The organism is Aquimarina besae, from assembly GCF_042434905.1.
Lineage (GTDB): Bacteria > Bacteroidota > Bacteroidia > Flavobacteriales > Flavobacteriaceae > Aquimarina.
The window spans coordinates 3,920,414-3,978,084 of sequence record NZ_CP170199.1 but is presented as its reverse complement, the minus strand read 5'-3'; the positions used below and the strand labels follow the sequence as shown (position 1 = coordinate 3,978,084).

The following is a 57,671-nucleotide window of genomic DNA, read 5'->3' as shown; positions in this document are numbered from 1 at the left end:
TTACATAAGTTGTAAATACATCAACACCCTGTCTCATATATTCTACAAAATCAGTTTGCCAATCTACTTGCTCACCATTAAGCTGTTTAATAGCTAATTTTGCAGATAACAAACCAGTTTCTGTTGCAAAAGAAACTCCTGAAGAAAATACCGGATCTAAGAATTCTGCACTGTTACCCGTAAGAACGAATCCGTCTCCATACAATTTGGTAACATTTTTAGCTATGTTTTCAACCTTGTATGGTTCGAATAAATAGGGTACATCCTTAAATTGGTCGTAATAATATTCGGAAGTTTCCATCATTTGCTGCAGCACTTCGCTATTACTTCCCTCAAATTTATTGATCCAATCCATGGGGCCAACAAACCCTATACTTGTGTTTCCATTAGAAAAAGGAATATACCAAAACCATACCTCGGTTTCTATTATTTCGAAAGTAATGGATGTGCCTTCGATACCCTCAGGACGATTAACATCTTTAACTTGTGTAAAAATAGAACCATGTTCTGCGAGTTTTGATGGTGCTTCTAGTCCAAGCTGTCTTGCGATTACACGTCCAAAACCACTGGAGTCTATAATGAATTTAGCCTCAATCTGACTTTCTGTTCCATCCTTATGCTTAACAGTAGTTAAAGAATCTGTGCCGTCAAATTCAACACCAGTTACTTCAGTTTCAAAATCTACATCTACTCCTTGTTTAATAGCTTCATCAATAAGGGTCTTATCAAAATGATCTCTAGGCACTTGCCAGGTCCAGTCCCAACCTTCTCCATATTTCTTACTAAAATCAAAACATCCTTTCACACCATCTTTGATAAAGCGGGCACCGTATTTTTTTTCGTATCCTTGTTTCATTAGACAATCAAGGAGACCTGCCTCCTCAAAATTATCCATACATCGAGGAATCAAACTTTCTCCGACCTGGAACCGAGGAAATTTTGTTTTTTCGACAACCTTAACATTTATTCCTTGCTTGTTGAGATAAGCAGCACTAACACTGCCTGACGGACCAGCACCAATAACCAGTACATCTACATTTTCTTTTTTCATAATTTTCAAAGGTACATTAAATACATTACATTTGCCCTCGGTAAAAATAAAGAGTAAACTTGAATTTTTTTACAAATATTGGAAAAAACTTACTAATTCGCGAATGCTAATACTAAAAGAAAGGTTAGAAATAAAAGATTTTCTAAGCGTTATTTTTAACAAAAAGAAAATTTCTATAGACGAATCTATAGAAAAAAGAGTGAATGACAGCTTTAAATTTTTAGAGGATTTTTCTGAAAATAAAGTGATCTATGGAGTGAATACTGGATTTGGTCCCATGGCCCAGTATAAAATTGATGATAAGGATAGGATCGAATTACAGTACAATTTGATTAGGAGCCACTCATCAGGTACCGGAAAGCCTATGGAACCTGATTACGTAAAGGCATTAATGTTGGCTAGGCTAAATACTTTGTCTCTTGGGAAATCAGGTGTAAACGTCTCTGTAATTAAAGGTTTAAAAGAATTAATAAATCACGATGTTACTCCTTTGATTTTTGAACACGGTGGAGTAGGTGCAAGTGGTGATTTGGTGCAATTGGCACATTTGGCCCTTGTTTTAATAGGAGAAGGTGAAGTCTTTTATAAAGGGGAAAGAAAAAATACATCTGAAGTTTTTAAAGAATTAAATTTAAAACCAATAGACGTTAAAATAAGAGAAGGATTAGCACTGATGAATGGGACTTCTGCCATGACTGGTATCGGTATCGTCAATGTTATCAATGCCCAGAAATTGCTGGATTGGTCTATTTGTTGTTCTTCAGCTATAAACGAAATTGTCGAAGCATATGATGATCATTTATCAGAAGAACTAAATCATAGCAAATTGCATTTAGGACAACAAGAGGTTGCCCGTAGGATGAGAGAGCACTTGTCAGATAGTAAGTTAACCAGAGATCGAACCGAGCATCTTTATTCTGGACAAAATGGAGATACTTATTTTAAAGAAAAAGTGCAGGAATATTATTCATTACGATGTGTTCCTCAGATTTTAGGCCCAGTATGTGATACGATCAAACACGTAGGCAGAATATTAATTGAAGAATTGAATTCTGCTAACGATAACCCAATAATAGACGTAGAAACTGAACATGTATATCACGGCGGTAATTTTCACGGAGACTATGTTTCACTGGAAATGGATAAGCTAAAATTGGTAACAACGAAGTTGTCTATGCTTGCAGAAAGACAATTGAACTATCTTCTTAATTCTAAATTGAATGATATATTACCACCATTTGCCAATTTAGGAAAGTTAGGTTTTAATTTCGGAATGCAAGGTATTCAATTTACAGCTGTATCAACAACGGCAGAAAATCAAACGCTTTCTAATCCAATGTATGTGCATAGTATACCAAATAATAATGATAATCAGGATATTGTTAGTATGGGGACGAATGCAGCTAACATGACAAAAACGGTAATAGAAAACACATTCGAAGTGCTGGCTGTAGAATTAATGACCATAGTACAGGCGTTAGAATATTTAGATTTTGGAGACAAGCTATCCAGCAAAACTCAGAAGATAGTCAAAGATATCAAACAGATAGTTCCTCCTTTTACCAAAGATTATATTACTTATCCTTTTGTCCAGCAAGTCAAGGACTATTTAAAAGAAAATGATGCATATTAATTAAATATTTTTGATTAAGTTTTTATTTAATGACAAACGAGCAGAACATGTTTACTTCGCTGCTATTATGATCACTAAGAAATAAACCTTAAAAATAAATATGATGAAAAAAGCACTTTTAATTACACTTACAATAGTTGTTGGTTTACAAACTTTATTTTCTCAAGAATTGTCTAAAGTAAGAGAAGACGGAAAATTTGGTTACATCAATAAAAAAGCAGAGTATGTCATTGCACCAAAGTATAAGAAAGCAAATAGTTTTGCTGATGGCGTGGCCCTAGTTTTAGATGGGAAAAAATGGGGGTATATTAAACCGGATGGTGACTGGCTTCTAGAACCTCAATTTGCAAAGGCTAAAGATTTTGATAGTGGTGTTGCAATGGTGTTGAAAGACAAGAAGTGGATGTATATCGATAAAAAAGGTGAAGAATTGAAGTACTCTGATGCAGAGAAACTTTATCCTTTTAATGATGGTGTAGCTTTTATTAAATCTGGCAAGACAGTTGGTTTGATAAACTCTAAAGGGGAAGTGATTGTAAAACCTAACTACAAAATTATCAAAGGTTTTCAAAACGGATATGCCAGATTTGCCAATCAATCGGATCAATGGGGGATTATAGATACTAAAGGAAACATTGTTATAAAACCAGAGTATACATCAATAGGTAATTATGTAAATGGTGTTGCACGTGCAGAAAAAGGAGAAAAAGTTTTTGGTATTGCTTCTCCAAATGCATTCAATAAAGTTGAAGGAGCTACGAAAATTTGGGATTTTAGAGCTGGTGGGAAGTACACTATTGCTCAAAAAGATGAAAAAATAGGCTTTATAGATGCAAATGGCACTTGGGTTATTGAACCTCAATTTGTAAAGGCAAAAGCTTTCCAAAATGGATATGCAGGTGTTTTTGATGGTAACAAATGGGGCTTTATTGATACTAATGGTAAAGTAGTTGTAGATTATCAGTATAATGATGTTGATTACTTTGACGCAAACGGACTTGCTCCGGTTAAAATTGAAGATTGGGGATTCATTAATACTAGTGGAGAATTGGTGATAGAAACCAAATATGGGATTACAGCAGGGAGCTTTGGGTTTTTATCTGGCAGAGTGGCAGAAAAAGGATTTGTTGATGGATTAGCCAGAGTAAAATTTAACAAAAGTTGGGGCTTTTTGATGCCTGATGGAAAGCCGCTAGGTGGCAAATGGTTTGAGAATGCAGAGCCTTTCGTTAAAATTAAATAGATATTTATTCAGTAACAACCTTAGACGATTGTTAAAGTTGTTTGGAATTTTTTAATATTGTTAAATAAATCATAATTTGTAGTAATGATTATGCTTTCTAGTGTAATCATTATCTGATCTTAAAACCAATGTTGTAGATGAAATACGCCCTTGTTACCGGTGGATCTAGAGGAATAGGAAGAGCAATTGCCTTAAAGTTAGCGAAGGATTTAGAATATCCTGTGTTAATAAATTATCAGTCTAATGATAATGCTGCTAATGAAACAAAAAAACTAATAGAGGATGAAGGAGGGCAGTGTGATTTGCTGAAATTTAATGTGGCTGATTTAAAAGAAACACATCAGGTTTTGAATGATTGGATCGAAGCTAATCCTGATGCAACTATAGAGGTAATAGTGAACAATGCAGGTATTACAAGAGATGGATTATTTATGTGGATGAAACCAGATGATTGGCATGACGTTTTGAATATTAGTTTAAATGGATTCTATAATGTAACAAATCATTTGATACAAAAGATGCTAACTAATCGTTATGGACGTATTATAAATGTGGTGTCGGTTTCGGGTGTTAAAGGAACCGCCGGACAGGTTAATTATTCGGCTACAAAAGGTGCTTTGGTCGCTGCTACTAAAGCATTAGCTCAGGAAGTTGCTAAGCGAAAAATAACAGTAAATGCTGTAGCACCAGGTTTTATAAAAACTGATATGACAGCAGAGATGGATGAAAAAGAGCTAAAGCGAATGATACCGGTTAATCGTTTTGGAGAAGCAGAAGAAGTAGCTGATTTAGTGGCTTTTTTAGCTTCAAAGAAAGCATCATACATCACAGGAGAAATTGTAAATATAAATGGAGGAATTTATTCATAATTAGGTATGCGAAGAGTAGTTATCACTGGAATGGGAATTTATTCTTGTATTGGTACTAATGTGGATGAAGTGAAAGAATCATTGTATCAAGGTAAATCTGGTATTGTTTTTGAACCTTCTCGTAAAGAGTTTGGATATAGGTCAGCTTTAACAGGGATAGTGCCTACACCTAATTTAAAGAAAGAATTAAGCAGAAGGCAACGTGTTAGCTTCGGTTCTGAGTCTGAGTATGCATACATAGCTACAAAACAAGCATTTGATCAGGCAGGTGTAGATCAGGAGTTTTTAGATAATGAAGAAATAGGCATCCTGTTTGGTAATGATAGTACTGCAGAATCTGTAATGGAAGCTATTGATAAAATTAGAATAAAGAAAGACACTACTTTAGTAGGATCAGGAGGGGTTTTTAAATCCATGAACTCTACTGTGACAATGAATCTTTCTACGGTTTTTAAATTAAAAGGCGTTAATTTTACTATCAGTGCTGCCTGCGCGAGTGGATCTCATTCTGTTGGAATGGGGTATCTTTTGATTAAGCAAGGATTGCAGGATTACGTATTGTGTGGAGGAGCTCAAGAAATAAATGATTATGCATTTGGTAGTTTTGATGGATTAGGTGTTTTTTCTATTAATGAAGCGGATCCAACCAAAGCATCCAGACCTTTTGATAGTAAAAGAGATGGTTTAGTACCAAGTGGTGGTGGAGCTGCTTTGTTTATGGAGTCTTATGATAGCGCTGTAAAAAGAGGAGCTACCATTTTAGGAGAGGTAGTTGGGTATGGTTTTTCATCTAATGGGGATCATATTTCGACACCTAACCAAGAAGGACCTGCCAGAGCAATGAAACGCGCTGTAGAGCAGGCTGGCATTCAACCAGAAAGTATTGACTATGTGAATGCGCACGCAACGTCAACACCGATAGGTGATGCAAATGAAGCGAAGGCTATTAATGAGGTTTTTGGGGGATCAAAACCTTATGTTAGTTCAACTAAATCCATGACCGGACACGAATGCTGGATGGCTGGAGCTAGTGAAATTGTATATTCATTAATAATGATGAATAACTCATTTATTGCACCAAATATTAATTTGGAAACTCCGGATGAGGATTCAGCAAAGTTAAATTTGGCAAAAGAAACAATAGATAAAAAAATTGATGTATTTTTGTCAAATTCATTTGGGTTTGGGGGCACAAATTCTGCAATCGTCATTAAAAAGATTTAGAATAGAAAAAAAATTACTAGAAAATGATGGAAACAAGTGTAATTGTCGAAAAAGTTGATGAGTTCTTAATCGAAGAATTCGAGGTTGAAGCTGATGAAATTGCTCCTGAAGCCAACCTCAAAGAAACATTAGATCTGGATAGTTTGGATTATGTAGATTTGGTAGTAGCTATTGAAGCTACTTTTGGAGTAAAGCTAGTAGGAGATGATTTTGTGGGTGTTGAAAGCTTTAAGGATTTTTATGATTTAATAGAACGTAAAGTCAATATTTAAAAGACATAATGGCCCATTGGGAAGGTAAGGCTAAAGGAACACCTTTAGGATATAAAATATTCATATTTTTTATAAAGAATTTAGGTCTTAATGCTGCATATTCTATTTTGATATTTGTAGCGGCCTATTATGTTGTGTTTTCTTATTCAACAACCAAGGCGAGTTATTATTTCTATAGAAAAAGATTGAAATTATCCTCATTGAAGTCGTTGATGAGTGTTTATAAAAACTATTTTGTTTTTGGGCAAACTCTCATTGATAGAACTGCTATTTCTTTTGGTTTAAAAGATAAATTTAGTTTTACCTATGATGGTAGGGAAAAGATTCAGGATCTTTTGGATAAAAAAGAAGGAGGAGTTGTTTTTAGCGGTCACATAGGTAGCTTCAACATTGCACGCTATTTTTTTGACGAGTTTGATATGACCGATACAGGTGTTAATCTCATGGTAACCGATCAAGAAAACGAGCAAATTAAACAATACGTTGGGGCAGTATCTACCGATACTACAATGAAATTTATTGTGATTAAAGAGGATATGTCACATATATTTGAGATGAATGATGTTTTGGCTAATGGAGAAGTGATTGTTTTTGCTGCTGATAGATATGTAGAAGGTATCCAATTTTTAGAACAAGATTTCTTAGGTAAATCGGTTAAGTTTCCTTCTGGTCCCTATAAATTGGCAGCCAGGAAGAAAAAGCCAATTCTTTTTATGTATATCATGAAAGGTTCTGGTAAGCAATATAATTTATATGCACGGGAACCCGAATTTGCGGAAACCTCTGTAAAACCTAGTCACGTGTTAAAAGAATATATTAGAAATACTGAAATTATGGTTAAAAAGTATCCTTTGCAGTGGTTCAATTATTATGACTACTGGGATGATCTTAATACCTAATGTATGAAAAATATACTCGTTTTGTATTATAGCCAAAGTGGTCAGCTGGGCGAAATATTGGCTAACTTGATTAGACCATTAGAGAGAGATGAAAACTGTTCGTTGACCGTACAGCAGATTTGTCCAGAAAACCCTTATCCGTTTCCTTGGAACAAGAAAGACTTTTTACAGGTTTTTCCAGAATCATACCTACAAGTTGCAAAACCAAATATCCCAATTTCGGAAGAGGTAAAAGCTAAAAAGTATGATTTAGTGATACTTGGGTATACAGTTTGGTACCTTTCACCATCAATTCCCATAAATTCTTTTCTCAAAAGTGACGATGCCAAGGCATTGATCGCCAATACTCCTGTCATTACCGTGAATGCATCAAGGAATATGTGGATTTTAACACAAGAGAAAGTTAAAAGATTATTAGTGGATTGTAAAGCCGAATTAGTTGGGAACATTGCTTTTGTTGATAGACATTGGAATCATATCAGCGTGATTACCATCGTGCATTGGATGATGGGAGGAAAGAAAACAAAATATTTAGGTGTTTTTCCAAAACCTGGTGTTTCTGATAAAGATATAAATGAAGCAGATAAGTATGGAGTTATCATTAAAAAACATCTTTTTCAGAAAAATTTCGGATCACTACAGGAGGAGTTAGTTGAGCACGGTGCAGTTAGAATAAAACCTTTTTTAATCCGGTCAGATAAATCTGGAAATCATATCTTTAGTAAATGGTCAGCGCATATATATAAAGTAGGGCTAAAATCACCAAAAGCAAGAGCAAAATGGTTAAACTTTTTTCAGTATTACCTACAATTTGCTATTTGGGTTTTTGTACCTATAGTTTTTATTATATTTTTGTTCACTTATTTACCTTTTTATGCACGCATAAAAAAAGACATTAAATATTATCAATCAACAAGATTACGTTAGGTAATCCTTATTTATGAAGAACGTTTACATAACAAAAACAGGGCACTTCTTGCCAAATGAGCCCGTCTCTAATGATGAAATGGAGAAGAGATTAGGTATGATTGATGATCAGCCATCAAGAGCAAGAAGGATTGTTTTGAGAAATAATGGCATTAAAGAACGTTACTATGCAATAGATGCTAAAGGTAAAGTGACTCACAATAATGCTGAGCTTACTAAAGAAGCAATTAAAAATTTATGTAAAGATGGTTTTTCTGAAAAGGATATAGAGTTGCTTTCTTGTGGAACAACCGGACCAGATAATTTACTGCCTTCTCACGCTTCGATGGTTCACGGATTATTGGATACAGAAAGTATTGAGCTCAATTCAGCATCTGGAGTTTGTTGTTCTGGTATGAGTGCTCTAAAATATGGTTTTCTTTCTGTGAAATCCGGTAATACTAATAACGCAATTTGTACAGGTTCTGAAAGATCTTCCAGCTGGATGCAATCACAAAAATATAATGAAGAGATTGATAATCTTAAAAATTTGGAAGAAACTCCGGTAATTGGTTTTAAAAAAGATTTTTTACGTTGGATGCTGTCTGATGGTGCTGGAGCGTTTTTATTAGAGTCTGAACCAAATGGAGAAACCCCATTAAGAATCGACTGGATGCAAGCTTATTCTTACGCCTATGAACTGGAAGCTTGTATGTATGCCGGTGGTGAAAAACAAGAAGATGGTTCTTTGAAGCCCTGGACTGACTATACTCCAAAAGAATGGCTTAATGATTCTATCTTTTCTCTTAAACAAGATGTAAAAGTCTTAGATGAACACGTCGTAAAAAAGGCGATTTTGAGTCTAAAGGATGCAATAACTAAAAATAATTTAGATATTGACAACGTGGATTACTTTTTACCACATATGTCTTCTTTTTATTTTGAGGGGAAATTGAATGATGAAATGGTAGCTCAAGGTATTGGAATTCCGAAAGAAAAATGGTTTACCAATCTTAAAACAGTTGGTAATGTAGGTTCAGCATCAATTTACCTAATGATCGATGAACTAAAGAATTCTGGAAAGTTAAAAAAAGGAGAAAAGATATTAGTTCTTGTTCCAGAAAGCGGTCGTTTTTCGTATTTTCACATCTTACTTACCGTGTGCTAATGGATAACCAGCTAGAAGATACCATCACAGATATTGATTTTATCAAAAAATTAATACCACAGAAAGATCCTTTTGTGATGATTGATAAATTACTGTACTTTGATTCGGAAAAAGTGATTTCTGGTTTAAAAATTACATCTGATAATATCTTATCCTCAGATCAATATTTTACAGAAGGAGGACTCATAGAAAATATGGCACAAAGTATTGCTTTGCATCGGGGTTACCGTGGTTTTATTAATCGTGGAAAAGACGAAAAACCTAAAACCGGATTTATTGGTTCAATTAAACACGCTACAATTTATACATTGCCTAAAATTGGAACAGAGCTCATTACTACCGTAGAAATAATCGCTGAGATTATGCTGGTTTCTCTGGTTAAAATTGAAGTGAAGGACCTACAAGGAAAGTTAATAGCATCCTCTGAGATGAAAACCATCATCGTGGATGCTTAAAGCAATTACCATTGCCTAAATAACTCTTAAAATTAAGCAGTATGAAAAAAGAAGATGTACCTCAAGATGAAAGTTGCTTTTCTCATACCAATATGAAGGAAGTAGTATATGCTGTGGACAATGAAGGAAAATATGGAAAAGCGCTGAGTTCTGGCTGGGATGCTAAAACTATAGCACTTAATGAATCGTTAGAATTAATACAAGAACAACTTCAAGAAACTATCCAAAAAATAAAACAAGGAGAGCTTAGTCCTATTGCATATTATATGGAACTACAGCGTATGGATGTAGTAGTTTTATCAGGATATGTTGGGTTGTGGCAGTGGAGAGTAAAACGACATTTAAAGGCTAAAAACTTTAAAAAACTAAGTCAAAAAACATTAAAGAAATATGCAGAAGCGTTCGAAATTTCTTTAGAAGAACTTAAAAATCCAAAGATTTGAAAATAAACTTTGAACACAATCAATCCGCTCATTGTGAAAATGGAGTGGTTTCTAATTTATTGAATTATAATGGTCTCAAAGTAAGTGAACCTATGGTTTTTGGTATCGCTTCAGGGGTTTTCTTTATTTATATACCTTTTATCAAAGTAAATTTTGCACCCATGTTTAGTTTTAGGCCGGTGCCTGGTTTCATATTCTCAAGAGTTAGTAAAAGACTTGGTTTTAAAATTAAACGACATAAATTTAAATCTACCGATAAGGCACAACAAACCCTAGATGCAGAATTGTCTAAAAACAATCCTGTGGGTTTACAGGTTGGTGTTTATAATTTAACCTATTTCCCTGATGAATATAGGTTTCATTTCAATGCGCATAATTTAGTGGTGTATGGAAAAGAAGGAGATAATTATTTGATTAGTGATCCGGTAATGCCTGAAGTTACCACCCTATCCTCAAAAGAATTAGAGAAAGTGCGCTTTGCCAAAGGACCTTTTGCACCTAACGGTCATATTTATTATCCAACGCAGTTACCCGATAATGTAGATCTTAAAAAAGCTATTACTAAGGGCATTAAACAAGCTTATAGACATATGTTAGCTCCGGTTCCGATTGTGGGATATAGAGGAATAAGATATGTCGCTAAAAGAATTCGAAAATGGCCAGATAAGATTGGAGTCAAAAAAACGAATCACTACTTGGGACAATTAGTGCGTATGCAAGAAGAAATAGGAACTGGTGGAGGAGGTTTTCGATTTATTTTTGCTGCGTTTTTGCAAGAGGCAGCGATAATAATGGAAAACCCAAGGTTAGCAGAGTTGTCAAAAGAAATGACAGCTATCGGAGATCAATGGAGGGATTTTGCAATTGATGCTTCTAGATTGTATAAAAATAGAAGTAGAGAAACAGACGCATATAACAAAATAGCGGATAAGTTGGATGCTATTGCATTGGCAGAGAGGGCTTTCTTTTTAGATCTTAAGAAAGCTATAAAATAATTTTTTGAATGGACACAATTCCTCTTATTCAAATAAAACAGGTTTCTAAACAATATAAGGGTGCTACCTTTTTGTCTTTAGATGGCGTGGATTTGAAAATAAATAGAGGAGAAGTGTATGGTTTACTGGGCCCCAATGGAGCAGGTAAAACTACATTAATTTCCATTCTATGCGGTTTAGTTAAACCAACTTCTGGTGAAGTGCTTATCTCTGGAAAAAGTTTTAAAACGAATACTAAAGAAATTCAAAAGATCATTGGGGTTGTGCCACAGGAATACGCTTTATATCCAAAGTTAACTGCCAAGGAAAATTTGATATACTTTGGGAGTATGTTTGGAATGAGAAAATCCGAATTAAAACCAAAAGTTTTAGAGCACCTAGATCAATTAGGATTGCTTCCTTTTGCAGATAAAAAAGTAAAAACGTTCTCTGGTGGCATGAAAAGAAGGGTAAATCTAATTGCCGGAATTCTTCATAAACCTGAGTTGTTGTTTTTGGATGAACCTACAGTCGGAGTAGATGTGCAATCAAAACAGGCAATAACTACAAAGCTTAAGGAGCTTAACAAATCGGGAACAACTATAATCTACACTTCACATCATTTACGAGAAGCTCAGGATCTGTGCTCTTTGGTAGGGATTATTGATTCTGGAAAAATAATTGCAGAAAACACACCGGAAACATTGATTTCGGAGACTGAAGGAGCGAGAAACTTAGAAGATGTATTTATTGCTCATACGGGAAGAGAATTACGTGACTATGCATAGATTTTTAGCTTCCATAAAGAAAGAGTTTCTATTGTTGTTTCGGGATCCCGGAGGCTTGGTTATTTTATTTTTAATGCCAATAATATTAGTAGTAACAATTACCCTAATACAGGATGCTACATTTAAATCTGTAACAAGCAATACTATTGAAATACTTCTTGTAGACAAGGATAAAGGTAAGTTGTCTGATGAAATTCATAAAAGTTTTGTGAATATTGAATTTCTGGAGCCGGTTTCTAAAATAGATAATATTCCTTTGACAGAAGAAAAAGCAAGTCAATTAGTGGCTTCAGGTGATTATCAGCTGGCTGTCATTATCCCAGAAGGATTAAGCAAAGAACTTCAGAGTCAAATAGACAAAAATATTAACAAAATTCTGGAAGAATTTGAGGGAGCTCAGGATTCAACAAAGCTGAGAGATGTTCAAACAGCATTATCAAGTAAAGTAGTGAAACTTTATTTTGATCCAATTACTCAGGAAACTTTTAGAAGCTCTGTTATTTTTGCTGTAGATAAATTGGTGGCCAATATTGAAACTAAATCAATTTATGAAGCTTTTGAAAGAGAATTAGGTGAGTCTGAAAGCCTTAAGTCCTTTAATAGAGATAATTTTGTGAAATACGAACAAATCAATCCCTCTTTGTCTGGAGAATCCATCATACCTAATTCTGTACAGCATAATATTCCTGCTTGGACACTATTTGCGATTTTCTTTACCATTTTGCCTTTGTCATTAAACGTGGTACATGAAAAAGGGCAAGGTACATTTGTTAGATTACAAACAACACCTGTTAGTTATTCAACCATTATCAGTGGTAAAGCATTTTTATTTTTAATGGTTAGTTTGTTACAATTTACATTAATTTTATTACTCGGTATTTTTGTATTCCCAAAACTAGGTTTGCCTGTTTTGGATTTAGGAGATCAACTATGGTTGTTGTATCTTGTAGCATTGGCTTCAGGCTTAGCTGCTACTGGATTGGGAATTTTATTAGGAACTGTTTTTAGTTCTCATGAACAGGCAGCGCCATTTGGTGCTGTTTTGGTTGTTTTGTTAGCAGCCATAGGAGGAGTGTGGGTGCCTGTTTTTGCAATGCCGGATACAATGCAAATCTTAGCTAAAATATCTCCAATGAACTGGGGATTAGAAGCTTTTTATGACTGTTTCTTGAGAAAAGGAGGATTGGTAGATATTCTTCCTGAAATTGGTTTGCTTATTGGTTTTTTTATTAGTACTATCGTAATCGCTATATTATACTATGAAAAGAAAAAAGCGGTCTAAAGAAGTTATAACAGATATCAAACACCTACACGAGGTAAGAGTCAGGTTTAATGACTGTGATCCACTAAGTATTGTTTGGCACGGAATTTACATTACCTATTTTGAAGAAGGTAGAGAAGCCTTTGGTAGAACTCACGGGTTATCGTATTTACATTTTAAGGATAATGACTTCGTGACACCAATAGTTAATTCTAATTGTAGTCATAAATTGCCGCTGAAGTACGGAGATATTGCCACTGTAGAGACTATTTACGTAGATAGCCCAGCTGCAAAAATGATTTTCAGATATAATGTATTTAACCAAAATAAAGAGCTTGTTTGCGTCGGTGAAACAACACAAGTATTCTTAGATATGGATGGAAATATGTCATTGACTACTCCTGAATTTTTTCTTGATTGGAAACGTAAAGTTGGATTAATATGAGGAAAGTCTACTTAGTTTCAGATAATATTATTTCTCCACTTGGTTTTTCTACTGAAGAAAATATCCAACAGCTACGCGCTAACCAAACCGGGATTAAAAAAGTTGACGATGACCAAATATGGTCAGAACCTTTTTTTGGTTCCGTAATTGATAACGATACACTCTCACAAGCGTGGAAAACAGTTTCAGTTGGCAAAAACTATTCAAAGTTAGAAAAGATGATGTTACTATCTGTTTCTAAATTATTGGCTAACAATCCGTCGCTGGATATTACCAAATGTGGAGTGATTATTTCCACAACCAAAGGTAATATAAATAGCCTAAGAAGTGGTTCTGAAGAGAAAGCATATCTCGGCAATATTTCCAAAACTTTACAGGATTTTTTTAAATTAAATAACACTCCCGTAGTATTATCAAATGCCTGTATTTCTGGAGGATTAGCCCTGGCAATAGGTAAGCGTATGATCCAGGCAGAACGCTTTGAAGATGTTGTGGTTATAGGTGGTGATTTATTGTCTGAATTTACGCTTTCAGGATTTTTTTCATTTCAAGCAGTTAGTGAGACAGCTTGCAAACCCTTTTGTAAACATAGAACCGGAATTAGTCTTGGAGAAGCGGCTGCTTGTGCGTGGCTTAGTGCTAACAAGAAATACGTAACAAAACAACCAATATGTATTACAGGAGATGGTTCTGCAAATGATGCAAATCACATTTCGGGTCCTTCAAGAACCGGAGAAGGACTTTATATTAGTGTAATGAAAGCATTAAACGAGGCTGGTGTGGAGAGTCATCAGATTGATTATATTACTGCCCACGGAACCGCAACTCCATTTAACGATGAGATGGAAGCCATTGCTTTTAACAGAGCACGAATGCAACAAATCCCCATCAATAGTCTTAAAGGATATTACGGACATACATTAGGAGCATCTGCTCTCATAGAAAGTATAATAGCAAGACATTGTTTATTAAATAATGAACTGTTTGCTTCTTTGGGATTTGAAGAATTAGGAGTATCAAAACCTATTAATGTAATCTCAAAGAATGACAAAAAAGAGTTGCATAGAGTCTTAAAAACAGCTTCCGGTTTTGGGGGGTGTAATGTAGCATTGATCATTGAAAAAGAAGCATAGTGAATAAAGAAAAGTATTACATATCTGATTTTTGTTTGCTTCGGGATCAAAAGGTTTATAAAAATGGAAAGCAGATCTATGAAGATTCAACATCCGAAAACCTGAAAGATTTAGCAAAAGGAATCTATAATTTTTTGGAATTAAAATATCCTAAATTTCACAAAATGGATGAGTTGTGTAAGTTAGGTTTTTTGGCTTCAGAGATTTTGCTAAAAGATATGGGTTATGTAGATCAGGAGACAGCTTTAGTGTTTTCAAACAAAGCATCCAGTCTTGATACTGATAGAAAACATCAGAAAAGTATTCAAGATCGAAGTAATTTTTATCCATCTCCTGCGGTGTTTGTCTATACGCTCCCTAATATTATTATGGGTGAGATAAGCATCAAAAATAAACTAAAAAGCGAAAACGCATTTTTTGTTACCGATACTTTTAATGCTGATTTTATGACTAGCTATTCAGAAGTTTTGATGCAAACAGGAAAAGCGAGTAATGTTATTTGTGGCTGGGTAGATTTGGATAATGATAAATATGACGTATTTTTGGCTTTTCTTTCAAAAAAAGGTAAAAAAAAGCTAACAAAAGAAGAATTAAATAATTTATATAATCAATAGTTATGGCTGAGTTAAAAGAGGAGCTAAAAGAAAAAATAATAGAACAATTAAGTCTGGAAGATGTAGAGGTTAGTGAGATAGGGGATGATGATCCGCTTTTTGGTGACGGTTTAGGATTAGATTCGATTGATGCTCTTGAACTAATCGTATTATTGGAAAAGGATTATGGGATCAAACTTAAAGACCCTAAAGAGGGTAAAGCAATATTTGAGTCTATTAGCGTAATGGCCGATTATATTTCAAAACATCGTACAAAATAATATGAATAAAGGCATTGCCATTACTGGTATGGGAATTATATCTTCTATAGGAAATACTGTAGAAGAAAATCTTAATGCTTTGAAGTCAGTATCTCCCGGAATTTCTAGAATAGAGATGTTGGAGACACGTCACCGTGACGAAATTATGGTGGGTGAGATAAAGAAATCAAACAGAGAGCTGGAAAAAGAATTAGGTCTAGACCCTTTGCATAGTTTTTCTAGAACAGCAATGATTGGAGCTATTGCGGCAAAAGAAGCAATGCAGAATGCCAATATTTCTGATGTCCATGAGTACAGAACCGGTTTGATTTCCGGAACAAGTGTAGGTGGTATGGATACAACAGAAAGATATTATTTGGAATATACCGAAATTGAGGATAATAGGAGATTTATTCAAGCACAGCACGCAGGCTTTACTACTCAATCCATATCTAATTATTTAGGAATTAATGGCTATGTTTCCACCATTAGTACTGCTTGCTCTTCTGCAGCAAATGCAATTATGCTAGGCGCCCGAATGATCCAGGCCGGAAAAATTGATAGAATGATTGTAGGAGGAACAGATGCGCTGTCTAAGTTTACTATAAATGGATTTGGCACTCTGATGATTTTATCAGATTCAGAATGCACTCCTTTTGACGAAAACAGAAAGGGGTTAAATCTTGGTGAAGCTGCAGCATTCCTAGTTTTAGAAAGCGATGCCATCGTTGAAAAAGAAAACAAGAAGGTTTTAGGCCGTGTTGCGGGATGGGCAAATGCCAATGACGCTTATCATCAAACAGCTTCATCTTCGGATGGAGAAGGAGCATATCGGGCAATGAACAAGGCATTAGAAATTGCTGATCTAAAGGCAGAAGATATTGATTATGTAAATGCTCATGGAACCGCTACGCCCAATAATGATTTATCTGAAGGAGTAGCGATGACTAGAATTTTTGGAGAAGAGAATACACCGATTTTTAGTTCTACCAAGGCGTTTACAGGACATACACTTGCCGCAGCGGGTTCTGTAGAAGCTGTATATTCACTGCTATCATTACGGGAAAATCTTATTTTTCCTAATCTAAATTTTAAAACTAAGATGAAAGAGTTTTCTTTGGTTCCACAAACTGAGCTTATTTCTAAAGAAATGAATACTATTTTATCGAATTCTTTTGGTTTTGGAGGCAACTGTTCCACTTTAATATTTACAAAATAATGAACGATTGTTTTATTAATGGTATAGCTTGTATTTCTGCGCAGCCCACAACAGATCCCGATACATTTTTAGAAGAGATTATTTCCTACAAAGAATCTATATTCAGAGCTCACGATCCTAACTACAAAGAATATATTAAACCTGCAGCCATGCGCCGTATGTCAAAATCTGTAAAGATGGGGGTTACGACAGCATCCATGGCACTGAATCAGTCTGGTGTAGAAATGCCTGATGCAATTATTACTGGTACCGGAATGGGTTGTAAACAGGATTCTGAGAAATTTTTAGAAAATGTTCTTCATAATGATGAACAGTTTTTAACACCAACCTTGTTTATTCAGTCAACGCATAATACCGTTGGTGGTCAGGTGGCTTTGGGCTTAGGATGTAAGGCATATAATGTGACATATGTTCAAGGTGCCGCTTCTTTTGAGATATCTTTGATGGATGCACAATTAATGCTGTCCGAAGAACCTGAAAAAAATATTTTGGTAGGTGGTATTGATGAAGTAGCAAAAAACTCTACGCGCTTGCACTTACTCGATGGTCAGATTAAGGAGGGTGCTGTTGATGTCCTTAATCTTTTAAAATCCACCACCACGGGAACAGTTTACAGTGAAGGATCGACATTTTTGGTAGTGGGAGGAGAAAAGACGGATAAAAGTCTTGCTAAAATTGTTGATATAGAAACCATCAGTATAGGCAGCGAAGAAGAGATTAAAGAAACCATAAATACTTTTATTACACGTCAAAAACTATCAATAGACGATATCGATGCAGTCGTTCTAGGAAATAATGGAGATATTAATTTTGACCGTTACTATAAGCATTTACAAACTACTATTTTTGAGGATACAGAGCAATTGTGCTATAAACATTTAATAGGAGATTATCCGGTAGCTTCTAGTTTTGGATTTTGGCTGGGCTGCAAAATTTTTGAAACTAATGAGGTTCCAGAGATCCTTAAAGTAAATGATGTAACTTCAAAAAAATATGAAAATATACTTTTGTATAATCAATATTTAGGAAAAAACCATAGTATAGCGTTGTTACAACGATGCTAATCAGACACATAGTTAATATTGTATCCGTAATTGCCGGTATCTTGTTGATCTGGGCAGTAAGTTTCAATAAATTCCCGTGGTGGAGTTTAATTGTTCTAGCTTTTCTTTGGTTATTTATTACTACTTATGGTGTAGCCAATATACGATCTGGCTACTTTTTAAAAAGCTTAAGTAGAAATCCTCACGTGTCAGGTAAAAGGATAGCGATTACATTTGATGATGGACCAGACCAGAACACACTAGAAATCCTTAAAGTTCTAGATAAGTATAAGGTTAAAGGTACTTTTTTTTGTATTGGTAAACAGGTAGAAAAACATCCTGAAATTCTGAAGAAAATTATAGAAGCCAAACACATAGTAGGTAATCATACTTTTTCTCACGATAAACTTATTGATCTTTATAGCACAGATAAGTTTACTCAAGAAATTACAGAAGCAGATAAAATCATCAAAAAAGTTTCTGGGCAAAAACCATTATTGTTTAGGCCTCCTTATGGTATTACGAATCCCAAAATAGCAAGAGCTGTTAAAAATACCGGACATATAGTAATCGGTTGGAACAAAAGATCATTTGATACTACCATTCCTTCTGAAAAAATGATACTAAAAAGAGTTACAAAAAACCTTAAAAATGGTGATGTTATACTTCTTCACGATACAAAAACGATTACGGTGACAGTATTGGAACAATTGTTGCTATTTTTGCAGAAGAATAATTTTACAACCGTTACCGTAGATGAACTATTTTCAATACAAGCCTATGTTTAGAAGTTTACTATATATTAGCTATTTTTTATGTTTTTCAATAATAAAAGCTCAGGAAGTAAAACTTTCAGCTTCTGAATCGAATATTTTTAAGAAAGAAGTAAGTGAAAGCGCGCAAAAGTCCAAAACCATTGTAAATACTTTTGTACAGCTAAAACATATAGATTTTCTTTCTAATGATATAGAAAGTAGCGGAGACTTATATTTTAAGGCTCCTGATATTATTAAATGGTCTTATACTAAACCGTATGAGTACAGTGTGATTTTTAAAGAAAAAAAATTATTTATCAATGATGCAGGAAAGAAAAGCGATATCAATCTGGCATCTAACAAAGTTTTTAAGAAATTGAATGATTTGATTGCAAAAAGCGTAAGTGGTGATATGCTTGATGACACTCAGTTTTCGATGAGTTTTTTTAAAGACAAAAATCAGTATATCGCAAAACTATTGCCAAAAGATCCAACATTAGAAAATATGTTTAAGGAGATTATATTAAGCTTTGATGCTAATGATTATTTAGTGTCAAGTGTTAAACTCATAGAGCCTTCTGATGATTATACGCTTATCAATTTTCAAAATACATCTGTAAATGAACCTATTCCGGATGCGGTTTTTTCTCATTAGTATCTTTTTGTTTACTGTTTTTGGTTGTAAAGTAACAACTGTTAAGAATTTTACGCCATCCAAGCTTGTTACAGGAGAAAGGATCACTAATCCATATTTTTCTGACAAGAGTGTTGATTATGTTTATAAAGCAGATATAAATATTTACGGTAACGAATTTAGTGGGATTTTAATTTTAAAAAAGATAACTGATCAAAAACATCGCATGGTGTTTACTTCGCAATTTGGCAGCACATTTTTTGACATAGAGTTTGAAAAAGACACCTACAAAATCAAGACGATCATAGAACAGCTTGACAGGAAAATTATTTTGAACACCTTAATTCAGGACTTTTCGTTATTGGTAAAAGAGACGGGGGCGGTTGCTAATAAATATTATAATGATGTATATAATGTTCTTGAAAATCAAATGGATAAACGTATTAATTATTACTTTTATCATCAATCTGATCAAAGGTTAGTGAAGATAGTTCATGCCTCTAAAAGAAAGGAAAAATTTATCATACATTTTGATAATGTTTCCGAAGATAAAATAGCTAATAACGTACATATCGATCATAAAAATATCAAACTGAAAATAGAATTAAACTTCCTAAAAAAATAACATGTTAATCGCCGATTTATATAAAATTAATAAAGATACTGTAAGGGATGGTATACAAACTACGTCTATTACGTTAAATCCAGACAGTGATGTGTTTAAAGGGCATTTTCCTGGAAATCCTGTTACTCCTGGAGTTTGTACCTTACAGATGATTAAAGAAATTACTGAAAATCGAACAGGTTCTTCTTTATTTATGAAGAAAGCCTCTAATGTAAAATTTATGGCAGTAATCAATCCGGAAAAAACCCCGGATTTAGTTATAATTAATGATTTTACTGATAGTGATGAAGAAATCAAAGTGAAGAGTACCGTACAATATGGTGAAACTATAGCTTTAAAAGTTGTAGTTACTTTTGTAAAATTATAAATAAGTCCTTTATGAAATTTTTAGTTGTATTTATTGGTTTGTTTTTAACGAATACATCTGTTGGAGACCTCACAACAGTAAGAGAATTATATAGATTTGCTAAAGATTCTAAAGAAAACACAGAGAAGTTTCTACAGTATATAGAAAAAACAGACTATCAGAACGATTTGGTTTTAAAAGCGTATTATGGATGTGCGCTAACATTAAAAGCTTCATTTTCTGAAAAAAGAGGAGATAAGATATCTCTATTTAAACAAGGAAAAAAAATAATAGAAACTGCAATTGAAGCCGATCCGAATAATATCGAGTTAAGGATGATCAGACTAAGTGTGCAAAGTAATGCTCCGAAAATTACAAGATATTATAGGAATATAGAGGAAGATAAAAATTATCTTCTAAGTCATATAGACAAGGTCAATTCTCCGAAATTAAAAGAATTTATAAAGGGCTTTATGTCATCTTCTGAGGTTTTTGAAAAGTAATTTTTATTGAATCTATAATTATTCCAAAATCGGTAATTCTTCTATTTTATAATTATACTATTTTTGCAATGGAAAAAATAGTACTGTGACCCAAACTGCATCATATGATCATCGTTTTGAAACACTGAATTGTTGTGTTTTTATTCCTACATACAATAATCAGAAAACATTGGATCGAGTAATTCAAGGTGTACAGAAATACACTAATAGAATTATTCTTATCAACGATGGTTCTACAGACGATACAGCTACTATTTTAGAAAAATATCAAGAGTCCATTACTATTATCACTTTTGCTGAGAACAAAGGAAAAGGAATGGCACTGCGAGAGGGTTTCAAGCAAGCTCATCTTTTAGGATATGATTATATGATTACCATTGATAGTGATGGTCAGCATTTTCCTAGTGATTTACCGATTTTTTTAGAGGCATTAGAAAAGCAAGATCCCGAAACTCCATTACTATTGATAGGTTCACGTAATATGGATGATCCTTCGGTTCCAGGTAAAAGTAGCTTTGGAAATAAGTTTTCTAACTTTTGGTACTATGTAGAAACCGGTATTAAGCTCAAAGATACACAATCAGGTTATAGATTATATCCAATAAACAAGATCAATAAACTAAAACTGTTTACAACCAAGTTTGAATTAGAAATAGAGGTAATCGTAAAGCTTGCCTGGAGAAATGTAGAAGTTCGCAATATACCCGTTCAGGTTTTATATGATGAAACAGAGAGAGTATCACATTTTAGACCTTTTAAGGACTTTACGCGAATTAGTATTCTAAACACCTGGTTAGTTACCTTAACGCTGTTTTTTTATTTACCAAAAAGACTTGTACAGCGTGTAAAAAAAAAAGGATTTAAGAAATATTGGCGAGAAAATGTATTAAGAAGTGACGATCCGCCATTAAAAAAAGCAAGTGCTATAGCATTAGGTTTATTTATCGGAATTGCTCCTTTCTGGGGATTTCAAACCGTTTTGGTAATTTCGATAGCAATTGCTTTAAAACTAAACAGACCCATTGCATTTTTATTTTCCAATATCAGTATTCCTCCGTTCATTCCGTTTATCATTTATGGTAGTTATCAGATAGGAGCGATTGCCATGGGAAAAGAAATGGATGCAACACTAAACATTGAAGATATCAAGTCAGGAACAGATGTTTTTAAAAGTCTTGGCCAGTATGTTTTGGGGAGTTTTATTTTAGCAACAATAGTATCTTTGATTTCAGGATTCATTGCGTATTTGTATTTTAGCTCTCGCAAATCCAAAAGTAATGCTGTAGATGCATAAGTTTTTTCTTTCTATATACCAATATATCAGACAACATAAATTAATTTCATGGCCAATAATTGTTGGTGTTTTTGCGGTATTTGCCTTTCTGGCAAGCAATATTGGGTTTGAAGAAGATATTACCAGATTAATTCCTAACAGTGATAAATCAGAGATAACACAGAAAGTTCTAAAAACTGTTTCATTTGCAGATAAGATAGTAGTTAATATAGCTAATAAAGGAGAAAACCCTGATGATCTTACAGCATATGCTTCAGTCTATATTGACTCGATTAATGCTCATCTTTCAAAGTATGTAGATAAAATTCAGGGAAAAGTTGTAGATGATAACGTCTTGGAATTGTATGATTTTGTCTATAAACATCTTCCGTTTTTTCTTTCAGAAACAGACTATGAAAAGATAGCTAGTAAGATTAATCCGGACTCTATTACTACGATCATTGAGAATAATTATAAAGCGTTGATTTCTCCCACAGGTATTGTGACTAAGAAGTTTATTGTAAAGGATCCTTTATCCTTAACCCCGAAGGGACTTCAAAAATTGGCTCAATTACAGCTAGGAGATAATTATGATCTATACAATGGTTTCTTAATAACTAAAGACCGAAAGAATTTGTTGTTATTTCTTACACCAGCTTTGGCTACCAATGAAACCGGAGAAAACACAGTTTTTGTTGAAAAGCTGAAAAGAATTACCGCGACTATTAATAAAAAGTTTTCAGAGCAAGCTGAAGCCACTTTATTTGGAGCCACGTTATATGCCGTTGCCAACGCCAAACAGATCAAAAGAGATATACAGCTTACTGTTAGTATTGCTCTGAGTATTCTATTACTTATTTTAATTTTCTTTTATAGAAAACTAGCAGTTCCATTAATCATATTTACACCAACGATTTTTGGAGCGGTTATGGCCATAGCTATACTGTATTTGATAAAGGGAGAAATATCGGCAATATCATTGGGTATAGGTTCTGTATTATTAGGAATAACTTTGGATTATTCATTACATATTCTCACACACTTCAGGAATAATAATGATGTAAAAGAGCTATATAGAGATGTATCTCTTCCTGTAATTATGAGCAGTTTGACCACGGCGGTAGCTTTTTTATGTTTGATCTTTGTTAAATCTGAAGCGTTAAATGATTTAGGAATCTTTGCAGCTGTAAGCGTAGTAGGAGCATCCATTTTTGCACTGATCTTCATTCCGCAGGTATATCGGTTTTCTGAAAGTAAAAAAGCCAAAAGAAAAACATTTATTGATAAAATTTCTCAAACAGATTTCCATAAAAACAAAGTACTGATTTCGATCATTGGGATCGTTTTTATTGTAGGCTTATTTCTTTTTCATAAAGTTGGATTTAATACAGATCTCAATACTATGAATTATCAACCAAAAGAACTACTGGCTGCTGAAGAAGATCTAGATAGAATCAATAATAATAAAGCAAAATCAATTTATGTAGTTTCACATGGTAAAACACTCAATGAGGCATTAAATGCCAATAATAAACTGTTTGAAACGCTAGAGCAGAAGAAATCAGTAGATGAAATCATTAATTTTAGCTCGGTAGGAGGAGTCGTTCTTTCAAAGGAAGCACAAGTAGAAAAGATTGAGCTATGGAATGATTTCTGGACAGAGCAAAGAAAAGATTCGATAACTAATCTATTAAAAGAAAAGGGAAGCCTGGTGGGTTTCAAACCTAAGACATTTAATCAGTTTTACACAGCTCTTAATGATGAAATCAACCCTATAAGTTTTAATGAATATCAAAATATCAAAGAATTATACCTTGATGAGTTTGTGACAAATGAAGAGGGTTTTTCGACTGTCCTTTCTGCAATAAAAGTAGATCATAAGAACGCTGATATGATCAATGCTTCTCTTAGTAAAGTGGCTAATACTGTTGTGATTGATCGCAAACAACTAAATGAAACATTATTAGGAAACCTTAAGAATGATTTTAACTCATTGATAGCATATTCTCTTGTAGCAGTGATATTGTTGTTGCTATTTTTTTACAGAGATCTAATGCTCACCTTGTTGACAGCATTACCTATTGCGATTACCTGGGTAATTACTTTGGGAGTTATGAAGATGTTGGGAATTGATTTCAACATTTTTAATGTCATCATTTCTACGTTCATTTTTGGTCTTGGTGTTGACTACAGCATTTTTATCACCAATGGACTGATTAAAGAGTATACCTATGATGTTAGAGAGTTGCCTACTTATAAGACTTCGATATTACTATCAGTAATTACCACAATTTTAGGGGTAGGGGTTTTGATATTTGCAAAACATCCTGCCCTTCGATCTATTTCTATAGTTTCTTTAATCGGAATTATATCAGCAGTTTTGGTTTCATTTACCATTCAGCCAATGCTCTTTAGGCTTTTTATTACCAACCGGGTTAAAAAAGGATTAACACCGCTTAGAATTCGTCAAACGTTGTGGTCTATTTTTAGTTTTGGATATTTTATTATAGGAGGATTTATTATCTCAATATTGAGTAGCCTCATCATTCCTTGGTTTCCTGTAAGTATGAAAAAGAAAATGGCTTTTTTTCATAAAATTGTTTCTAAACTTATGGGATCCGTATTATATTCTAATCCATTCGTAAAGAAGAGAGTATTTAATCCAACTAACGAAGATTTTAGCGAGCAGTGTATCATAATAGCAAATCATTCATCCTTTTTAGATATTATTTCTATTGGAATGCTGTATCCAAAATTAATTTATTTGGTAAAAGATTGGGTATACGATAATCCGGTTTTTGGTAGGGCTGCTAAATTGGCCGGTTTTTATCCGGTTTCTTCAGGTATTGAGGGAGGAGTAGAACATCTTCGCGAAAAGGTAAAACAAGGATATTCGCTTATAGCATTTCCGGAAGGATCAAGAACAGATACGGCTAAGATGAGTAGATTTCATAAAGGATCATTTTATTTGGCTCAGGAATTAAAGCTAGATATATTGCCCGTAGTCATTCATGGTAATGCACAGGTTTCTCCTAAAGGAGATTTTATAATCCACGATGGTGCAATTCAGTTAAAGATTTTACCAAGAATTACTGTAGATAATCAAGAATTTGGAACTGGTTATGCAGAAAGAACCAAAAAAATAAGTGCATATTTTAAAGAGCAATATTTTGAGTTACAAAATGACCTAGAAGGTATTGATTATTATAAAAAAGCATTATTAGATAATTATAGATATAAAAATTGTTTTAAGAGCATTCAATCCGATTACGCTAAGAACAAAGAAAAATATTATAAGGCGGCAAGTTTCATCGAACATAAAGATAGCGTCTTACAGTTAAGTGATGACTATGGACAGTTTTTATTATATCTAAGTTTTAAAAGGCCTTATGCAAAATTAAAAGGAATCATTACGGACGATGAAAAGTTAACAATTGCTAAAAACTGTTACTCCACTATTCGGAATAATGTCATATTTCAATCAAATGAAGATTTGACATCGTTAAAATTTGATGTATTTTTGTTACATACAACTACACCAATACAACCACAAAACATAAAAGATTTGATTTCAGAAAATGTAAAAAAGATTATTTTATTTTCTGAGTATAATAATATTCCCGAATCGTTAAAAACTGCTTATAAAGTAGATATTCAGGAGGTTGGGTTAATAGTTTTGAATAGAATTAAGTAAATGCAAGATAAATTTGATGTTGTAATTATCGGAAGTGGATTGGGTGGATTGGTTTCTGCAAATATACTTGCAAAAGAAGGCAAGACCGTTTGCGTACTAGAAAAAAATAACCAATTCGGAGGAAACCTGCAGACTTTTGTTAGAGACAAAAGCATATTCGACACGGGCATTCATTATATAGGAGGTTTGGATAAAGGTCAGAATCTATATCAGTACTTTAAGTATTTAGGTATCATGGATGATCTAAAATTGAAAAGAATGGATATCGATGGTTATGATATGATCACTTTCGATGATGATGAAAAAGAGTATCCACACGCACAAGGTTACGATAATTTTGTAAAGCAATTAGTGAAGTTTTTTCCGGAAGAGGAAGAGGGAATCAAAAAATATGTAAGTAAAGTAAGAGATACTTGCTATAAATTCCCGCTCTACAATTTGGAACACGGAGATCGGTACTATGGTGAAGATTTATTAACGCTCAAAGCAAAAGATTATATTAATAGTGTGGTGGAGAACCCAAAACTAAGAGCAGTTTTGGCAGGGTCAAATTTATTGTATGCAGGTGATCCTGATAAAACACCTTTTTATGTGCACGCACTATCTATTAATTCATATATGGAAAGTGCCTGGAGATGCATTCAGGGTGGAAGTCAGATCGCTAAACTATTGGTTAAAAGGTTTAGGGCGCTTGGCGGGAAAATCTATAAATATCAAGAAGTAAATAACTTTAGTTTTGAAGATGGACAGATTGTATCCGTTTCTACAACAAAAGGTGATACCTTTTATGCGGATAACTTCATTTCTAATGTAGATCCAAAGCTAACCTTGCAAATAATTGGTAAGGAACATTTTAGAAATTTGTATTACAAACGAATACAAAATACAGAAAGTATTATTTCTTCATTTAGTCTATATATTGTTTTTGAAAAAGGAACATTTCCTTACATAAATAAAAATTATTACCATACCCACACACCAGATAAAGTATGGACTACTCAAAATTATACTGAGGAGAGTTGGCCCGAAGCTTACCTGATTTCTACTAATGAAGATCTTAAAAACCCAGGATTTGCAGAGAATTTGACTTCTATTGCTTACATGAGGTTTGATGAGATGGAACCTTGGGCTGATACTTTTAACACAGTAGCTCAAAAAAATGATAGAGGAGAAGATTATGAAGCATTCAAACAACAAAAGATTGAGGCTTATCTAAAAGAAATCGAGAAAAAGTTTCCTAACATTAGGTCTTGTATTAAATCAGTACACACATCAACACCTTTATCTTATAGAGACTACATAGGATGTTATGAAGGTTCTATGTATGGCTTTGCCAAAGATGCTGATAATCCTATGAAATCATTTTTATCTCCTAGAACAAAAATTCCTAATCTGTTATTTACCGGCCAGGGTTTAAATATGCACGGTGTTTTGGGAGTAACGATAAGTGCAGTGGTAACCTGTGGAGAATTGGTTGGCAAAGAGCATTTATTGCAACGTATTAAAGATACTTTAGCAGAAAAAGAATTGCTCGATTCATAATGAAGAATATTGTTCATCATATACTTTTCTTGATTTTTATATCGCTTTTGTCTTCTTGTGGTGTGAAGAAATCATTAGCGGCAAGGCCTGACATTACTGGAATCGAAAATGTAGATACAACAAGGATAAAACACAGTAAAACGTTCTTCACATTAAACAACAATCTTCTTCGTAAAAATAAGCAGGGATTATGGGAGCTTTATCTAGAAGGTGAACCTCTTGAAAGAGGAATAGCTGCCGGAAGTCTTAGCAGAGAATTGATCAAAATTCAGGAAGATGCTTTTATAGGAAAAATTACAGATTTAATTCCTTCAGAAAGCTATTTAAGATTTTTAAGTAAAATTGTGGCTTGGTATAATCGGAAGTTACACCTTAATGTTCCGGAAGAGTATAAAACCGAAATCTACGGTGTATCTAGATACGCTTCTGATGAGTATAATGATTTTGCAGAGCCTTATGTGAGAATGTTATATGCGCACGGAGCACATGATATTGGTCACGCATTGCAAGACTTGATGTTAGTAGGATGTACCTCTTTTGCTGCGTGGGATGATAAGACAGTAGATGGTAAGTTGCTTATAGGACGTAATTTTGATTTCTATGCGGGAGATGATTTTTCTAAAGAAAAGTTAGTCACCTTTATGAATCCTTCAGAAGGATATAAATTTATGACCTATGGATGGGCGGGAATGATGGGAGCATTGTCAGGAATGAATGAAGAAGGATTAACAGTCACGATTAACGCAGGAAAATCTAAAATTCCTTTAATAGCAAAAACGCCGATTTCAATACTAACCAGAGAAATACTACAATATGCTTCTACTATCGAGGAAGCAGTCGAGATCGCTAGAAAGAGAGAAGTATTCGTATCAGAATCCATAATGATTGGCAGTGCAAAAGATAAAAGAGCTGCATTGATCGAAGTTGCTCCGGATAACTTTGGGGTGTATGAAGTGCCAAATTCGAATCAATTAGTATGTGCTAATCATTTTCAAAGTGAAGCCTATACTAATGACAAAAGAAACCAAAAAGCGATCCTTGAAAGCCATTCTTTTTATCGGTATAAGAGAATGACAGAGCTTTTATCTGAAAATGATAAGTTAAACCCTGAAAAAGCAGTAGCTATTTTAAGAAACCGAGACGGTATTGATAATAAACTAATAGGGTACGGAAATGAAAAAGCTTTGAATCAGATGTTAGCACATCACGGTATCGTATTTCAACCAGAAGAACGAAAAGTATGGGTTTCAACAAATCCTTATCAAATGGGAGAATTCGTAGCCTACGATCTGGATGAAGTTTTTGAAAAAATTAAGGCAAAGAAAGAGGAAGTTGTAATTGCTTCAGAGTCGTTAAATATTCCTGAAGATCCTTTTATTTACTCACAAAAATATGCTAACTATGAGGCATTTAGAGTGTTGAGTAGAACAATAGAAAGTGCGACTGAGAATGAAGAAAAAGTTACCAAAGAACAGCTTCAGAAATATGAAACATTGAATCCAAATTACTGGGCTACGTATTTTGTGTTAGGCCAATACTATTATGTACAGAAGGAATATAAAAAAGCCTTAGTAAAATTTAAACAAGCTGAGAAAAGAGAGATCACCACAGTTCCTGATATGAAATTAGTAGAAAAGTATATCAGAAAGTGTGAACGAAAGATATAGTACTATTAATTAATTGTATTTTATAACTTGTTGAGATTTGAAAAAGTTTGAAATGTCTAGTAGTTTTGAAAATTTTAAAATGAGTAGACCTGTGAGGTCTTGATAGAAATAACTAATAGATTATGACAAAAGATATAGAGCAATTAACATTATCAGAAATAACAAAACTTCAGAATAAAAAACTACAGGAGTTAATTGCTTTTATATCGCAAAATTCACCCTATTATAAAAGACTGTTCGCTAATCAGGGTATTTCAGAAGTGGATATAAAAACAGTAGAAGACCTCAAAAAGCTTCCAATTACAACCAAAGATGATCTTCAGGCTTATAATGATGATTTTTTATGTGTTCCAAAATCAGAAATCGTGGATTATGTAACTACATCCGGAACATTGGGCAAGCCTGTTACATTTGCGCTTACAGAAAATGATTTAGAAAGATTGTCTTACAATGAAGCAATTTCTTTTCAAACGGCCGGGGTAACCAAAACTGACGTGGTGCAGTTGACAACTACTTTAGACCGCAGGTTTATGGCAGGTCTCGCATACTTTTTAGGAACTAGAAAATTGGGAGCGGCTATGGTGAGAGTAGGATCTGGAATACCGGAACTACAATGGGATTCTATAGAGCGGTTTCAATCGACGTATTTGGTAGTAGTCCCTTCATTTTTATTAAAACTTATTTCTTATGCAGAAGCACACGGAATTGATTATAGAAATTCTTCTGTAAAAGCCGCCATATGTATTGGCGAGCCATTAAGAGATCAGAATTTTAACCTAAACACTTTAGGAAGTAAGATCAAAGAAAAATGGGATATTGATCTATATTCTACCTATGCTTCTACAGAAATGAGCACTGCCTTCACAGAATGCGAAGCACATCAGGGAGGGCATCATCGTCCGGAGTTAATCATCACAGAGATTCTGGATGAAAAAGGAGAGCCTGTAGAAGAAGGTCAGGTAGGAGAGTTAGCCATAACTACATTGGGTATAGAGGCAATGCCTTTAATACGATATACTACAGGAGATATGGTACAAGCGCATAAAGAAGCTTGTAGTTGCGGCAGAACAACGATGCGATTAAGTCCGGTATTGGGCAGAAAGAAGCATATGATTAAGTATAAAGGAACCACACTCTATCCGCAAAGCGTAATTGAAGTGTTAACCAGTTTTGAAGGATTAGGAATGTATGTGATTGAAGTAGTCACGGGAGAATTGGGGACGGATAAACTCCTCATTCATGTATCTGATTCTTTAAGTTCATTACAACAAAAAGAACTAAAGGAACATCTTAGAGCAAACCTTCGGGTAGTGCCTGATTTAATATTAAACTCTAAAGCTGAGCTAAAAGTTAAAAAATTTCCAGAAATGAGTCGTAAACCAATTTCATTTATAGACTCTAGGTAAGTATAATGAATTACCAGACCTCTCAGGTTTTCAAAACCTTTGAGGTCTTTTGTTTTGTCTTTTTCTTTGAAATAACAATATGAAAGGTATTTATGATTTATAGTATTGTTAAAAGAAAAATTTTTTAACTCCCTTCCTTCGAAGGAAGGGTCGGGGATGGATGTTATTCAGATATATTATTGTTGTATTAAAACAGAAATATATGATAAATATATGTGTTTGATTTTCAGTAAAAAGGAAGTTTTCTCTTTTTTCGAAATCAAATTTTCTTACATTTCCCTAACGAGATACCTACTATTTATTTTAAATTTAGCAAATACTTATTTACATATGATTAGTGTATCATAATTTATGTATCTAGGATATCAGATAATTTACATACCCATACTCCATATTTTGTTAATATAATAAATCATATTACTAATTTAAACCAAAACAAAATGAATCCAAACAACGAAAACACAGTATCGTTAGAAACAGCTCAAGACTGGACAAAAGCTTGGAGAGATCAATGCCCAAACAATTGTAAAGCATTTTTAGTGCCTGCTGTTGATTTAATTGAAGTTTTAAATGAAATGGGTATACTTGGAGATAAAGCGGCCAAAAAAGCGCAGAAAAAGGCTTCTAAAAACAATCTGGATGTAAGAGCCTATATGGCTATTGGATCTGAAGATGGAGGTCCTGTAGAAGAAAGGCTATTGATTGTGGGTACCCAAGAAGTAGATGGCGTATATAGAGATATCATCAACGGAGAAATAGATGGAAAATCAGCTGGTTTAGGAGATGGACCTAATAGCGGAATATATGATGTTACTTCTCCTTGTCCTCCAGTATGCGACCCTAATAGTCCTTTAATCTAGTATAGATGATTTTTTTAAAAAGCTTAATTTATACTGGAAATATATTTTTAATATTAAATGCAGTTTTATATTTAAAAGCCTTACCTAAAAGTAAGGCTTTTACAATTTTCACAATTTTTTTAGTTACTATTAGTATAATTCAAACTAGTATGACTTTGATAAGTCGTATTCTTCATGAAAATAATTTATATTTAAATAACGTTTTTTTGATATTACAATTTCTAATTCTATCTGTTTTTTACAGTGTCTTGTTAAAACGTAGATTTATAATCCCTATTTTAATTATAATTTTATCATTTTTAAGTTATCAGTATTTGAGTGATCTAAACTTATTTTTTGTTTATAATCCGATTGGAATTAGCTTGACTCAGACAATTTTGATGATATATTCCTTGTTTTATTTATATGATTGTTTAAAAGAAAAAAAGCCTCAGTTTTTATTGATTAACATAGGAATATTTTTGTATTTAATTTGTAGCACTTTAATTTTTGCTTCTGGAAATTTAATTTTTAATATTAATATACCTCAAAAAACTTATCTTTTGCTTTTAAAGATAAATGCTTTTTTATTTATCATCTTCCAAATCCTAATCTTTATAGAATGGAGAAAGAATTATTACAAGAAGATTCACAGATCATAGTGATTATTCTAATCGCTATTATGGTGTTATTGCTTATGGCAGTATCTTTAGTGCTTTTCTTTTTCTTTTCTCGCAAGAAAATCATAGCCGCCGAGTTGGAGAAAGCTAATCTGGAACTTTCTCATCAAAAAGACCTATTGCATAGTACCATTGAAACCCAAGAAGAAGAACGAAAAAGAATTGCCCAGGATTTACACGATGCGATTAGTGCAAAATTAAATGTAGTAAGCCTTAGTACCAATGTTTTGATCGATGGCAAATTAAATAAAGAAGAGCAGGAACGAACCTTGCAAAATATTCTGTCGGTAACAACAAAAACATTAGAGAGTTCTAGAAGGTTAGCACATAATTTATTACCGCCAATTTTGGAGAATTTTGGGTTAAGTGCAGCGATAGAAGAGCTTTGTGATGAGTTTATAAGTAGCAAGAAAGTAATTATTGAGTATACCATTGATTATAATAATTTATTGCCTAAAAGAAAGGAATTGCATATCTTCAGGATAATTCAGGAATTATTGAATAATTCTATTAGACACGGTAAAACCGAAAATATTATTTTAAAGATAAATGATACTCATGAATACTTAGAAATTAAATATGTTGATAACGGAAAAGGATTTGATATAACATCGGTAAACAAAAATAAGGGAATAGGACTCAAAAATATTGAAAGTAGAGTAGAAATGCTCGGTGGGAAGCTTTCATATCACAGTGAGATCGGTAATGGAGCAACTTTTAATATTAGCGCTAAAAAACCTCAACCATGAAAAAAGACATCATAAAATTAGCCATAGCCGATGACGAAACATTATTTAGACAAGGAATCACATTTATTCTTGATAAAGAAAGTAATATTGAAATAAACATTCAGGCAGAGAATGGTAACGACCTGATCAAGCAATTAGAACTCACCAGAGATTTACCAGAGATTATTTTAATGGATCTTAAAATGCCGGACCTTAATGGCGTAGAAACAACTAAAATTGTAAAGAAACAGTATCCGGATATAAAAATTATTGCCCTTACAAGTTACTACAGTAAACCTTTTATTACCAATATGATGCAACAAGGGGCTGTTGCGTATCTGGCTAAAAATGCTACACCATCAGAAGTTATTAACACTATTAATCACGTGGCCATAAAAGGGTTTTATTATGATGATAATGTCATGAGTATTTTGGAAGAAGCTTCATTAAAAAAGAACAATCCATCCAGAGATGATGAATATTTGACTAAACGTGAGCGTGAGGTCTTAAAATTAATTTGTGAGCAAAAAACGACTACTGAAATAGCAGAACAATTATTCATTAGTCCAAGAACAGTAGAGGGGCATCGCAATAATTTACTGGTAAAAACAGGATCTAAGAATATTGCAGGTCTCGTTATCCACGCAATTGAGAATCAAATTTTTGTTAGAAATCAGCATATTTAATTTTCTAATTACTCCGTAAACTATCGGTTTTTAGTATTCTTATAAGAAAAAGTATTAAAATAAATAACAGAAATTTTCCCTGTTAACATATTTTTATGTTAATTCGGTATGTAAAAGGTTAAAACCCGTTAAAGCACTTGACAAAATCCTTATCAGCCCTATATTAATGGTGTTGATTAATTAAACAAAATTAATGATCACGATTGTTAGGAGTAACTCCTAACAAAAAGAATTTGAAATTTTGAAAAGTTATTAAATACCATCCCGTATTTCAGTTTTTTAGATTACAATTAAAAAACTTCTAAAGTAAGTTCTATTACTAAATAGCTTTTTTCGAAAACCATTTTTAAGGATAATAAACAACTTGCATTACATAATGCAGTTTATTTAAATGGACACAGATCGATCAAATTCACTTAAAACTAATTTTTAACATTTAAAACTTAATTATGTCAAGTAACAACAGTACAATTATCGGATTAGCAACAGGAGCAGCTTTAGGAGCAATAACAGCACTTTTGTTTGCACCCGATTCAGGAAAAAACACCAGAAAAAAAATAAAAGTAAAAGTAAAAGATACGACAGACGATCTTGCCGAACGTGCAAGTAAAATTTCGGATGAAATTACTTCCAAATTTAATTCTCAAAAAGCGGAGTTTTCAAAGGAAATTGACGGTTTAGTAAGCGATATGAGTTTAAAAGCCGATGATGTTATCGTAACACTAGAGAAAAAATTGGAAATGTTGAGAAAAAGAAATGAAAAGATTAATGCTAACTAACGACTCGTTTAATGTCGTTAATCACCACCCATAAGAATAATAGTTAGTAATTAATAATTTCAAAAAAAAGAAACATGAAAAATTTAAGAAAAATATCAATTTTAGCCATTTTATTTACCTTTTCCTTTGCTGTAGCGCAAGAGCATCCGATGGAAATCACCAAAGAAACAACTGTAAAAACATATGAAATTGAGCAAGGTAATACAACAATTCCTTACGAAATTACCATATGGAATAAAGAATTAGATCCAATTAAGTTAGAAAAAGAGGATCGTTACAAATTGAATCAGGATAGAGTAGACGCGCAGGAAAGAATTACCAAAGTGATCACGATTGATGACCAATATGATAATTCTTTTGATAACACCATACAAATATCGTATTTAAAAGAGGCAGATAAGGATTTTAAAATGATGCCGACGGAAGACGGGTTTGTAATTATGGTAAGAGGAGAAGAATTTAGATATTCAGTAAAAAATAAAGATTATAAAGTAAAGTCCACTGATAAAAATTTCTTTATGATTGAAAAATCTTCAGATTCTAAATAAGAATTTACCAGTTAGGATAAATATATAATTTGAGAATTCGGGTCACATTTAAATTAGTTTTAAATGTTGGCCCGGATTTTTTTACATTCTAAAACCACTTTTTCATTTCTACAATTTGTCGTAAAAAATAAAAAGATTTCACCACCATCTTTAATTTTAAATTTCTTACGAATTTCTGAAACCGTTTCAGGAAAATTACGTGTTGTAATGTTTGCCTTTACGATATTTTCTTTCTTTACATTATGTTTTTGATATGGTATCATTTTTTGTATCTCGAAACTTCTTCCAGGAAATTCAATCAAGTGATCACTGGTATATAAATGTGAATGTTGATGTAGTTTTATTATGTCATACTTTTTAGCAATACAATTAAAACCTCCTGCTTTCATAATAGCAGCGTTTGGTTCGTACAGATATTTTTTAGGCAAAGAAAGTTTTGCTTCAGTCATATGCTCCTCTTCAAAGTGAAAAGAAAATGTTTGATTTTTTGTCTTGGTAATATTGAAGGTTATTACATTAACATCCTTATCAAAGTCTTTTTCTAAAACCCATAATAACTCCTTGACTTCATTATCTACGGCTACTACATGGATTTCCTTTACAAATTGTAAAGATTTTAATCCGGAGCGAATATCAAGTAGGGGTGAAGTTTTAATCAAGATATTCGAGCTTTTAGAAAATAAAAAATTAATATTGGACGGCACGTCCGGAAGACAATCCTCCAAGAAAAAAACTTTGCCTTTGCTATCGTTTCTTCTGGATGGATCGATATAAATCCAATCTAGGTGATTAAAACTTTTTAAGATTTTGAGTCCATCACCCAATTTAGGTTCAACGTTATTCAACCCCAACACCTCAAAGTTATGAGAAGCAATTTCACTCAATTCAGCATTGAGCTCACAATGAATAACTCGATTCATTTTTTTAGAAAAGTAATAATCGTCAATTCCAAAACCTCCCGTAATATCTATCAATATTTCTCCAGAGATGAGTTTACTTTTATAAAGTGCAGTAGCTTCAGAAGAGGTCTGTTCTAGGTTAAGAGTAGGTGGATAATACACTCCTTTCGTATGATGCCAGGTAGGTAACTTACCTTTTGCTTTTAATCGACCACTAATTTGTTGAGCAAGATCCTGAGCGCTTATGTTTTCAAAAGGACTTCCTGATAGAATCAATTTAGTCAAATCGATATTTTCATCAGATTTTTTGAAAATATAATCCTGTATTTCTGTATGTAAAATTTGAGTATTCAATCTTTACAATTCCTTTGTCAATTGCTTCACTATCTTATATTCAGACAAGAATTCTTTTGCAATTACTTTGATAGCCGTATAAAATGGTACCGCAACAATGAGTCCTCCTATTCCAAATAATGCTCCAAAAATAAGAATTGCCAGAAAGATTTCTAGAGGATGGGATTTCACACTATTTCCGAAAATCAAAGGTTGATTAAGAAAATTGTCTATTAACTGGATCACGATATAACCGATCAGAATATAAGTGAGCTTGGGTAAAATCACCGATTGGAAATCATATCCTAGATTACTTGTGGTTGCCAGAATCAATACTAATGCACCTCCAAATAAAGGCCCTACATATGGAATTAAGTTAAATATGGCTGCAATAAGAGCAACTGCTATAGGATTATTAACACCAAAGATTAATAAGAGGATAGAATAAAGCACAAATAAAATTAATACCTGAAGCAATAATCCAACGAAATAGCGGGATAAGAGATCTTTAATCTTATTGAAAGCTCTCATAAATCTTGTTTCATCTTCTTTTTTAGCAAACACCAACATGCTATTCACCAATAGTCTGCTATCTTTTAATAGAAAAAAAGAGATAAATAGAACAGAAAATACTCCAACCATTACCGCACCAAAACCACTTAGGAAGGCGTTAATGGCATTAGGAATGGTTTTGAGATCCAGAAATTCTCTTAAATCCGTTTGTTTTATTAATTCTACGAAATTTAGTTTTTCAACATTAAAATAATCACTAATCTCCTGATTTAATCGATCCAGATCATCACCAACTTCATTAATATCAATATTACCAATCAATTGACCTTGTTCTGTAATAATTGGAACGAACAGTAAGAATAGACTTAAGAATAATCCAATCGTGATAAATAAAGCAAATACTACAGCAAGAGTGTTATTAAATCTTAATCTTCTTTTTAAAAACAAAACCAATGGTCGCCCCATTAGAGAAATTACTGCAGCAAAGGTAATATAGAGTAATATGGATTGTATCTTATACAAAAACCATAAGAGAGCTACTATCCCAACAATAACAGCTATAGCCCTTAAAATACCGTACGCGATGGTTTTAGAGTTCATTTCTAAATCTTTTCAAAGAAATCAAAGTTAAATTTTTATTTTTCATCCGCTATTACTTGCTTAGTGATTTCATAAAGTGCCACCCCTGTTGCTGTTGCGACATTCATACTACTGTTTGTACCATACATATCTATATGCACAATTTTGGTAGCTTTAGTTAATACTTTCTCAGAAATTCCCAAGTTTTCTTCGCCAATGACTAGGGCAATTTTATGATTAGCAAAAAACTCATATGTACCAATAGGAACGCTATTTTCTGTGATTTCGAGTGCAATGATTTGATATCCATCAGACTGCAATTGATCTATGATAGGAATAATATCATCAGATTGTTGATACGGTATGATTTCGTGAGTGGCTCTCGCAGTTCGTTGCATTCTTTTGCTCACTACGGTTATATTTTCTCCACAAAAATAAATTTGTTCTACACCAAAACTATCTGCAATCCTAAAAATGCTTCCAATATTTGCGGGAGCATTGACGCGATCACAGATTAATGTGATAGAAAATTGTTTTTTTATAAACGAGGTAGTTTCGTGTTGTAACTGTGTCGCCATCTGGTCAGTTCTCAAAAGCGTATTTAATAATATTAGCACCCATTTTCAAAGCTTTTTGGCGAACTTCTTCAGGATCATTATGGACCTCTTGATTTTCCCATCCATCACCCAAGTCACTTTCAAATGTAAATAGTAATACCAATCTTCCTTCATTTACAATTCCGAGTGCTTGTGGTCGTTTTCCATCATGCTCGTGTATCTTAGGTAATCCCTGTGGGAATTTATATTTATTTGAAAAAATAGGATGGGATGCCGGAAGCTCAACCAATTCCTTTTCAGGAAAAACCTTTACTAGTTCCTTTTTAACATAAGGAGCCATCCCATAGTTATCATCGATATGTAAAAAACCACCACTGAGCAGGTAGTTTCGTAAGTTTTCTGCATCTTGTTCTGTAAAAAAAACATTTCCATGACCGGTCATATGAATGTAGGGATACTGAAAAATATCAACACTTTCTGGTTTTACAGTTTTTGGTTTAGGACTTATGGCAGTACTGATGTTTTGGTTACAGAAAGTAATAAGGTTAGGCAGAGCCGTAGGATTGCTATACCAATCACCACCACCATTGTATTGTAATACTGCGATATCTTGAGCCGATATGACCCCAGAAAATAACAAAAGACAGATAAACTGTGTAAGTTTTGTAATCATCATCGTCTAAATTATAGATTCTAAAAGTACTAAAATAAAAGAGATGATAAGAAACCTTTTGATACTATTAACGATCACATTTTCTCCGTTTGCTGTAGCGCAATCAGATGATAAATCAGTTGTTGTAATGGAATTGTTTACTTCTCAGGGATGTAGCAGTTGTCCGCCGGCAGATGAGTTACTCGAAGAGATTAAAAATTCATATGAAAATAATAATGTATTTGTATTATCCTATCACGTAGATTATTGGAATCGATTAGGGTGGAAAGATCCTTTTAGTACAGAGGCTTTTAGTGATTATCAAAGAGTATATGCAAGACAATTTAATAGTCGATCAATTTATACGCCACAGTTGGTGATCAACGGTAGTGAACATTTTACTGGATCCAACAGAGCCAAAGCATTCGCTGCCATTGAAAAATATACTCAATCTGGAAAAAGCAATACAATTAAAATCAGTGATTTGAAAAAAGACAACAACAAAATAGTGTTGGCGTATGATGTAAATGGTGAAGATTTCAATCAGATCACTATAGCCTTGGTGGTTGCAAAACGAATTACCGAAATTGGTCGTGGAGAAAATAGAAACAGAACACTTACAAATGCAAATATAGTGGCAAATAGATTGATCCTACAACAAAAAACCCGCTTGGTTGAATTATCTATACCAGATTGGGTGAATGCAAGCGATGAATTAACTATTATTGCATATACACAAAATGACCAATTAGCCACTAACGGAGCTACTAAGATCAATATTTAATTGTAGAATGCTTCAAAATGATCGAGAGTATTTAAAAAGTTTTCTGATAATAAGATATCAGCCTTGGAAGAGTTTTTGCGAATTATTTTTATGCGAAAGTAAATAAGGTAGCTGTTCTCACTAGGTACTTATTCTCAAATATGAAATACATACAATTGGTTTTATAACGGAATATGAGTAATATTACATATGTAAATCCACTTGATTTTTTAAGTTATAATAAACACATTCCCTAAAACAGTTAACTAAGATTGAGATTAAATCGTTTTAAAATCATTCAGTTTTTAGAAATTTTATTTAAAATCTTCGCAGGTATTTCTTTATTATTCATTCTATTCGGTTTTTTTGCTCAAGTATTTGATGTATATAATATTCTTAGAAACGGCTACTACGTAGGTATACCTCTTCTTTTAATTAGTATAATTTGTTATCTCTTCTTAAAGTTAATACAAAATTTAAGTAGTAAAACGACAATAATTAAATTACTCATTAGTTTAATCTTTATATGTTTGATAACTATATCTTTGATTATACTTTTTGGTAAAGTAATAGAAGCTGTGTCAAGATAGAAGTTCTTTAATAATTTTAAAATATGAATAAAACTACCTTATTAACTTTTATACTGTGTACACTGGCCTTAAATTTAGATTTAAAAGCACAGTTTGTTGAAATAGAATCAACACCAATAAAAGCTACTAAAGAAGAAAAAGAAACTGTATACTATTCTTTTGAAGATGCTCTGAAAAAACCGGAAAAAGTCTATCTTCTAAAGATACGAGAAAAAAACTTATCTGAAATTCCTGAATCCATAATTCGATTAGAAAATCTAACATTTTTAGATCTTACAAATAATAAAATAAGCCAATTAGCTTCAGGTTTTTCAAACTTGAAGAAGTTGGAATCTTTGTTTCTGACTGCAAATCAGTTTTCCGAGTTTCCCAATTTCAATACCAATCTCTCTAACCTAAAGATGCTTGTACTTGCTGATAATCAGATAAATAATGTAACAGAAAATATTTCTAATTTAAGTGCTTTAGTGAATTTAGATTTGTCTTTTAATAAAATAGATAGTATTGCTGAAAATATAGGATATGAATGTACTACACTTTACTGGATTGAATTAGGGCATAACGAATTGAGTACTCTTCCAAATAGTATAGGTAACTTAAAAAAACTTTATGCTTTAGAATTAAATCATAATAGATTTGTTTCTTTACCTGACTTTATAGGTAACTTAGAAAAGTTAAATAGATTAATAGCAAATGATAATCAATTGATATCCTTACCTGAAACTCTTGGGAATTTGAAGGAATTAAAACAATTGAATTTGAAAAATAATCAACTATCATCACTGCCAACAAATATTGGATACTTAGAGAACTTAAATGTACTTATTTTAGAAAATAATAAGATGAGTTCCTTACCTGAATCTATAGGAGACTTAAGAAACTTGAAAAAATTATATTTAAATGATAACGCAATTGAAGAAATACCAGATACAATAAATTTCTTGGAAAATTTACTTCTTTTGGATTTATCAAATAATAAATTGGTAACAGTGTATGAACAAATAAAGAATTTAAAATCCCTAAAAAAGCTCATATTGAAAGGAAATCAAATATCGGATGAAGAAAAGAGTCTTTTGCAAAAAGATTTTCCAAATTGTTCGATAGAATATTAGAAAAGGAAACCCTTAATTTAAATATTCCCAAAATCACATTGGAAATAGTAAAAAATCCTGCTATGGAGGATGAGAATTCAGAAGACGAATTCTTTACTTGGTATCAAAAATATATAAACTAACATTTAGGAAAGTGTATGACACTAGAATATTGGAATGAATTAGCCAAACAAACCCTGCTCATAAGTTCATTATTGAGTGGTTTTTCAATTACCGTGGTTGCAAATTTGCTGGTTTCTGATAAAAATGAGAAACTGACCAATCAAATTTTAAAAACTGCTACCTTATCAGCCGGTTGCTTTTTGGTTTCAGTTTTTTCAATGGTCGATATTATGATGTTGACAACCCCGGGAGGAATTATTCAAAATATCGGCATTGATGATTTTCAAGTTTCAAGAGTTATAGGAGTGATGTCATTTATGATAGGACTTTTCTCACTATCAACAATGATAGCATTATCAGGATGGACAAAATCTAAAAAAGTGGGGATGTTTACCACTTTTATCGGAATATTAACATTGATCTTAATTTTTGTGACGATGACAAGATTTAACAGCTGATAGAATAGAGGATCTTAATTTTTTTGATTTTATCTATAAATAATATTGACTAATAACAAAATAATCCAACAGTATGCTCACTGATGTCAATCCAAAATTACCAATGCGTAACAAACAAGTAACAAAAGACTACTATCTAAACCAATTAGGTTTTCAGGAATATGGGAGTACAGATTATGACGATTATTTAATGATACAAAAAGATGAGATACAGATACATTTTTTCCAATTCAAAGAGCTAAACCCAAAAGAAAATTATGGTCAAATCTATATAAGAACGAATGATATTAATGGGTTTTATCAATCATTATTAAATCAAAAAGTAAAAATTCACCCAAATGGTAAATTAGAAGTCAAACCTTGGGGACAAAAGGAATTCTCGTTACTTGATCCGGATAGTAATCTTTTAACATTCGGCCAAGGTATATAGAATAAAACAGGTCATAATAGTAATGATAAGCAATTCCTTTATTACACATTCGCTATCTTAGCATATCATCTTAGGATGATCATCAATCATATTCACGCATAAATCACTTATCATGGCAAAAAAACGTACCTGGAAATTTTGGATTTCGAGAACTTTACTACTTATTCTGGTAGTAGTAATTATTTGGTTAATCAACCTTATCTGGTTCAAACCTTTTAATATCAATCATTTTTATGATAAAGTATTTGTGGAACTGGCCTTAGATAGTCCGGAGCTTACAACTTCTATGGGAATTCCGGTAATCTATGATTGGTCTAAGGACGAATTGGATGATATCTCGGATGCTAAGCAATGGGAAACTTTCAATAAAATGAAAGAAGACTATAAAACTTTACAAAGTTATGATTTCGAGAACCAGTCAGAAGCCAATCAATTAAATACTAAAATCTTAGGGTTTTATCTCGAAGGATTAAAGGAGGGAGAACGCTTTTTTTATCACGATTATCCTGTAAACCAAATGGGCGGAATACAAAGTTCACTCCCTAGTTTACTTGAAAATTCACATAAACTTAGGGATAAGAGTGATGCTGAGGCCTATATTACTCGTTTGTCTTTGTTTGACACGAAATTTGATCAACTTAGAGACAACTTAAAAATACGTGAGAATAAAGGGATCATACCACCAAAATTTGTAATAGATCGTGTATTAGATGAGATGAATGGTTTTGTAGGAGAAGCAACATCTAATATTCTCTACACCAATTTTGAAAATAAAATCGAAAAGATTGAAGAACTCTCTACAGAAGAGAAAGATGTACTTAAGAATCAAGCGGAAGAAGAAATAAAAACTACCGTTTTTAATGCTTACAAAAAGCTGATAGCATATTTTGAAGAGCTAAAGAAAAAAGCGACTACCGATGATGGAGTTTGGAAACTTCCTGATGGTGAAGCATTTTACAGATATCAGTTAAAGCAACGTACAACCACGGATTTAGATCCAGAAGAAGTACATCGAATAGGATTATCAGAGGTAGCTCGGATCAAGTCGGAAATGCAGGAGATTTTAAAGGCCGAAGGATATGCAGATTCTACAAAAACATTGGGTACCATTATTCAGGAACTAAACAAAGAAGAACGATTTCTTTTTCCTAATACAGATGAAGGCCGACAGATGGTGTTAGACGAGTATGATCGTATTTTGTCTGAAATCAGTGCAGGTCTCGATGAGGCATTTGATATAAGGCCAAAGGCAGCTTTAGAAGTAAAACGTGTTCCTGAGTTTAAAGAAGAAGGATCCGCAGGAGCATATTACAACAGACCGGCTATGGACGGATCACGCGGAGGTGTCTTTTACGCCAACCTTAGAAATGTACACGAATCTGTAAAATTCGGAATGAAAACATTGGCCTACCACGAGGGGATTCCAGGTCATCATTTCCAAATTGCGATTCAATCAGAACTAGAAGGAGTTCCGATTTTTAGAACGATCGGGCTTTTTACATCGTATATCGAAGGATGGGCGTTGTATTCTGAACAATTGGCTTGGGAACTCGGATTTTATGAAAATGATCCTTTTGGGAACTTAGGAAGATTACAAGCAGAGATGTTTAGAGCGGTACGTCTTGTTGTAGATACAGGGATTCATCATAAAAAATGGACCAGAGAACAGGCAATTGATTACATGGTGCAGAATACAGGAATGACCACTTCTGAGGTGACAACAGAAATAGAACGATACATTGTTTGGCCCGGACAAGCCTGTGCATATAAAATCGGAATGCTTAAAATTTTAGAGTTAAGGGAAAAAGCGAAACAAAAACTAGGCGATCGATTTGATTTACGAGAGTTTCATAATGCAGTTTTGAAAAATGGAGCTGTGCCTTTGGATATTTTGGAAGAAATCATAGACGCTTATATTGATAGAACATTGGCAAGTAGCTAAAGCGATATAGTATGAAACACCTTGTTAATAGCATCAATAAAAATGAATTTTCAAGTGTTGTAGATGTATGGGGAGCTTCGGTAAGAGCAACTCATCATTTCTTAAAGGAAGAGGATATAGCATATTTTAAGCCATTGATTTTAAATGAGTATTTAGATGCAGTGGAGTTGCGTTGTGTGAGAAATAATAACAAAGATATTATTGGTTTTTTAGGAGTAGCAGAACAAAACTTAGAAATGCTTTTTATTTATCCGGAATATAGAGGAATGAGCATTGGTAAAACTTTATTAAGCTATTCAATTGATCAATTAAACGTAATCAAAGTAGATGTAAATGAGCAGAATGAGCAAGCAGTTGGGTTTTATGAACACGCAGGATTCAAAACAATCAGGCGTTCCGAATTAGATGCTTCGGGTAAACTATATCCTATTTTACATCTGGAATTGATGAAATAACAATTGAACAACAAGAAAATAGAAATTATAAAAATGGATTAGCATCCTAAAGAATTCACAATAAACAAGAATGGCTAAACTACCAAAACAATATCAATTTATAGATGTATCAGATTATGGAAGATCTCCGGGGCACTGGATTGCAGATTCATTGAAGAATACACGATTGACACCAATCCATGTGACTTCCTTTTTTATTGTTTCGGGTGTAATGGCCATCATTTGTATGCTATATCAATTTAACATAGCGGCGGCGTTTTTCTTGATTTTAAAATCAGTTTTGGATGCAGCAGATGGTGAATTGGCAAGAATAAAAAAAACACCTTCTTATACGGGGCGTTATTACGATTCTATTGCAGATATTATTCTTAATTTTTTATTTCTACTTACGTTTTGGTACATCACTGAAATTTCTTTGATCTATATGTTGTTAGCATTTATAGGTATTCAATTACAAGGAACCGTGTATAACTATTATTACGTAATCTTACGAAATACTGTAAATGGAGATGCAACTAGTAGGATATTTGAAGACGCTGCCCCAATCGCAATGAAAGGTGAGCAGCAACGTACGGTAAATATTTTTTATAAAATCTATGACATTTTATACATTGTTTTTGATAAAACCATCTATTTTCTAGATAAAAATGCAAGTAATAGTCAACCCTTTCCAAAATGGTTTATGACCTTGATATCCGTTTTTGGCTTAGGTTTTCAATTGCTTTTTATGGCAGTAATGTTATTATTTCAACTCGAGGAATATGTGATACCTTTTTTTATAGGATATTCTATGTTAATTATAGTTTTTATAGGAATAAGAAAATTTATCTTAAAATGACAAATAGTTTCTTTTCTTACTTATTAATCACTTGTTTTCGTTACATAATATGAAGAGCTTGATAACATATCATGAGTTTTCCGATTTAGACAATCATCTTCTGGATCAATATCGAAATGCAATCCGTACTGCCTTTCCGGAGATTATATTGAACTCTAAAGTAATTAAAAACTATTGGGATAAAATGGAAACGTATTTTCCTTACACACAGCTTTTTATTACAGGAGCAAATCGAGAACTTATCGGTTTTATGAATGCGATACCGATATTTTGGGATCGGCCGTTATCAGAATTACCAGACGATGGATGGGATTGGCTAGTGAAAAAAGGGATCAGTGATTTTGAGAATGGTATACAACCCAATAGCCTAGGGGGGTTACAGATAGTGGTAACTAAAAAATTCCAGGGTAAAGGATATAGCCAACTATTAATCGCTAGAGGTAAACAGGTCAAAGAGAATTTAGGGTTTAAGAATTTTATAATTCCGATAAGACCTATTTTAAAACATATATATCCAGAAATGAAAATGGAAGATTATATGAACTGGAAACAAGATGATATCGCTTTTGATCCGTGGATCAGAACACACATAAAAAGCGGCGCTCAGATACTTAAAGTTTGTAAAAACTCTATGAACGTTAGCGGTGATATTAATTTTTGGGAAGATTTGTTGAAGGAAAAAATACACGAATCTGGATCGTATAGGGTCGAGGGAGCTTTAAATTTTGTTGATATTCATTTAAAAGATAATTATGGAGAATATAGAGAAGAGAATATTTGGTTACATTATCCATAGGTTTTCTATACAAGCCAAACTTAAGAATAAAAAAAGCATTGTCGATATGACAATGCTTTTTTTATACTGTTATAAAATGTTTATTCGATTACCAATTTTTTAGTTACCGATGCACTACCTTGATCAAGTTTTACGATGTAAACTCCTGAATTAAGATTAGAAACATTTAAAAGATTATTGTTTAGTGTTTGAGAAATAACTTGCTTTCCTAACATATTAAATACACTGATGTTTACGGTTACATTTGATTTTGTAGTGATATTAACAAAACCTGTATCCGTAGGATTAGGAGATATAGTAAAGTTTTCCGCGAGTTCATCAAATGTATCAACAGATAGCAAATTAGCATCATTTTCAGCCCCTGGAGTACCCCGGTCACCGCTACCAAAAACAGTAACCGCTTCTAACCAATTTGCACCATTGTCATTGTCCGTACTGTTTAAAGTACTTATGGATAGTTCCATACTCGCTCCAGTCGGATTTGGAAAAGTTCCATCCCAGATGACTTCGTCTATGGTAGTAGAACTACATTCAATTATAAGACCATCAGCACCATTTCCTAAAGAAATATCATTGGCATAGGTGTAGTCTGGTGTAATGCCTCCGTTTGGAGTTCCTCCATTCGCAATTAGCACATAACCCATTGCAGGAACAATGACAGAGGATGCAATCACGTGATTTTCTGATACAGTAGCATCGTCTTTAATTACCCAACTTTGAATATCAATTGGGCTGGTTGTGGTATTGTATAATTCAAAATATTCTCCATTAGGATCACTAACAGCATCGGGATTTCGCATAACCTCTGTAATGATAATATCACCAACATTTGCGCATACAGCAGCAGGCGAAACGGTACCGGTTAAACTGATTGTTTGATCTGTAGCTCCGGTTGATGAAGCTGTAAGATCCCCAGTATAAGAATTTGCGGTAAGACCCGAAGCCATTCTTACAAAAACTTCAGTACTATTTACCGTTCCCATAGTTGGCGTTATCGCAACAGAAGATCCAAAACCAGTTCCTGTAGTAAGAGAAACCTCAAAATTAGTTGGTGCAGTAACTGTAAGATCACCAGTAAGAAATAAGCCTTCTACATTAAAACTGTCTTCTGCAGAAGGTCCAGCGCCTTCAAAATAGGAGAAATCACCAACAAAACCAGTAATTGTAATTTGAGGATCAGCTGGAGAAACAGTTCCGCTCAATGCAACAGTTTGATCAGCGGCTCCAGTGGAAGATGCTATAACATCACCCATATAAGAATTAGCTGTTAACCCTGCAGCCAAACGAGCGTAAACTGTAGTAGTAGCCACTGTACCCATAGCAGGTGTAATAGCAACAGAAGACCCAAAACCAGTTCCCGTACTTAAAGATACTTCAAAATTCATTGGAGCAGTTACTGTAAGATCTGTGGTTAAATTTAAAGCAGAAACTGTAAATGTACCCTCATTAGAAGGACCATTTGCTTCAAAATAATCTAACCCTGAAACTGCACCACCAACATTTATAGTAGGTGTTGTTGATCCTGTTGTAGAATATGTCCCAATACCTCCAATCAATGTTTCAAAAGTATCTGTACCACTTTGGCAGGTTCCTAAATTGTTTAATGTTCCTGCACCACCGAAAGTCCAATTTATTTCAGTAAATCCAGCGTCAGGACCAGTTCCATCTACTCTTTTAGCAAACGAATCAGTATACTCCCAAGTTTGACCGGATCCATCAATTCCATCAACTCCAAATTGATCTACAGTTGCTCCCGAGCTATTCAAAATTATTCTAATTCTATCATCCCCATTAAGATTGATAGTATTAGAAGCTAATACTGTGCTTAAATTTATTGAAGGAAATTCTGATCCAATTGTGCTTGGGGCACCATTTAATCCATTGATACTGTTCGAAGTAGAAACATATACAAAATCATTCGTTACGGTACCTAATGCAGATAAATCTTGTGTATTTCCCCAAGTAGTTCCACTATTAATTTGATTTTCTAATGAATATAATGAAAAATCAACCGTTCCATCCGCATAGATCTCCAAAAGCTTAGGAAGACCTCCAGTACAATCTCCATCTACTATGGAAGTAATGATAGGTCCTTGCCCATAAGAAGCAAATGAAAATGCAATAGTAAAAAGCAAAAAATAAAGTTTTTTCATAATAATAATTGTAATTGAGTGAAAATAGTCATGCAATATACGAAGAAATTAGAAGGGTAAAACCATGGTAATAAGTAAAATATAAATCTTAATTATAACTTAACAATGATATACTATTAACAGAAGGGAATTTATATTTGGAATATCTTTAAAAATTAAGGAATCACCCTAAAAAGAATCAATTGATTGAGCTGCAATGAAAACGCATTAAAATTATTATCAGAAATCACAACCAAAGATTTATTACCATCTGGTAATGTGGGACCAAATGTAATTCCTTCTAGATTATCCAAAATACCGTTGGTCAATTGATTTCGAATAGCATCAAAGTCAAATAATAATGTTTTTCTAGCTTTGGTATAAGTTTCTGTAATAGGACTACTTATGGATAAGGTATTCGTTGCATTGGTAGCATCTATTTTATAGATTTTAACGGTATTACCGCCATCTAAATAGCCAGATGAAAAGGAGCGCTCTAATGCAATAAATTTGTTTTCATCATATTCCAAAAGTTCTACCAGACCATTGAGCGCAAATGTAGTTCCAAAAGCAGGTTCCCTTTCTACAGGATCCAACTCATAAGCAAATTGTCTTTCTGCTATGCCTGTACTCTTGTTGATACGAGTAATGCGCACTGGCGATTCGGTGTCTGTAGTAGTTGGTTCTGGACCATCTTCGATCAACGGAAGTTCCATACCAATCCAATATGCATTGGTATCATAACTTACGGATAATGCTTCAAGAGTTCCATTATGTCTTGGTCCGGTTAGATCATCTGTGGTATTTGCAGCAAAATAATCTGGAAGCTCTAGATTTCGTAATTGCACACCATTCATTCCAATTTCTAATAAGGCTGGATCTGTACCATTAGTTATGGAACCCTCACTAGTGAAAATGATGTTTCCTGTACTTGTGTCAAACCGAATGGCTTCAGGATCCATCTGATTTTCAGGAAAAGAATTTCCCATCGCATCTTTAATTTCAACCATAGTGTTTATACTCACATTGGTAAACGTACTTTGATCGTATGATATACTCGCTGTGTAAAACCGGGTAGGATTAGAACCATCACTAATAATATACCAAGTATCATTTTTGTAATCAATTCCAGAGAAACCTCCAATAGGAACACCATCAATATTTTGCTCAGGAATTACAAATTCATCTATGTATTCTAGACTGCTAATTGTATTCAAAGGCTCTATCGGTAATAGAGGATTCGTTGTTGTATTATCATTAGAAGAGCAACTTACAAAAAACAATATTAGAATTATGAAAGAAGTGATTTTTGAAGCCATTCTGTTTGCGTTAGGAGATAAAGATATTGATTATTTCCTTAAGCGTTTAAAAAAGCTACACTATGTGCAGCGACAATAGCCGCGGTTTCAGTACGCAGTCGGGTTTTACCTAAGGTAACAGATATACAGCTCTTTTGTAAAGCGTTTTCTATTTCTTTTTGAGAAAAATCTCCTTCAGGACCAATTAAAATCGTAGTACTACCTTTTAAATTTAGGATGTCTTTTAGCGATTGTTTTTTAGACTCTTCACAATGTGCTATGAGCAATTGATCAGTGTTTTCTTTTTGCATAAACTCCGAAAAAGAAATAGCAGGATTCAGTTTTGGCAAATAAGATTGTAGGGACTGTTTCATAGCGCTTTGTAAAATACGCTCAAAACGTTCTAGTTTCACCACTTTTCTTTCGCTGTGGTCACAGATGATCGGAGTAATCTCATCAACACCAATTTCTGTTGCTTTTTCTAAAAACCACTCATAGCGATCATTCATCTTGGTTGGAGCAACCGCAAGATGTAATCGATAATTTTTGGGAGTTTGTAATTCTTTATGTGTAAGTGATATAATACATTTGTTTGGGCTTGAAAAGGTTATCGTTCCGGTACAAAGCAATCCGTTTCCGTTTGTGATTTGGAGCGTATCGCCTTCTTTTTTTCGCAATACTTTTGAGATATGTTTACTTTCTTCTCTAGAGAATTCAAACTCGTGGGTAGCTTCAGTAATATCTTTACTATAAAATAATTGCATATAATTATTGCAGGTTACTGGTTTTTATTGGATTGAATATTAACGTGTCATTATTTAAGCCTCAACTATACTAAATACTCGGTATTTCACACTTTTTTCTTTGTACTCTATACTCAATACTCAATGCTCGCTACTAACTTCAAAATTTAATTCTTGCTTTGGCCACGACACTCATATCCGTAAAATCTTCTTTAAGATATTTTAAGTATCCAACAATTCCGATCATAGCTGCATTATCCGTGGTATATTCAAACTTAGGAACAAAGGTCTTCCATCTGTATTTTTGCTCACCTTCCTTTAGAGCTTTCCGGATTCCTGAGTTTGCAGAAACCCCACCACCAATAGCAATTGCTTTAATTCCGGTTTCTTTAGAAGCTTTTTTCAACTTGTCAATTAAAATATTGATGATAGTGTATTGAATAGAAGCACATATATCGTTTAGGTTTTCTTCTATAAAGTTAGGATTTTCTTTTACTTGTTTTTGAACAAAATATAATACAGCAGTTTTAAGTCCACTAAAGCTAAAATTTAATCCATCGACTCTTGGTTTGGTAAACGGAAATGCTTTGGGATTGCCCAATGCAGCATATTTATCGATTAGGGGTCCACCAGGATAAGGAAGTCCTAATATTTTCGCACTTTTATCAAAAGCTTCTCCAACGGCATCATCGATTGTCTCACCAATGATTTCCATATCAAAATGATCATTGACTTTTACAATTTGTGTATGACCACCACTGATAGTTAATGCTATAAAAGGAAATTCTGGTTTGTCAAAATCTTCTTCATCTATGAAATGCGCAAGGATATGAGCCTGCATGTGATTTACATCAATTAACGGAATATCTAGAGCCAATGCCAATGACTTAGCAAAGGATGTACCTACTAATAGAGACCCCATTAAACCCGGGCCTCTTGTAAAGGCAATAGCATTCAGATCGGTTTTGTTTATGCCAGCTTGTTTGATAGCCTGATCAATCACCGGAACAATGTTCTGCTGGTGTGCTCTGGACGCTAATTCTGGTACAACACCACCATACTGCTCATGAATTTTTTGTGAGGCTACAACATTTGATAATACACTATCGTTGCATAATATAGAGGCAGAGGTATCATCACACGACGATTCAATACCTAGGATGTATACATTTTGTGAACTCATTATGAGGAAAAGGGCATAGAAATTGTTAATATTGTCAGCAAAGTTAAAACAATAAAACGTATCAAAAAACTTGGGAAAATATTTAAAAGGGTACTGCTTACTCTTATTTCACTATTTGTGTTATTAGTGATCCTGTTTTCAATTCCCGCTGTTCAGACTTTTTTTGGTAAAAAAATTACGAATTACATTAATAATCAGTATGGTGTAGATATAAATGTTGGTAGAGTGGGGCTAACATATTCTGGAGATATTGATTTAAAAGAAGTATTTGTAAAAGACCATCACCAGGATACATTGATATATGCTAAAAGTATCGCAACCTCAATTCTTAACATTCGTGAAATTTCTAAAGGTCAACCGGAGTTAGGAGACGTCGCCATAGATAATCTCACTTTTCGAATGAAGATGTATAAAGGGGAAACCAGTGACAACCTTATGACTTTTATCAGAAAATTTGATACTGGTAAAAAATCTACATCCAATACCAAATTTTTGCTTACTACAGGAAATGTTACCATGGAACATAGTAAGTTTAGTTACGTAGATGAAAATCTAAATTATCCAAATGTTGTGGTCTTACGGGATATAATGCTAGATGCAGAAAGTTTAAAAGTAGATGGCGAAGATTTTTACATAAATACGGATCTACTTTCCTTCAAAGACCACCGAGGATTGGATATCTCTAATCTAAAAACAGAATTTTCTATCACTCCCATAGAAATGAAATTTAGGGAGTTGTTAATAGAAACTGAGGATTCAAAAGTAGAAGGAGAGGTTGTTTTTTCTTACGAACGTGGTGGAATGGTTGATTTTGAGAATAAAGTCAATATTACTGCTGATTTCAAAAAGGCTAAGATTTCTACCAATGACTTAATACCTTTTTATAAAGAATTCGGAAGCGATGAAGATTTATTTCTAAAGAATACAACCGTAAAAGGTACTCTAAATGATTTTGAAATACTGAATTCTGATATTACCGGATTAGATAGATCCATAATTCAGGGAGATATCAGAATACGAAATGCTGTCTCCAATGCCTCTAAGTTCCGCTTAGACGGTGAATTAAAAAATCTAACTACGAATTATTATGATCTTGTAAATCTTTTACCCGGGATTTTGGGTCAATCTTTACCAAAACAATTATATCAGTTAGGAAGTGTCAGGGGTGTTGGATCTACGATAGTGACTATAAAAGATGTAGATGTAGACATGGACTTTTATTCTCAATTAGGAAAAATCAATGCTTTTGTTTTGTTAGGAGATTTAGATAATGTAAAGGAGGCGACATACAATGGTAATGTAATATCCAATAATTTTAATGTTGGTCAATTAATTGGTAAAAAAAATCTGGGTAGTGCCGCGTTTGATATACATGTGGACGGAAGTGGTTTTACATTAAATAATCTAAACACAAAATTAGAAGGTGATATAAGAAAGCTAGAATTCAATGGATATACCTATACAAATCTCAATGTAATAGGAAATCTTAAAGATCCTGTTTTTGACGGTCAGCTTATTTCTGATGATCCTAATGTGAAATTTGCTTTTAACGGAGTTGCTGATTTGTCAAAAGAGATTAATAATTATGATTTTACAGCAAATGTGGATCACATTGATCTAAATCGATTAAACATTTTTACAAGAGATAGTGTCTCCATTTTTAACGGTGATGTCATTATGAAAATGAAAGGAACCGGCATTAATGATGCGTTTGGTACAATTTCTTTTGAAAAGACATTATATAAAAATCAAAATGCAAGTTATTATTTTGATGATTTTGATATCACTTCTAGTTTTGATGATCAAAACGTGAGGACCATTACCATGAATAGTCCTGATATTATCGACGGAAGTGTTAAAGGAATTTTTAGGTTTGAGAATGTATATGACCTGTTTCGTAATTCTATAGGTAGTTTATATACCAATTTTGAAGCCACAGAAATAACCGACAATGAATTCATGGAATTCAATTTTAAGATATATAATAAGATAGTTGATGTGTTTTTTCCTGAAATTGAATTTGCACCCAATACGTTTATAAAAGGACGGGTAGAAAGCAACGATTCCGAATTTAAGCTCACTTTTAAATCTCCTTCGATCAAAGCGTTTGATAACTTGATGAAGAAAGTTGATATACAAGTGGATAACAAAAACCCTTTATTTAACACCTATGTAGCAATTGATAGTATCAATACACAGTATTATGATGTGTCTAAATTTAGTCTGATTAATGTAACACTAAAAGACACCTTATTTATGCGATCTGAATTTAAAGGAGGAAAAAACAATGTGGATGATTTTAATCTAGAGTTTTATCATACGATTAATGAAGATAACAATTCGGTCTTAGGTTTTAAAAAGTCTGACTTTACTTTTAAAGGATATACTTGGTATGCAAACCCAAACCGAAGTAAAACCAATAACAAAGTAATTTTTGATAACAATTTTCAAAACGTTGATATCCGATCTATTTTGTTGAAACACGAAGATGAGCAGATAAGTGTTTCAGGAATTATGCAAGGTAAAAACAACAAAGACATTAAAGCTAATTTCAAAGATGTTGATCTCAATAAAATTACGCCCTATATAGAAAACCTAAAGTTATCGGGGGTAGTAGACGGCGACCTTACGGTATTTCAGGATGATGGTGTGTATTTTCCAAGTTCGACAGTAATTATTGAGGATCTGGCGGTCAATGATACCGATATGGGACAATTAAGGCTTAACGTATCCGGTAATGAATCGCTTACCGAGTATAAAGTGAATACCAAACTAGTAAATGATAAGAATATTAAGATGCTTTCTGCAATAGGATCCATAGATGTTTCTAACAATAATCCGAATATGAATATCGATGTAGATTTAGATCGATTTGATATGTCTGGATTTAGTAAATTAGGAGGTATTGTTATTTCGGATTTAAGAGGCTTGGTTTCAGGAAAAGCCAAGGTAAGTGGCAATTACATAAACCCTTCTATTGATGGAGTTTTAAAATTGAATAAAGCAGGTTTAAAGATTCCCTACCTTAATGTAGATCTTGATCTGAATGAAAACTCAAGAGTAGTTCTAAGTAAGCAACGTTTTAATTTTGATAATGTAGATATTACAGATACCAAATATAGAACCCAAGGTATATTAGGAGGTTATATTGGTCACCAGCGTTTTTCTAAATGGGAGTTGGGTCTTAAATTAACTGCAAATAAAAGATTGCTTGTTCTTGATACAGAAGAAGACGAAGAGTCATTGTACTACGGGACAGGTTTTATAAGTGGAGATGCCACCATCGAGGGGCCTACTGATGGATTGGTGATCAATGTAAATGCTACAACAGAAGAAGGAACAGTTTTTAAAATTCCTTTGAACGAATCCGAATCCATTGGTGATAATTCATACATTCACTTTTTGAGTCCTGAAGAAAAACAAGCGCGATTAGCTGGTAAAGAAATTGTACTGGAGGACATCAAAGGATTAGAACTTAATTTTGATTTGGATGTAAATAATAATGCTTTGGTAGAGGTTGTTGTTGATAAAAAAACCGGTAGTTCGTTAAAAGGTAGAGGTGCCGGGACCTTGCTAATCGAGATCAATACCAATGGGAAATTTAATATGTGGGGCGATTTTGTGGCATATGAAGGAAGCTATAACTTTCGATATGGAGCATTGGTAGGTAAAGACTTTACGGTAAGATCAGGAGGAAGTATTAACTGGGATGGTAGTCCAACCAGAGCAAAACTTAATCTTAGTGCTGTTTATAAAACAGAAGCAAACCCGGCAGTACTGTTAGAGAATGCAACAATCAACCGAAAAATTCCTGTAGAAGTAGTGGTTGATCTTAATGGTGAATTGATACAGCCAGATCTTAATTTTAATATAGAGTTGCCTAATCTTGGTTCGGTTGCAAAGAGTGAGCTAGAATACCAGTTAGAGGATCAGGCAACCAAAGAACTACAGGCGTTATCTCTCGTGACACAAGGACAGTTTTATAGTGGAAACCTGGATCCAACGTTTATAACAGGAAACCTCGTAGAGCGAGCAGCTGGATTGGTGAATGGAATATTCTCTGGAGATGATGATAAATTTAGGGTTGGTGTTAATTATGTTCAAGGAAATAGAAATGTAGATCAGGAAGCAGCGGATCAATTTGGGGTAACGGTGTCTACACAAATTAATAATAGAATCTTAATTAATGGAAGAGTCGGGGTCCCAATTGGAGGTGTAAGTGAATCCGTGGTCACAGGAGATGTAGAGGTAGAATATTTATTCAATGAAGACGGAACGCTAAAAGGAAAGATTTTCAATCGTCAAAATGAAATTCAATTCATAGGAGAGTCACAAGGTTATAAGCAAGGTTTGGGGCTTTCATACTCTGTAGATTTCAATAATTTTAATGAGCTTTGGAACAAGGTCTTTAAATCTAAAAAAGAAAAAGATACCTTAATAGTAAAAACAATAGATACAACCAGAATAGACACGCCGGATTTTATTAATTTTACAGATAAGGACAAATAATTTGATTAAATTCTAAACAATATATGGCTAAACAAATTAGAACTATTGGAGTGATGACATCTGGAGGAGATTCTCCGGGAATGAACGCTGCAATTCGTGCTGTTGCTCGTGCATGCGCATATTATAATGTGAAGTGTATCGGTTTTTACAGGGGATATCAGGGAATGATAGAGAACGATCACTGCGAGCTAAATGCCCGAAGTGTTCGTAATATCATTAGCTCAGGAGGAACGATTCTTAAATCTGCACGCTCTAAAGATTTTAGAACTCCAGAAGGAAGAAAAAAAGCTGCCGAAAATCTAAAAAAAGCAGAAGTAGATGCTATGATATTGATAGGAGGTGATGGTACTTTCAAAGGTGGTAAAATTTTTAGTGAGGAACACAACATCCCGGTTATTGGTGTTCCCGGGACTATCGATAATGATATCGCAGGAACTAATTTTACAATTGGATACGATACAGCACTTAATACCGTTGTTGAAGCCATCGACAAGATCAGAGATACAGCCAGTTCACACGATCGTTTATTTTTTATAGAAGTAATGGGACGTGATGCGGGATTTATTGCGTTGAATAGTGGAGTAGGAGCCGGAGCTGAAGAAATTTTAATTCCTGAAGAGGATTTGGGATTGGATCGATTGTTAGAATCCCTAAAAAGAAGTAAACGTTCAGGTAAATCATCAAGTATCGTAGTGGTTTGTGAAGGTGATAAAATAGGAAAGAATGTGTACGAGCTAGCTGATTACGTTACTGATAATTTACCAGATTATGATGTAAGAGTAACCGTCTTAGGTCATATGCAGCGTGGAGGTTCACCATCCTGTTTTGACAGAACGTTAGCAAGTAGACTATGTGTAAAAGCAGTTGAACTTTTATTAGATGGAGAAGAAAATGTCATGGTAGGATTACTCAATAATGAAGTAGTTGCCACCAATTTCGATGAAGGATTAAAAGAAGACCATAGTATTAATAAAGAATTATTACGTATTTCAGACATACTCTCTGTTTAATTAAAGATTATGACAATAGCAATTATTGCACACGATGGTAAGAAAGCAGAAATGGTACAATTTCTGAATGAGCATCAAGAAATATTACGTTCTAAAAATATAAATCTGATTGCAACGGGAACGACTGGAGAAAAAGCAAAACGAGCAGGTTTTGAGGTTGATGCATTACTATCAGGACCTCTTGGCGGAGATGCGCAGATAGCGGCTGGTGTGGCAGAAAAGAAGATCGATATGGTTATATTTTTTAGAAATCCTTTGGCAAAACATCCACACGAACCTGATATATTTATGCTAATGAGATTATGTGATGTCTACGATGTGCCTCTAGCTACAAATCCGGCCACCGCACAACTACTTCTCAAAGCATTGTAAAGCTTACGACTCTAAATAAACAACTTGATTAGTTGCGAATACAGCGTTTCCCGATTTTCTATATTTCTCTTATAGGTTGATAGAAGCGATCCTTAGGGTTGGTATGAAATATAAATCAGTATAAGTAAAAATAGAAAACTCAAGCGAGTTTGCCTGAGTTGTATTATTTTAAGATAATCTGTTTTTCTATTTTACAGCGATTACGGATATTTCGACATTCACAAACTTTGGTAAAGCTGCTACGGCAACTGTTTCTCTCGCAGGTGCTGTATCTTCATTAAAATAACCTCCGTAAACTTCATTAACCTTAGAAAAATTATTCATATCACTCAAAAAAATAGTCGTTTTAATGACATTCTCAAAAGTCATTTCTACTTCATCTAAAATTGCTTTTAGATTTTGCATTACTTGCTCAGCTTCCGTTTTAATATCATCCAAAACCAATGCTCCAGTTTCTGGATTAATGGCTATTTGACCAGATGTATAAAGTGTATTTCCATTAAGGATTGCCTGACTATATGGACCAATTGGAGCTGGTGCCTTGGAGGTAGTGATTATTTTTTTCATAATGTGTGAAGTTTTTGGTGTATATAGATTCAATGATTTCTTTAAACTTTATGCCTTAGGCAGGGACAAAGAAGTTAAAATCATATTTATAATTGCCTGTCTGGTTCTCTTCTTTTGTCGTACTTAATATCACTTAACACGGATGAAGATATACCAATAAAGAAATTCCATGAGGTTCGCTCACTAAACGGGATCCAGTTAAAGTTCATAGTCCAGCTATCCAAATCTCTTTTAAATCTTAAATTAGTGAAAGT

The 57,671-nt window shown here is 33.5% G+C and carries 56 protein-coding genes (2 of these 56 running past the window's edge); 45 read left to right on the top strand and 11 right to left on the bottom strand.

Features of this window, described 5'->3' with window-relative positions; genetic code table 11:
- Positions 1–1,051, bottom strand: the 5' portion of a protein-coding gene (locus tag ACE94K_RS17675) for an NAD(P)/FAD-dependent oxidoreductase (protein WP_378175426.1). The gene continues 191 nt to the left of window position 1, outside the view; the window shows 1,051 of its 1,242 coding nt (coding positions 1–1,051); the start codon lies at positions 1,049–1,051; the stop codon falls past the left edge of the window.
- Positions 1,052–1,154: 103 nt separating this feature from the next.
- Between ACE94K_RS17675 and hutH the strand changes: the two genes are divergently transcribed.
- The 34 genes from hutH (at position 1,155) to ACE94K_RS17505 (ending at position 34,584) form a co-directional block, all read left to right on the top strand.
- Complete coding sequence (hutH, locus tag ACE94K_RS17670; RefSeq protein ID WP_378175423.1) at positions 1,155–2,684, top strand: histidine ammonia-lyase; 1,530 nt, start codon at positions 1,155–1,157, stop codon at positions 2,682–2,684.
- Positions 2,685–2,787: 103 nt separating this feature from the next.
- Positions 2,788–3,927: a WG repeat-containing protein gene (locus ACE94K_RS17665; RefSeq protein WP_378175420.1), complete on the top strand. Its 1,140-nt coding sequence runs from the start codon at positions 2,788–2,790 to the stop codon at positions 3,925–3,927.
- Positions 3,928–4,064: 137 nt separating this feature from the next.
- Positions 4,065–4,796: a 3-oxoacyl-ACP reductase FabG gene (fabG, locus tag ACE94K_RS17660; RefSeq protein ID WP_378175417.1), complete on the top strand. Its 732-nt coding sequence runs from the start codon at positions 4,065–4,067 to the stop codon at positions 4,794–4,796.
- Between the two features lie 6 nt (positions 4,797–4,802).
- Entirely contained in the window at positions 4,803–6,020 is a 1,218-nt protein-coding gene (locus ACE94K_RS17655) for a beta-ketoacyl-[acyl-carrier-protein] synthase family protein (RefSeq protein WP_378175414.1), read from the top strand.
- Positions 6,021–6,046: 26 nt separating this feature from the next.
- Positions 6,047–6,292: a phosphopantetheine-binding protein gene (locus ACE94K_RS17650; protein WP_378184308.1), complete on the top strand. Its 246-nt coding sequence runs from the start codon at positions 6,047–6,049 to the stop codon at positions 6,290–6,292.
- 8 nt (positions 6,293–6,300) lie between these two features.
- Positions 6,301–7,191 carry a lipid A biosynthesis acyltransferase gene (locus tag ACE94K_RS17645; RefSeq protein WP_378175411.1) on the top strand — a complete coding sequence of 297 codons (891 nt, stop codon included), beginning with the start codon at positions 6,301–6,303 and terminating at the stop codon, positions 7,189–7,191.
- Positions 7,192–7,194: 3 nt separating this feature from the next.
- Positions 7,195–8,118, top strand: a complete 924-nt coding sequence (locus ACE94K_RS17640; RefSeq protein ID WP_378175408.1) for a flavodoxin — start codon at positions 7,195–7,197, stop codon at positions 8,116–8,118.
- Between the two features lie 13 nt (positions 8,119–8,131).
- Positions 8,132–9,265 carry a beta-ketoacyl-ACP synthase III gene (locus ACE94K_RS17635; protein ID WP_378175405.1) on the top strand — a complete coding sequence of 378 codons (1,134 nt, stop codon included), beginning with the start codon at positions 8,132–8,134 and terminating at the stop codon, positions 9,263–9,265.
- Positions 9,265–9,720 (top strand): hypothetical protein, encoded by a 456-nt coding sequence (locus ACE94K_RS17630; RefSeq protein WP_378175403.1) that lies wholly within the window; start codon positions 9,265–9,267, stop codon positions 9,718–9,720. The genes ACE94K_RS17635 and ACE94K_RS17630 overlap by 1 nt, the downstream gene beginning before the upstream one ends.
- A 41-nt stretch (positions 9,721–9,761) precedes the next feature.
- Positions 9,762–10,163, top strand: a complete 402-nt coding sequence (locus ACE94K_RS17625; protein ID WP_378175400.1) for a hypothetical protein — start codon at positions 9,762–9,764, stop codon at positions 10,161–10,163.
- The gene (locus ACE94K_RS17620) at positions 10,160–11,158 is read left to right on the top strand and encodes a BtrH N-terminal domain-containing protein (protein ID WP_378175397.1); all 999 of its coding nucleotides are present in this window, start codon (positions 10,160–10,162) and stop codon (positions 11,156–11,158) included. Before ACE94K_RS17625 ends, ACE94K_RS17620 begins: the two co-directional genes overlap by 4 nt.
- 8 nt (positions 11,159–11,166) lie before the next feature.
- A complete protein-coding gene (locus ACE94K_RS17615; RefSeq protein ID WP_378175394.1) occupies positions 11,167–11,925 on the top strand; it encodes an ABC transporter ATP-binding protein in 759 nt (252 codons plus the stop codon).
- Positions 11,918–13,207, top strand: coding sequence for an ABC transporter permease (locus ACE94K_RS17610; protein WP_378175391.1), 1,290 nt, complete (start codon positions 11,918–11,920; stop codon positions 13,205–13,207). Before ACE94K_RS17615 ends, ACE94K_RS17610 begins: the two co-directional genes overlap by 8 nt.
- On the top strand, positions 13,185–13,631 hold the full coding sequence (locus ACE94K_RS17605) for an acyl-CoA thioesterase (RefSeq protein WP_378175388.1): 447 nt from the start codon (positions 13,185–13,187) through the stop codon (positions 13,629–13,631). The genes ACE94K_RS17610 and ACE94K_RS17605 overlap by 23 nt, the downstream gene beginning before the upstream one ends.
- Entirely contained in the window at positions 13,628–14,764 is a 1,137-nt protein-coding gene (locus tag ACE94K_RS17600) for a beta-ketoacyl synthase N-terminal-like domain-containing protein (protein WP_378175385.1), read from the top strand. The genes ACE94K_RS17605 and ACE94K_RS17600 overlap by 4 nt, the downstream gene beginning before the upstream one ends.
- Positions 14,764–15,378, top strand: a complete 615-nt coding sequence (locus ACE94K_RS17595; protein ID WP_378175382.1) for a 3-oxoacyl-ACP synthase — start codon at positions 14,764–14,766, stop codon at positions 15,376–15,378. Before ACE94K_RS17600 ends, ACE94K_RS17595 begins: the two co-directional genes overlap by 1 nt.
- A 2-nt stretch (positions 15,379–15,380) precedes the next feature.
- Complete coding sequence (locus ACE94K_RS17590; protein ID WP_378175379.1) at positions 15,381–15,638, top strand: phosphopantetheine-binding protein; 258 nt, start codon at positions 15,381–15,383, stop codon at positions 15,636–15,638.
- Between the two features lies 1 nt (position 15,639).
- A complete protein-coding gene (locus ACE94K_RS17585; RefSeq protein ID WP_378175376.1) occupies positions 15,640–16,836 on the top strand; it encodes a beta-ketoacyl-[acyl-carrier-protein] synthase family protein in 1,197 nt (398 codons plus the stop codon).
- Entirely contained in the window at positions 16,836–17,900 is a 1,065-nt protein-coding gene (locus tag ACE94K_RS17580; RefSeq protein WP_378175373.1) for a beta-ketoacyl synthase chain length factor, read from the top strand. Before ACE94K_RS17585 ends, ACE94K_RS17580 begins: the two co-directional genes overlap by 1 nt.
- Positions 17,894–18,667: a polysaccharide deacetylase family protein gene (locus tag ACE94K_RS17575; protein WP_378175370.1), complete on the top strand. Its 774-nt coding sequence runs from the start codon at positions 17,894–17,896 to the stop codon at positions 18,665–18,667. Before ACE94K_RS17580 ends, ACE94K_RS17575 begins: the two co-directional genes overlap by 7 nt.
- Positions 18,660–19,289, top strand: coding sequence for an outer membrane lipoprotein carrier protein LolA (locus ACE94K_RS17570; RefSeq protein WP_378175367.1), 630 nt, complete (start codon positions 18,660–18,662; stop codon positions 19,287–19,289). Before ACE94K_RS17575 ends, ACE94K_RS17570 begins: the two co-directional genes overlap by 8 nt.
- Positions 19,270–19,893 (top strand): hypothetical protein, encoded by a 624-nt coding sequence (locus ACE94K_RS17565; protein WP_378175364.1) that lies wholly within the window; start codon positions 19,270–19,272, stop codon positions 19,891–19,893. Before ACE94K_RS17570 ends, ACE94K_RS17565 begins: the two co-directional genes overlap by 20 nt.
- A gap of 1 nt (position 19,894) precedes the next feature.
- Complete coding sequence (locus tag ACE94K_RS17560) at positions 19,895–20,260, top strand: 3-hydroxyacyl-ACP dehydratase (protein ID WP_378175361.1); 366 nt, start codon at positions 19,895–19,897, stop codon at positions 20,258–20,260.
- Positions 20,261–20,271: 11 nt separating this feature from the next.
- On the top strand, positions 20,272–20,742 hold the full coding sequence (locus ACE94K_RS17555) for a hypothetical protein (protein ID WP_378175358.1): 471 nt from the start codon (positions 20,272–20,274) through the stop codon (positions 20,740–20,742).
- Positions 20,743–20,827: 85 nt separating this feature from the next.
- Complete coding sequence (locus ACE94K_RS17550; protein ID WP_378175356.1) at positions 20,828–22,036, top strand: DUF2062 domain-containing protein; 1,209 nt, start codon at positions 20,828–20,830, stop codon at positions 22,034–22,036.
- Positions 22,029–25,709 (top strand): 1-acyl-sn-glycerol-3-phosphate acyltransferase, encoded by a 3,681-nt coding sequence (locus tag ACE94K_RS17545; RefSeq protein WP_378175353.1) that lies wholly within the window; start codon positions 22,029–22,031, stop codon positions 25,707–25,709. The genes ACE94K_RS17550 and ACE94K_RS17545 overlap by 8 nt, the downstream gene beginning before the upstream one ends.
- A complete protein-coding gene (locus ACE94K_RS17540) occupies positions 25,710–27,251 on the top strand; it encodes a phytoene desaturase family protein (protein WP_378175350.1) in 1,542 nt (513 codons plus the stop codon).
- On the top strand, positions 27,251–28,918 hold the full coding sequence (locus ACE94K_RS17535) for a C45 family autoproteolytic acyltransferase/hydolase (RefSeq protein ID WP_378175347.1): 1,668 nt from the start codon (positions 27,251–27,253) through the stop codon (positions 28,916–28,918). Before ACE94K_RS17540 ends, ACE94K_RS17535 begins: the two co-directional genes overlap by 1 nt.
- Positions 28,919–29,040: 122 nt before the next feature.
- On the top strand, positions 29,041–30,324 hold the full coding sequence (locus tag ACE94K_RS17530) for a phenylacetate--CoA ligase family protein (protein ID WP_378175344.1): 1,284 nt from the start codon (positions 29,041–29,043) through the stop codon (positions 30,322–30,324).
- A gap of 440 nt (positions 30,325–30,764) precedes the next feature.
- On the top strand, positions 30,765–31,184 hold the full coding sequence (locus tag ACE94K_RS17525; protein WP_378175341.1) for a hypothetical protein: 420 nt from the start codon (positions 30,765–30,767) through the stop codon (positions 31,182–31,184).
- A 601-nt stretch (positions 31,185–31,785) separates the two neighbouring features.
- The gene (locus ACE94K_RS17520; RefSeq protein WP_378175338.1) at positions 31,786–32,592 is read left to right on the top strand and encodes a sensor histidine kinase; all 807 of its coding nucleotides are present in this window, start codon (positions 31,786–31,788) and stop codon (positions 32,590–32,592) included.
- Positions 32,589–33,257, top strand: a complete 669-nt coding sequence (locus ACE94K_RS17515) for a response regulator (protein WP_378175335.1) — start codon at positions 32,589–32,591, stop codon at positions 33,255–33,257. The genes ACE94K_RS17520 and ACE94K_RS17515 overlap by 4 nt, the downstream gene beginning before the upstream one ends.
- 449 nt (positions 33,258–33,706) lie before the next feature.
- A complete protein-coding gene (locus ACE94K_RS17510; protein ID WP_378175333.1) occupies positions 33,707–34,036 on the top strand; it encodes a YtxH domain-containing protein in 330 nt (109 codons plus the stop codon).
- Between the two features lie 74 nt (positions 34,037–34,110).
- Positions 34,111–34,584 carry a hypothetical protein gene (locus ACE94K_RS17505; protein WP_378175331.1) on the top strand — a complete coding sequence of 158 codons (474 nt, stop codon included), beginning with the start codon at positions 34,111–34,113 and terminating at the stop codon, positions 34,582–34,584.
- A gap of 59 nt (positions 34,585–34,643) precedes the next feature.
- Here the strand turns inward: ACE94K_RS17505 and ACE94K_RS17500 are convergent, their stop codons facing one another.
- From ACE94K_RS17500 to ACE94K_RS17485, 4 genes are read right to left on the bottom strand one after another with little or no spacing between them, the layout of a single operon-like run.
- Positions 34,644–35,837 (bottom strand): class I SAM-dependent methyltransferase, encoded by a 1,194-nt coding sequence (locus tag ACE94K_RS17500; RefSeq protein ID WP_378175328.1) that lies wholly within the window; start codon positions 35,835–35,837, stop codon positions 34,644–34,646.
- A 3-nt stretch (positions 35,838–35,840) separates the two neighbouring features.
- Positions 35,841–36,929, bottom strand: coding sequence for an AI-2E family transporter (locus tag ACE94K_RS17495; protein ID WP_378175325.1), 1,089 nt, complete (start codon positions 36,927–36,929; stop codon positions 35,841–35,843).
- Between the two features lie 35 nt (positions 36,930–36,964).
- Complete coding sequence (locus ACE94K_RS17490; protein WP_378175322.1) at positions 36,965–37,486, bottom strand: TrmH family RNA methyltransferase; 522 nt, start codon at positions 37,484–37,486, stop codon at positions 36,965–36,967.
- A 4-nt stretch (positions 37,487–37,490) separates the two neighbouring features.
- Positions 37,491–38,138: a DUF4159 domain-containing protein gene (locus ACE94K_RS17485; protein WP_378184306.1), complete on the bottom strand. Its 648-nt coding sequence runs from the start codon at positions 38,136–38,138 to the stop codon at positions 37,491–37,493.
- Between the two features lie 43 nt (positions 38,139–38,181).
- Here ACE94K_RS17485 and ACE94K_RS17480 point away from each other — a divergent pair, with 43 nt between their 5' ends.
- From ACE94K_RS17480 to ACE94K_RS17445, 8 genes are all read left to right on the top strand, one after another.
- Complete coding sequence (locus ACE94K_RS17480) at positions 38,182–38,901, top strand: DUF1223 domain-containing protein (protein ID WP_378175319.1); 720 nt, start codon at positions 38,182–38,184, stop codon at positions 38,899–38,901.
- Positions 38,902–39,493: 592 nt separating this feature from the next.
- Positions 39,494–40,582: a leucine-rich repeat domain-containing protein gene (locus ACE94K_RS17475; protein ID WP_378175315.1), complete on the top strand. Its 1,089-nt coding sequence runs from the start codon at positions 39,494–39,496 to the stop codon at positions 40,580–40,582.
- A gap of 137 nt (positions 40,583–40,719) precedes the next feature.
- Complete coding sequence (locus ACE94K_RS17470; protein ID WP_378175312.1) at positions 40,720–41,142, top strand: hypothetical protein; 423 nt, start codon at positions 40,720–40,722, stop codon at positions 41,140–41,142.
- 73 nt (positions 41,143–41,215) lie between these two features.
- Positions 41,216–41,572 carry a bleomycin resistance protein gene (locus tag ACE94K_RS17465; RefSeq protein WP_378175309.1) on the top strand — a complete coding sequence of 119 codons (357 nt, stop codon included), beginning with the start codon at positions 41,216–41,218 and terminating at the stop codon, positions 41,570–41,572.
- Positions 41,573–41,684: 112 nt separating this feature from the next.
- Positions 41,685–43,514 (top strand): DUF885 family protein, encoded by a 1,830-nt coding sequence (locus ACE94K_RS17460; protein ID WP_378175306.1) that lies wholly within the window; start codon positions 41,685–41,687, stop codon positions 43,512–43,514.
- A gap of 11 nt (positions 43,515–43,525) precedes the next feature.
- Positions 43,526–43,969: a GNAT family N-acetyltransferase gene (locus ACE94K_RS17455; RefSeq protein WP_378175303.1), complete on the top strand. Its 444-nt coding sequence runs from the start codon at positions 43,526–43,528 to the stop codon at positions 43,967–43,969.
- 70 nt (positions 43,970–44,039) lie between these two features.
- Positions 44,040–44,807: a CDP-alcohol phosphatidyltransferase family protein gene (locus ACE94K_RS17450; protein WP_378175300.1), complete on the top strand. Its 768-nt coding sequence runs from the start codon at positions 44,040–44,042 to the stop codon at positions 44,805–44,807.
- Positions 44,808–44,856: 49 nt separating this feature from the next.
- On the top strand, positions 44,857–45,603 hold the full coding sequence (locus tag ACE94K_RS17445) for an N-acetyltransferase (RefSeq protein ID WP_378175297.1): 747 nt from the start codon (positions 44,857–44,859) through the stop codon (positions 45,601–45,603).
- A gap of 80 nt (positions 45,604–45,683) precedes the next feature.
- On the opposite strand, the gene ACE94K_RS17440 is transcribed toward ACE94K_RS17445, so the two are convergent.
- From ACE94K_RS17440 to tsaD, 4 genes are all read right to left on the bottom strand, one after another.
- Entirely contained in the window at positions 45,684–47,756 is a 2,073-nt protein-coding gene (locus ACE94K_RS17440; protein ID WP_378175294.1) for a T9SS type A sorting domain-containing protein, read from the bottom strand.
- Positions 47,757–47,911: 155 nt separating this feature from the next.
- A complete protein-coding gene (locus ACE94K_RS17435; RefSeq protein WP_378175291.1) occupies positions 47,912–49,054 on the bottom strand; it encodes an esterase-like activity of phytase family protein in 1,143 nt (380 codons plus the stop codon).
- A 38-nt stretch (positions 49,055–49,092) separates the two neighbouring features.
- Positions 49,093–49,797, bottom strand: a complete 705-nt coding sequence (locus ACE94K_RS17430) for a 16S rRNA (uracil(1498)-N(3))-methyltransferase (protein ID WP_378175288.1) — start codon at positions 49,795–49,797, stop codon at positions 49,093–49,095.
- A gap of 139 nt (positions 49,798–49,936) precedes the next feature.
- A complete protein-coding gene (tsaD, locus tag ACE94K_RS17425) occupies positions 49,937–50,959 on the bottom strand; it encodes a tRNA (adenosine(37)-N6)-threonylcarbamoyltransferase complex transferase subunit TsaD (RefSeq protein ID WP_378175285.1) in 1,023 nt (340 codons plus the stop codon).
- Positions 50,960–51,076: 117 nt separating this feature from the next.
- Between tsaD and ACE94K_RS17420 the strand changes: the two genes are divergently transcribed.
- From ACE94K_RS17420 to mgsA, 3 genes are read left to right on the top strand one after another with little or no spacing between them, the layout of a single operon-like run.
- Positions 51,077–55,468, top strand: coding sequence for a translocation/assembly module TamB domain-containing protein (locus ACE94K_RS17420; protein ID WP_378175282.1), 4,392 nt, complete (start codon positions 51,077–51,079; stop codon positions 55,466–55,468).
- A 23-nt stretch (positions 55,469–55,491) separates the two neighbouring features.
- Entirely contained in the window at positions 55,492–56,478 is a 987-nt protein-coding gene (pfkA, locus tag ACE94K_RS17415) for a 6-phosphofructokinase (RefSeq protein WP_378175279.1), read from the top strand.
- 9 nt (positions 56,479–56,487) lie between these two features.
- The gene (gene mgsA / locus ACE94K_RS17410; RefSeq protein WP_378175276.1) at positions 56,488–56,850 is read left to right on the top strand and encodes a methylglyoxal synthase; all 363 of its coding nucleotides are present in this window, start codon (positions 56,488–56,490) and stop codon (positions 56,848–56,850) included.
- A gap of 186 nt (positions 56,851–57,036) precedes the next feature.
- On the opposite strand, the gene ACE94K_RS17405 is transcribed toward mgsA, so the two are convergent.
- Positions 57,037–57,417 (bottom strand): RidA family protein, encoded by a 381-nt coding sequence (locus ACE94K_RS17405; protein WP_378175273.1) that lies wholly within the window; start codon positions 57,415–57,417, stop codon positions 57,037–57,039.
- An 86-nt stretch (positions 57,418–57,503) separates the two neighbouring features.
- Positions 57,504–57,671, bottom strand: partial view of a putative LPS assembly protein LptD gene (locus tag ACE94K_RS17400; RefSeq protein ID WP_378175270.1) — the end only. The gene runs 2,613 nt beyond the window's last position; the window shows 168 of its 2,781 coding nt (coding positions 2,614–2,781); the start codon falls outside the window, past its right edge — the gene reads right to left on this strand; its stop codon occupies positions 57,504–57,506.

Excerpts from the sequence above, each read along its gene's own strand:
- ACE94K_RS17545 (WP_378175353.1), top strand. The coding sequence starts at position 22,029 with ATGCATAAGTTTTTTCTTTCTATATACCAATATATCAGACAACATAAA.
- ACE94K_RS17495 (WP_378175325.1), bottom strand. The coding sequence starts at position 36,929 with ATGAACTCTAAAACCATCGCGTACGGTATTTTAAGGGCTATAGCTGTT.
- pfkA (WP_378175279.1), top strand. The coding sequence starts at position 55,492 with ATGGCTAAACAAATTAGAACTATTGGAGTGATGACATCTGGAGGAGAT.
- ACE94K_RS17575 (WP_378175370.1), top strand. The coding sequence starts at position 17,894 with ATGCTAATCAGACACATAGTTAATATTGTATCCGTAATTGCCGGTATC.
- ACE94K_RS17540 (WP_378175350.1), top strand. The coding sequence starts at position 25,710 with ATGCAAGATAAATTTGATGTTGTAATTATCGGAAGTGGATTGGGTGGA.
- ACE94K_RS17530 (WP_378175344.1), top strand. The coding sequence starts at position 29,041 with ATGACAAAAGATATAGAGCAATTAACATTATCAGAAATAACAAAACTT.
- ACE94K_RS17625 (WP_378175400.1), top strand. The coding sequence starts at position 9,762 with ATGAAAAAAGAAGATGTACCTCAAGATGAAAGTTGCTTTTCTCATACC.
- ACE94K_RS17650 (WP_378184308.1), top strand. The coding sequence starts at position 6,047 with ATGGAAACAAGTGTAATTGTCGAAAAAGTTGATGAGTTCTTAATCGAA.
- ACE94K_RS17440 (WP_378175294.1), bottom strand. The coding sequence starts at position 47,756 with ATGAAAAAACTTTATTTTTTGCTTTTTACTATTGCATTTTCATTTGCT.
- ACE94K_RS17505 (WP_378175331.1), top strand. The coding sequence starts at position 34,111 with ATGAAAAATTTAAGAAAAATATCAATTTTAGCCATTTTATTTACCTTT.
- ACE94K_RS17605 (WP_378175388.1), top strand. The coding sequence starts at position 13,185 with ATGAAAAGAAAAAAGCGGTCTAAAGAAGTTATAACAGATATCAAACAC.
- ACE94K_RS17570 (WP_378175367.1), top strand. The coding sequence starts at position 18,660 with ATGTTTAGAAGTTTACTATATATTAGCTATTTTTTATGTTTTTCAATA.
- hutH (WP_378175423.1), top strand. The coding sequence starts at position 1,155 with ATGCTAATACTAAAAGAAAGGTTAGAAATAAAAGATTTTCTAAGCGTT.
- ACE94K_RS17485 (WP_378184306.1), bottom strand. The coding sequence starts at position 38,138 with ATGATTACAAAACTTACACAGTTTATCTGTCTTTTGTTATTTTCTGGG.
- ACE94K_RS17635 (WP_378175405.1), top strand. The coding sequence starts at position 8,132 with ATGAAGAACGTTTACATAACAAAAACAGGGCACTTCTTGCCAAATGAG.
- fabG (WP_378175417.1), top strand. The coding sequence starts at position 4,065 with ATGAAATACGCCCTTGTTACCGGTGGATCTAGAGGAATAGGAAGAGCA.
- ACE94K_RS17555 (WP_378175358.1), top strand. The coding sequence starts at position 20,272 with ATGAAATTTTTAGTTGTATTTATTGGTTTGTTTTTAACGAATACATCT.
- ACE94K_RS17450 (WP_378175300.1), top strand. The coding sequence starts at position 44,040 with ATGGCTAAACTACCAAAACAATATCAATTTATAGATGTATCAGATTAT.
- ACE94K_RS17640 (WP_378175408.1), top strand. The coding sequence starts at position 7,195 with ATGAAAAATATACTCGTTTTGTATTATAGCCAAAGTGGTCAGCTGGGC.
- ACE94K_RS17510 (WP_378175333.1), top strand. The coding sequence starts at position 33,707 with ATGTCAAGTAACAACAGTACAATTATCGGATTAGCAACAGGAGCAGCT.
- ACE94K_RS17580 (WP_378175373.1), top strand. The coding sequence starts at position 16,836 with ATGAACGATTGTTTTATTAATGGTATAGCTTGTATTTCTGCGCAGCCC.
- ACE94K_RS17655 (WP_378175414.1), top strand. The coding sequence starts at position 4,803 with ATGCGAAGAGTAGTTATCACTGGAATGGGAATTTATTCTTGTATTGGT.
- ACE94K_RS17460 (WP_378175306.1), top strand. The coding sequence starts at position 41,685 with ATGGCAAAAAAACGTACCTGGAAATTTTGGATTTCGAGAACTTTACTA.
- ACE94K_RS17435 (WP_378175291.1), bottom strand. The coding sequence starts at position 49,054 with ATGGCTTCAAAAATCACTTCTTTCATAATTCTAATATTGTTTTTTGTA.
- ACE94K_RS17475 (WP_378175315.1), top strand. The coding sequence starts at position 39,494 with ATGAATAAAACTACCTTATTAACTTTTATACTGTGTACACTGGCCTTA.
- ACE94K_RS17615 (WP_378175394.1), top strand. The coding sequence starts at position 11,167 with ATGGACACAATTCCTCTTATTCAAATAAAACAGGTTTCTAAACAATAT.
- ACE94K_RS17590 (WP_378175379.1), top strand. The coding sequence starts at position 15,381 with ATGGCTGAGTTAAAAGAGGAGCTAAAAGAAAAAATAATAGAACAATTA.
- ACE94K_RS17445 (WP_378175297.1), top strand. The coding sequence starts at position 44,857 with ATGAAGAGCTTGATAACATATCATGAGTTTTCCGATTTAGACAATCAT.
- ACE94K_RS17600 (WP_378175385.1), top strand. The coding sequence starts at position 13,628 with ATGAGGAAAGTCTACTTAGTTTCAGATAATATTATTTCTCCACTTGGT.
- ACE94K_RS17405 (WP_378175273.1), bottom strand. The coding sequence starts at position 57,417 with ATGAAAAAAATAATCACTACCTCCAAGGCACCAGCTCCAATTGGTCCA.
- ACE94K_RS17520 (WP_378175338.1), top strand. The coding sequence starts at position 31,786 with ATGGAGAAAGAATTATTACAAGAAGATTCACAGATCATAGTGATTATT.
- ACE94K_RS17465 (WP_378175309.1), top strand. The coding sequence starts at position 41,216 with ATGCTCACTGATGTCAATCCAAAATTACCAATGCGTAACAAACAAGTA.
- ACE94K_RS17565 (WP_378175364.1), top strand. The coding sequence starts at position 19,270 with ATGCGGTTTTTTCTCATTAGTATCTTTTTGTTTACTGTTTTTGGTTGT.
- mgsA (WP_378175276.1), top strand. The coding sequence starts at position 56,488 with ATGACAATAGCAATTATTGCACACGATGGTAAGAAAGCAGAAATGGTA.
- ACE94K_RS17665 (WP_378175420.1), top strand. The coding sequence starts at position 2,788 with ATGAAAAAAGCACTTTTAATTACACTTACAATAGTTGTTGGTTTACAA.
- ACE94K_RS17585 (WP_378175376.1), top strand. The coding sequence starts at position 15,640 with ATGAATAAAGGCATTGCCATTACTGGTATGGGAATTATATCTTCTATA.
- ACE94K_RS17430 (WP_378175288.1), bottom strand. The coding sequence starts at position 49,797 with ATGCAATTATTTTATAGTAAAGATATTACTGAAGCTACCCACGAGTTT.
- ACE94K_RS17455 (WP_378175303.1), top strand. The coding sequence starts at position 43,526 with ATGAAACACCTTGTTAATAGCATCAATAAAAATGAATTTTCAAGTGTT.
- ACE94K_RS17470 (WP_378175312.1), top strand. The coding sequence starts at position 40,720 with ATGACACTAGAATATTGGAATGAATTAGCCAAACAAACCCTGCTCATA.
- ACE94K_RS17515 (WP_378175335.1), top strand. The coding sequence starts at position 32,589 with ATGAAAAAAGACATCATAAAATTAGCCATAGCCGATGACGAAACATTA.
- tsaD (WP_378175285.1), bottom strand. The coding sequence starts at position 50,959 with ATGAGTTCACAAAATGTATACATCCTAGGTATTGAATCGTCGTGTGAT.
- ACE94K_RS17630 (WP_378175403.1), top strand. The coding sequence starts at position 9,265 with ATGGATAACCAGCTAGAAGATACCATCACAGATATTGATTTTATCAAA.
- ACE94K_RS17525 (WP_378175341.1), top strand. The coding sequence starts at position 30,765 with ATGAATCCAAACAACGAAAACACAGTATCGTTAGAAACAGCTCAAGAC.
- ACE94K_RS17490 (WP_378175322.1), bottom strand. The coding sequence starts at position 37,486 with ATGGCGACACAGTTACAACACGAAACTACCTCGTTTATAAAAAAACAA.
- ACE94K_RS17645 (WP_378175411.1), top strand. The coding sequence starts at position 6,301 with ATGGCCCATTGGGAAGGTAAGGCTAAAGGAACACCTTTAGGATATAAA.
- ACE94K_RS17535 (WP_378175347.1), top strand. The coding sequence starts at position 27,251 with ATGAAGAATATTGTTCATCATATACTTTTCTTGATTTTTATATCGCTT.
- ACE94K_RS17560 (WP_378175361.1), top strand. The coding sequence starts at position 19,895 with ATGTTAATCGCCGATTTATATAAAATTAATAAAGATACTGTAAGGGAT.
- ACE94K_RS17480 (WP_378175319.1), top strand. The coding sequence starts at position 38,182 with ATGATAAGAAACCTTTTGATACTATTAACGATCACATTTTCTCCGTTT.
- ACE94K_RS17610 (WP_378175391.1), top strand. The coding sequence starts at position 11,918 with ATGCATAGATTTTTAGCTTCCATAAAGAAAGAGTTTCTATTGTTGTTT.